This window comes from Alicyclobacillus pomorum DSM 14955, assembly GCF_000472905.1.
Classification (GTDB): Bacteria; Bacillota; Bacilli; order Alicyclobacillales; family Alicyclobacillaceae; genus Alicyclobacillus_A; species Alicyclobacillus_A pomorum.
Genome location: NZ_AXAR01000016.1, coordinates 1 through 57671, shown reverse-complemented (window position 1 = coordinate 57671; position 57671 = coordinate 1). Strand labels below are relative to the sequence as shown.

General features: G+C 53.8%; 52 protein-coding genes, 13 tRNA genes and 1 riboswitch (1 of these 66 running past the window's edge). Of the genes, 59 read left to right on the top strand and 6 right to left on the bottom strand.

The features are described 5' to 3' along the window. The 12 genes from YWK_RS0114695 to YWK_RS20145 all read left to right on the top strand — a co-directional run. Positions 1 to 1344, top strand: the 3' portion of a protein-coding gene (locus tag YWK_RS0114695; protein WP_026965389.1) for a DEAD/DEAH box helicase. 237 nt of this gene lie to the left of the window's left edge; only the last 1344 of its 1581 coding nucleotides appear in the window; the start codon falls outside the window, past its left edge; the stop codon is at positions 1342 to 1344. 320 nt (positions 1345 to 1664) lie between these two features. Then, positions 1665 to 2708: a recombinase RecA gene (gene recA, locus YWK_RS0114690; protein WP_026965388.1), complete on the top strand. Its 1044-nt coding sequence runs from the start codon at positions 1665 to 1667 to the stop codon at positions 2706 to 2708. Beyond that, positions 2698 to 3363, top strand: a complete 666-nt coding sequence (locus YWK_RS0114685) for a regulatory protein RecX (protein ID WP_026965387.1) — start codon at positions 2698 to 2700, stop codon at positions 3361 to 3363. Before recA ends, YWK_RS0114685 begins: the two co-directional genes overlap by 11 nt. Positions 3364 to 3477: 114 nt before the next feature. Then, positions 3478 to 5019, top strand: a complete 1542-nt coding sequence (rny, locus tag YWK_RS0114680) for a ribonuclease Y (protein WP_026965386.1) — start codon at positions 3478 to 3480, stop codon at positions 5017 to 5019. 68 nt (positions 5020 to 5087) lie between these two features. Beyond that, positions 5088 to 5864, top strand: coding sequence for a TIGR00282 family metallophosphoesterase (locus YWK_RS0114675; RefSeq protein ID WP_342664252.1), 777 nt, complete (start codon positions 5088 to 5090; stop codon positions 5862 to 5864). A gap of 180 nt (positions 5865 to 6044) precedes the next feature. Further along, positions 6045 to 6305: a stage V sporulation protein S gene (locus YWK_RS0114670; RefSeq protein WP_026965384.1), complete on the top strand. Its 261-nt coding sequence runs from the start codon at positions 6045 to 6047 to the stop codon at positions 6303 to 6305. Continuing rightward, positions 6302 to 7249, top strand: a complete 948-nt coding sequence (locus tag YWK_RS0114665; protein WP_035467184.1) for a dipeptidase — start codon at positions 6302 to 6304, stop codon at positions 7247 to 7249. The genes YWK_RS0114670 and YWK_RS0114665 overlap by 4 nt, the downstream gene beginning before the upstream one ends. Positions 7250 to 7578: 329 nt before the next feature. Then, positions 7579 to 8118, top strand: coding sequence for an outer spore coat protein CotE (gene cotE / locus YWK_RS0114660; protein ID WP_026965382.1), 540 nt, complete (start codon positions 7579 to 7581; stop codon positions 8116 to 8118). 81 nt (positions 8119 to 8199) lie between these two features. Next, on the top strand, positions 8200 to 9396 hold the full coding sequence (locus YWK_RS0114655) for a YheC/YheD family protein (protein ID WP_026965381.1): 1197 nt from the start codon (positions 8200 to 8202) through the stop codon (positions 9394 to 9396). A 15-nt stretch (positions 9397 to 9411) separates the two neighbouring features. Beyond that, positions 9412 to 10788: a YheC/YheD family endospore coat-associated protein gene (locus tag YWK_RS0114650; RefSeq protein ID WP_051375629.1), complete on the top strand. Its 1377-nt coding sequence runs from the start codon at positions 9412 to 9414 to the stop codon at positions 10786 to 10788. A 28-nt stretch (positions 10789 to 10816) separates the two neighbouring features. Beyond that, the gene (locus YWK_RS0114645; RefSeq protein ID WP_026965379.1) at positions 10817 to 12289 is read left to right on the top strand and encodes a putative amidoligase domain-containing protein; all 1473 of its coding nucleotides are present in this window, start codon (positions 10817 to 10819) and stop codon (positions 12287 to 12289) included. A 35-nt stretch (positions 12290 to 12324) separates the two neighbouring features. After that, complete coding sequence (locus YWK_RS20145; protein ID WP_051375628.1) at positions 12325 to 13671, top strand: YheC/YheD family endospore coat-associated protein; 1347 nt, start codon at positions 12325 to 12327, stop codon at positions 13669 to 13671. Positions 13672 to 13768: 97 nt separating this feature from the next. Here the strand turns inward: YWK_RS20145 and YWK_RS0114635 are convergent, their stop codons facing one another. Continuing rightward, positions 13769 to 14023 (bottom strand): hypothetical protein, encoded by a 255-nt coding sequence (locus YWK_RS0114635; RefSeq protein ID WP_026965378.1) that lies wholly within the window; start codon positions 14021 to 14023, stop codon positions 13769 to 13771. Between the two features lie 228 nt (positions 14024 to 14251). On the opposite strand from YWK_RS0114635, the gene miaB reads away from it, so the two are divergent. From miaB to glnA, 29 genes are all read left to right on the top strand, one after another. Then, the gene (gene miaB, locus YWK_RS0114630) at positions 14252 to 15745 is read left to right on the top strand and encodes a tRNA (N6-isopentenyl adenosine(37)-C2)-methylthiotransferase MiaB (protein ID WP_026965377.1); all 1494 of its coding nucleotides are present in this window, start codon (positions 14252 to 14254) and stop codon (positions 15743 to 15745) included. Continuing rightward, the gene (locus tag YWK_RS0114625; RefSeq protein ID WP_245578631.1) at positions 15742 to 16167 is read left to right on the top strand and encodes a YlbF/YmcA family competence regulator; all 426 of its coding nucleotides are present in this window, start codon (positions 15742 to 15744) and stop codon (positions 16165 to 16167) included. The genes miaB and YWK_RS0114625 overlap by 4 nt, the downstream gene beginning before the upstream one ends. Positions 16168 to 16505: 338 nt before the next feature. Beyond that, entirely contained in the window at positions 16506 to 19145 is a 2640-nt protein-coding gene (gene mutS, locus YWK_RS0114620; protein WP_026965375.1) for a DNA mismatch repair protein MutS, read from the top strand. Beyond that, complete coding sequence (mutL, locus tag YWK_RS0114615) at positions 19112 to 21064, top strand: DNA mismatch repair endonuclease MutL (RefSeq protein ID WP_026965374.1); 1953 nt, start codon at positions 19112 to 19114, stop codon at positions 21062 to 21064. Before mutS ends, mutL begins: the two co-directional genes overlap by 34 nt. Continuing rightward, a complete protein-coding gene (locus YWK_RS0114610) occupies positions 21057 to 21908 on the top strand; it encodes a class I SAM-dependent methyltransferase (protein WP_169727193.1) in 852 nt (283 codons plus the stop codon). Before mutL ends, YWK_RS0114610 begins: the two co-directional genes overlap by 8 nt. Continuing rightward, positions 21895 to 22866: a tRNA (adenosine(37)-N6)-dimethylallyltransferase MiaA gene (gene miaA, locus YWK_RS0114605; protein ID WP_026965372.1), complete on the top strand. Its 972-nt coding sequence runs from the start codon at positions 21895 to 21897 to the stop codon at positions 22864 to 22866. Before YWK_RS0114610 ends, miaA begins: the two co-directional genes overlap by 14 nt. A gap of 39 nt (positions 22867 to 22905) precedes the next feature. Next, positions 22906 to 23148 carry an RNA chaperone Hfq gene (hfq, locus tag YWK_RS0114600; RefSeq protein WP_026965371.1) on the top strand — a complete coding sequence of 81 codons (243 nt, stop codon included), beginning with the start codon at positions 22906 to 22908 and terminating at the stop codon, positions 23146 to 23148. Between the two features lie 83 nt (positions 23149 to 23231). After that, positions 23232 to 23307: transfer RNA gene (locus tag YWK_RS0114595), tRNA-Thr, on the top strand. 4 nt (positions 23308 to 23311) lie between these two features. Further along, positions 23312 to 23395 (top strand) — tRNA-Tyr (locus tag YWK_RS0114590). A 21-nt stretch (positions 23396 to 23416) separates the two neighbouring features. Continuing rightward, positions 23417 to 23492 (top strand) — tRNA-Trp (locus YWK_RS0114585). Positions 23493 to 23494: 2 nt separating this feature from the next. Further along, a tRNA-His gene (locus YWK_RS0114580) sits at positions 23495 to 23570 on the top strand. A gap of 8 nt (positions 23571 to 23578) precedes the next feature. Beyond that, a tRNA-Gln gene (locus tag YWK_RS0114575) sits at positions 23579 to 23653 on the top strand. Between the two features lie 22 nt (positions 23654 to 23675). Continuing rightward, positions 23676 to 23752 (top strand) — tRNA-Arg (locus tag YWK_RS0114570). Then, a tRNA-Pro gene (locus YWK_RS0114565) sits at positions 23753 to 23829 on the top strand. A gap of 52 nt (positions 23830 to 23881) precedes the next feature. Beyond that, positions 23882 to 23957 (top strand) — tRNA-Ala (locus YWK_RS0114560). 68 nt (positions 23958 to 24025) lie between these two features. Then, positions 24026 to 24100, top strand: a tRNA-Asn gene (locus tag YWK_RS0114555). 2 nt (positions 24101 to 24102) lie between these two features. Beyond that, positions 24103 to 24178 (top strand) — tRNA-Thr (locus tag YWK_RS0114550). A gap of 8 nt (positions 24179 to 24186) precedes the next feature. After that, positions 24187 to 24261: transfer RNA gene (locus YWK_RS0114545), tRNA-Glu, on the top strand. Positions 24262 to 24297: 36 nt separating this feature from the next. Next, positions 24298 to 24373, top strand: a tRNA-Val gene (locus YWK_RS0114540). Between the two features lie 4 nt (positions 24374 to 24377). Beyond that, positions 24378 to 24470: transfer RNA gene (locus tag YWK_RS0114535), tRNA-Ser, on the top strand. 66 nt (positions 24471 to 24536) lie between these two features. Further along, the gene (locus tag YWK_RS0114530) at positions 24537 to 26171 is read left to right on the top strand and encodes a spore germination protein (RefSeq protein ID WP_245578630.1); all 1635 of its coding nucleotides are present in this window, start codon (positions 24537 to 24539) and stop codon (positions 26169 to 26171) included. A 182-nt stretch (positions 26172 to 26353) separates the two neighbouring features. After that, positions 26354 to 27337: an AAA family ATPase gene (locus tag YWK_RS0114525; protein ID WP_026965369.1), complete on the top strand. Its 984-nt coding sequence runs from the start codon at positions 26354 to 26356 to the stop codon at positions 27335 to 27337. Next, entirely contained in the window at positions 27334 to 27966 is a 633-nt protein-coding gene (locus YWK_RS0114520) for a GTPase (RefSeq protein WP_035467181.1), read from the top strand. The genes YWK_RS0114525 and YWK_RS0114520 overlap by 4 nt, the downstream gene beginning before the upstream one ends. Beyond that, on the top strand, positions 27947 to 28567 hold the full coding sequence (locus YWK_RS20140) for a UbiA prenyltransferase family protein (RefSeq protein ID WP_051375627.1): 621 nt from the start codon (positions 27947 to 27949) through the stop codon (positions 28565 to 28567). Before YWK_RS0114520 ends, YWK_RS20140 begins: the two co-directional genes overlap by 20 nt. Further along, positions 28567 to 28794: a hypothetical protein gene (locus YWK_RS0114510; protein WP_026965367.1), complete on the top strand. Its 228-nt coding sequence runs from the start codon at positions 28567 to 28569 to the stop codon at positions 28792 to 28794. The genes YWK_RS20140 and YWK_RS0114510 overlap by 1 nt, the downstream gene beginning before the upstream one ends. Then, the gene (hflX, locus tag YWK_RS20135; RefSeq protein ID WP_245578628.1) at positions 28791 to 30095 is read left to right on the top strand and encodes a GTPase HflX; all 1305 of its coding nucleotides are present in this window, start codon (positions 28791 to 28793) and stop codon (positions 30093 to 30095) included. The genes YWK_RS0114510 and hflX overlap by 4 nt, the downstream gene beginning before the upstream one ends. Before the next feature lie 31 nt (positions 30096 to 30126). After that, positions 30127 to 31368, top strand: a complete 1242-nt coding sequence (locus YWK_RS20130) for a methionine gamma-lyase family protein (RefSeq protein WP_035467180.1) — start codon at positions 30127 to 30129, stop codon at positions 31366 to 31368. A gap of 85 nt (positions 31369 to 31453) precedes the next feature. Continuing rightward, positions 31454 to 31837: a MerR family transcriptional regulator gene (locus YWK_RS0114495; protein ID WP_026965366.1), complete on the top strand. Its 384-nt coding sequence runs from the start codon at positions 31454 to 31456 to the stop codon at positions 31835 to 31837. A 35-nt stretch (positions 31838 to 31872) separates the two neighbouring features. Next, positions 31873 to 33210, top strand: a complete 1338-nt coding sequence (gene glnA, locus YWK_RS0114490; RefSeq protein WP_026965365.1) for a type I glutamate--ammonia ligase — start codon at positions 31873 to 31875, stop codon at positions 33208 to 33210. A gap of 394 nt (positions 33211 to 33604) precedes the next feature. Here the strand turns inward: glnA and lexA are convergent, their stop codons facing one another. Then, on the bottom strand, positions 33605 to 34231 hold the full coding sequence (lexA, locus tag YWK_RS0114485) for a transcriptional repressor LexA (protein ID WP_026965364.1): 627 nt from the start codon (positions 34229 to 34231) through the stop codon (positions 33605 to 33607). Between the two features lie 147 nt (positions 34232 to 34378). Between lexA and YWK_RS20125 the strand changes: the two genes are divergently transcribed. Further along, positions 34379 to 34687: a LysM peptidoglycan-binding domain-containing protein gene (locus YWK_RS20125; RefSeq protein WP_035467179.1), complete on the top strand. Its 309-nt coding sequence runs from the start codon at positions 34379 to 34381 to the stop codon at positions 34685 to 34687. A gap of 119 nt (positions 34688 to 34806) precedes the next feature. Here the strand turns inward: YWK_RS20125 and YWK_RS0114475 are convergent, their stop codons facing one another. Then, positions 34807 to 35610 carry an HAD family hydrolase gene (locus YWK_RS0114475; RefSeq protein ID WP_035467177.1) on the bottom strand — a complete coding sequence of 268 codons (804 nt, stop codon included), beginning with the start codon at positions 35608 to 35610 and terminating at the stop codon, positions 34807 to 34809. 199 nt (positions 35611 to 35809) lie between these two features. Here YWK_RS0114475 and YWK_RS0114470 point away from each other — a divergent pair, with 199 nt between their 5' ends. From YWK_RS0114470 to YWK_RS0114440, 6 genes are all read left to right on the top strand, one after another. After that, entirely contained in the window at positions 35810 to 37189 is a 1380-nt protein-coding gene (locus YWK_RS0114470; RefSeq protein WP_026965362.1) for a glycine--tRNA ligase, read from the top strand. A 54-nt stretch (positions 37190 to 37243) separates the two neighbouring features. Further along, a complete protein-coding gene (locus YWK_RS0114465) occupies positions 37244 to 37432 on the top strand; it encodes a hypothetical protein (RefSeq protein ID WP_026965361.1) in 189 nt (62 codons plus the stop codon). Positions 37433 to 37565: 133 nt separating this feature from the next. Further along, positions 37566 to 37760 (top strand): hypothetical protein, encoded by a 195-nt coding sequence (locus tag YWK_RS0114460; RefSeq protein WP_026965360.1) that lies wholly within the window; start codon positions 37566 to 37568, stop codon positions 37758 to 37760. A gap of 412 nt (positions 37761 to 38172) precedes the next feature. Further along, a complete protein-coding gene (locus YWK_RS0114450; RefSeq protein WP_026965359.1) occupies positions 38173 to 38964 on the top strand; it encodes an SDR family oxidoreductase in 792 nt (263 codons plus the stop codon). Between the two features lie 268 nt (positions 38965 to 39232). Then, positions 39233 to 39354: riboswitch (SAM riboswitch) on the top strand. A 118-nt stretch (positions 39355 to 39472) separates the two neighbouring features. Next, positions 39473 to 42907, top strand: coding sequence for a methionine synthase (metH, locus tag YWK_RS0114445; protein ID WP_026965358.1), 3435 nt, complete (start codon positions 39473 to 39475; stop codon positions 42905 to 42907). Positions 42908 to 42935: 28 nt separating this feature from the next. Continuing rightward, entirely contained in the window at positions 42936 to 44876 is a 1941-nt protein-coding gene (locus tag YWK_RS0114440; protein WP_051375626.1) for a bifunctional homocysteine S-methyltransferase/methylenetetrahydrofolate reductase, read from the top strand. Positions 44877 to 44911: 35 nt separating this feature from the next. On the opposite strand, the gene YWK_RS22710 is transcribed toward YWK_RS0114440, so the two are convergent. Together YWK_RS22710 and YWK_RS20120 are read right to left on the bottom strand one after the other, a co-directional pair. After that, positions 44912 to 45814: a sigma-54 interaction domain-containing protein gene (locus tag YWK_RS22710; RefSeq protein WP_281172260.1), complete on the bottom strand. Its 903-nt coding sequence runs from the start codon at positions 45812 to 45814 to the stop codon at positions 44912 to 44914. Further along, positions 45750 to 47846: a transporter substrate-binding protein gene (locus tag YWK_RS20120; protein WP_051375624.1), complete on the bottom strand. Its 2097-nt coding sequence runs from the start codon at positions 47844 to 47846 to the stop codon at positions 45750 to 45752. The genes YWK_RS22710 and YWK_RS20120 overlap by 65 nt, the downstream gene beginning before the upstream one ends. 605 nt (positions 47847 to 48451) lie before the next feature. On the opposite strand from YWK_RS20120, the gene YWK_RS0114430 reads away from it, so the two are divergent. The 9 genes from YWK_RS0114430 (at position 48452) to YWK_RS0114385 (ending at position 55516) form a co-directional block, all read left to right on the top strand. Next, on the top strand, positions 48452 to 49498 hold the full coding sequence (locus YWK_RS0114430) for an aliphatic amidase (protein ID WP_026965356.1): 1047 nt from the start codon (positions 48452 to 48454) through the stop codon (positions 49496 to 49498). Between the two features lie 100 nt (positions 49499 to 49598). Then, positions 49599 to 50696, top strand: coding sequence for an AAA family ATPase (locus tag YWK_RS20115; RefSeq protein WP_156909166.1), 1098 nt, complete (start codon positions 49599 to 49601; stop codon positions 50694 to 50696). A 183-nt stretch (positions 50697 to 50879) separates the two neighbouring features. After that, entirely contained in the window at positions 50880 to 51569 is a 690-nt protein-coding gene (gene nthB, locus YWK_RS0114420; RefSeq protein WP_026965355.1) for a nitrile hydratase subunit beta, read from the top strand. Between the two features lie 24 nt (positions 51570 to 51593). Continuing rightward, the gene (gene nthA / locus YWK_RS0114415) at positions 51594 to 52235 is read left to right on the top strand and encodes a nitrile hydratase subunit alpha (protein WP_026965354.1); all 642 of its coding nucleotides are present in this window, start codon (positions 51594 to 51596) and stop codon (positions 52233 to 52235) included. A 15-nt stretch (positions 52236 to 52250) separates the two neighbouring features. Next, positions 52251 to 52619 carry a nitrile hydratase accessory protein gene (locus tag YWK_RS0114410; RefSeq protein ID WP_026965353.1) on the top strand — a complete coding sequence of 123 codons (369 nt, stop codon included), beginning with the start codon at positions 52251 to 52253 and terminating at the stop codon, positions 52617 to 52619. Positions 52620 to 52793: 174 nt separating this feature from the next. Further along, entirely contained in the window at positions 52794 to 53597 is an 804-nt protein-coding gene (locus YWK_RS0114405) for a HoxN/HupN/NixA family nickel/cobalt transporter (RefSeq protein ID WP_026965352.1), read from the top strand. 66 nt (positions 53598 to 53663) lie between these two features. Further along, positions 53664 to 54068 carry a (2Fe-2S) ferredoxin domain-containing protein gene (locus YWK_RS0114400; protein WP_035467175.1) on the top strand — a complete coding sequence of 135 codons (405 nt, stop codon included), beginning with the start codon at positions 53664 to 53666 and terminating at the stop codon, positions 54066 to 54068. 279 nt (positions 54069 to 54347) lie between these two features. Further along, the gene (locus tag YWK_RS0114395; protein ID WP_026965350.1) at positions 54348 to 54686 is read left to right on the top strand and encodes a L,D-transpeptidase; all 339 of its coding nucleotides are present in this window, start codon (positions 54348 to 54350) and stop codon (positions 54684 to 54686) included. Between the two features lie 278 nt (positions 54687 to 54964). Beyond that, on the top strand, positions 54965 to 55516 hold the full coding sequence (locus tag YWK_RS0114385; protein WP_026965349.1) for a DJ-1/PfpI family protein: 552 nt from the start codon (positions 54965 to 54967) through the stop codon (positions 55514 to 55516). A 108-nt stretch (positions 55517 to 55624) separates the two neighbouring features. Here YWK_RS0114385 and YWK_RS0114380 read toward each other — a convergent pair whose 3' ends face one another. Next, positions 55625 to 56395: a Cof-type HAD-IIB family hydrolase gene (locus tag YWK_RS0114380; protein ID WP_026965348.1), complete on the bottom strand. Its 771-nt coding sequence runs from the start codon at positions 56393 to 56395 to the stop codon at positions 55625 to 55627. A gap of 471 nt (positions 56396 to 56866) precedes the next feature. Here YWK_RS0114380 and YWK_RS22175 point away from each other — a divergent pair, with 471 nt between their 5' ends. Together YWK_RS22175 and YWK_RS20110 are read left to right on the top strand one after the other, a co-directional pair. Next, on the top strand, positions 56867 to 57184 hold the full coding sequence (locus YWK_RS22175; RefSeq protein ID WP_169727192.1) for a hypothetical protein: 318 nt from the start codon (positions 56867 to 56869) through the stop codon (positions 57182 to 57184). A gap of 61 nt (positions 57185 to 57245) precedes the next feature. Beyond that, a partial coding sequence (locus YWK_RS20110) for a cation:proton antiporter domain-containing protein (RefSeq protein ID WP_035467174.1) occupies positions 57246 to 57671 on the top strand: 426 nt, incomplete at its 3' end.

Here is a 57671-nt window from a genome sequence, read left to right as displayed (position 1 = left end):
GAACTGGCCATTCAGGTGGCTGGCGAATTCCGCAAGATTGCGAAGTATAAGCGCGTCCGCACGCTTCCGATTTACGGAGGACAGTCGATAGGGCACCAAATTCGGGCCCTCCAACAAGGCGTGCAGATTGTGATTGGAACGCCTGGGCGCGTGTTGGATCACATTCGCCGCGGAACCTTGAAACTCTCTAATCTTCGCACGGTGGTGCTCGATGAGGCCGACGAGATGCTGGATATGGGTTTCATCGACGACATCGAAACCATTCTCAGGGAGACGCCGGCTGAGCGCCAAACCTTGCTCTTTTCTGCGACGTTCACGTCTGACATCAAGCGCCTGGCCGTGCGTTACATGAAGTCGCCTGAACACGTGACGGTAAACCGTGGAGAGGTGACGGTTCCACTCATTGATCAAGTGTACTACAAGGTCCTGGAACGCAATAAGTTGGAGAGTTTGTGCCGCATTGTGGACAGCGAAGAGGTGCAACTGGGCATCATCTTCTGCCGGACCAAGCGCGGAGTGGACGAATTGGTCGAAGCGCTCCTTGCGCGCGGCTATTTGGTAGACGGCTTGCATGGGGATTTGAGTCAGGCGCAGCGAGATCGCGTGATGAATAAGTTTCGCAGGAGCGAAGTGGAGTTGCTCGTGGCGACGGACGTGGCGGCACGCGGCATTGACGTCGACAACGTGACCCACGTCATCAACTACGACATTCCGCAAGATCCCGAGTCTTACGTGCATCGCATCGGACGGACGGGCCGCGCGGGCAAGCGCGGGTTGGCGATTACACTGGTGACGCCCCGCGAATTCAAGTTACTGAAACAAATTGAGCGCGAGACGAAGGCAACGCTGGTTGCCCGCGAAGTGCCCTCCTTGGCGGATGTAGCAGAGCGCCAGGCTGAGATCTGGCGTAACCGGATTATCGAAGCCATTCAGGACGGTGGGCTTGGTCATTATCGCGCGATTCTCGGCAACATCATCGACGAACACGATCCGATTGACGTCGCGTGCGCAGCTTTGAAGTTGGCTTCGGCCGGGGAGCTGGAGAACCAGGAAGAAGCAGACTACGACTTTGGTGATACGGGGGCAACGCCGGGTATGGTGCGCTTCTTCGTGAATATTGGGCGGACCGCTCGCATCAGCCCTGGAGACCTGGTGCGGACCATTTCCGAGGAAGCTGGCGTGCCTGGTCAAGTGGTCGGTAAGATTGACATTTTTGACCGATTCACGTTTGTTGAAATTGAAGAGGAATCCGCACCCTTCGTCTACGAGGCATTGCGGCAGAGCCGGATCAATGGTGCTCGGGTGAACATGGAGCCTGCGAAGCCGCGCGTTCGCTCGCGCTAAAGGGATGTCCGATGATGTCAGCGACTTGCAATAGCGACGAACAGTTGGTTCAGGACAATATACTGTGTTTCCGGCATGGGGGAAACACACCAGGCGTTTTGTAAGTCGCTCGATGCAGTTGCACCAGGGAAAACCGTCCGTAGGGCGGTTTTCTCTTTGCAACAAGAGCGAACAAACGTTTGCCTTTTGTATGAATGCTGGTACAATGGAAAGCAGGAAAGGAAGCCTCTAAGGCGAAGTAATCGATGGATTCCGGAGGCGGACCGATGTGGGTTTCGGATTCCATGGCAGGAATGCATATACGAGATAGGATGGTGTTTATGAGCGACCGTCGCGCGGCGCTGGAAGTTGCGCTGAAACAAATTGAAAAGCAGTTTGGAAAGGGCTCCATCATGAAGCTGGGCGAAGCTTCTGCCAGCATGAACGTAGAAACCGTGCCGTCTGGTTCCATTGCACTTGACATTGCACTCGGCGTTGGAGGGTTCCCGCGTGGACGTATCATAGAAATTTATGGTCCAGAGTCGTCCGGTAAGACGACCGTCGCCTTGCACGCCGTCGCGGAAGTGCAGAAACGTGGTGGCCAAGCGGCATTTATCGATGCAGAGCACGCGCTCGACCCTGTGTACGCCAGTAAGTTAGGGGTCAACATTGACGAGTTGCTGATTTCCCAACCGGATACGGGAGAACAGGCGCTGGAAATTGCAGAGGCCCTGGTTCGCAGCGGTGCTGTGGACATTATCGTGGTGGACTCGGTGGCTGCCCTCGTGCCCAAGAATGAACTCGAGGGTGAAATGGGAGATTCTCACGTCGGTTTGCAGGCGCGTCTGATGTCCCAAGCGTTGCGGAAACTGGCGGGTGCCATCAGCAAGTCGAAGACCATGGCGATTTTCATCAACCAATTACGTGAAAAAGTAGGTGTCATGTTCGGAAATCCGGAAACGACAACTGGCGGTCGAGCCTTAAAGTTTTACGCGTCCGTGCGACTGGAAGTACGCCGTGGTGAAGCGATTAAACAGGGCAATGACGTGGTCGGTCACCGCACGAAGATTAAGGTGGTCAAGAACAAAGTGGCACCTCCGTTCAAACAAGCGGAAGTGGACATCATGTTCGGTGAAGGGATCTCACGGGAAGGCAGCATGATTGACATCGCGACAGAGATTGACGTTATTCAAAAAAGTGGTGCCTGGTATTCCTACAACGACGAACGGTTGGGCCAGGGACGTGAAAATGCTAAGCAGTTCTTGAAGGAACATCCCGAGCTGGCCGAAGAAATCGAACGCAAGATCCGCGAAGCGTTTCAACTCGGCAGTCCGGTCCCAGTGACTGCGGTGGAAGACGACGAGGTGTTCGACTTTGACGAATGACACCGCACAGGTGGACATGCTCGTCGGTTATGAGGAGATTCCGGGCGCACCCGACTTGATACGGCTTCGGTTTGCGGAACACGCCACGCTCGACGTTTTCCTCAAAGATTTTGTTGACTATAACCTGCGCGTGAACAGTTCGCTTAGCGCAGAGCAGTTGAAGCAATTAGAAGAGGGTAGCATCAGGGCTTTGTTTTACCACAAAGCCCTGAATTACCTGCGCTTTCGCCCACGCACGAAGTCCGAGGTCATCCGCTACCTGCAGAGGCTACAATGTTCGACGGACATGGCCACGTCCATTGTTCAAGAGCTGGAATCGTTGCGCTACATCGATGACGTGCAATACGCCCAGCAGTTTGTCGAGGCGAAAGGAACGCGGCTCAGCCGGAAGGAATTGCTGTGGAAGTTGCGACAGAGGGGGATTGCAGCATCTGTGGCTGAGGAGGTCCTCAGGCAGAGCGCACGTCACGACGAATGTTCGGTCGCCATGGCGTTGGCAGTTCGCCAATGGAGGAAGTACCGCGGGGAGGTTCCTGCGCGCCGACGCGACAAGGTCGGTGCTTTCTTGCATAGAAAAGGATTCCCGATGTCGCTGATTTATCAAGTGCTCGACGCAGTGTCCAGCGCTGAAGATGAGGACGGGGACCTTTCTTGACAACGTTTGGCACAAAAATATAAAATCAAACTGCGTATCATTTACGGCCTCTAGCTCGAAGTCGTTGTAACACCCTGACACGTCGTGTCAGGGGTGAGCAGGGAGGCAGTTTTCATGGGACCACTGTTGTGGATCATCGTTGTGGTTTTGGCGTTTCTAGTTGGTTCTGGAATTGGGTATGTGGTACGTAAGTCCATCGCCGAAGCAAAAATTGGCTCCGCGGAGGCGCGTGCCCTACACATTATTGAATCCGCGCAGAAAGATGTAGAAGCGAAACAGAAAGAGATGTTGCTTGAGGCGAAGGATGAGGCGCATAAAATCCGCCAGGAAGCAGAGCGCGAGGGGCGGGAGCGACGCGCCGAATTGCAAAAGCTGGAGCGACGGATCTTACAGAAGGAAGAAACCATCGACAAAAAGCTCGAAGCGCTCGACAAGCGGTCTGAAATGCTGCGAGAGAAAGAGCGGCAATTGGAAGAAAAGCAGGCAGACATTGAGACCCTTCATCAGCGTCAGGTGAAGGAACTGGAACGAATTTCAGGTTTGACGCAAGAAGCTGCACGTGAGTTGATCTTATCGGCGGTGGAACGTGAGAGTCGCCACGACGCGGCTGTCCTGATGAAAGAAATCGAACAGGAAGCACGTCAGGAAGCGGAAAAGAAAGCGCGTGACATCATCGCGACGGCAGTGCAGCGGTGTGCTGCGGATCACGCAGCGGAAATCACTGTATCGGTTGTGAACTTGCCAAACGACGAGATGAAAGGGCGCATTATTGGTCGCGAGGGACGAAATATTCGAACTCTTGAAACCCTCACTGGGATTGATTTGATTATCGACGATACACCGGAAGCGGTGATCTTGTCAGGCTTTGATCCCGTACGCAGGGAAGTGGCCAAAGTTGCCTTGGAGCGCCTGGTGGCGGACGGACGAATTCACCCCGCCCGCATTGAAGAAATGGTTGAAAAGGCCCGTCGGGACATCGATGACTTGATTCGTGAAGAAGGCGAACAAGCGATATTTGAGACGGGTGTTCACGGGATGCATCCCGATTTGGTGAAACTGCTCGGACGCCTGAGATTTCGAACAAGTTACGGTCAAAACGTGCTCAAGCATTCGGTGGAAGTTGCGCACTTGGCTGGTTTGATGGCTTCGGAACTCGGGTTGGACGTAAATTTGGCAAAGCGCGGCGGTCTGTTGCACGACATTGGAAAGGCCGTGACCCACGAGGTGGAAGGTTCGCACGTAGAAATTGGTGTGGATCTCGCACGCCGGTATCGTGAGAACCCGGTGGTCATCAACGCGATTGCGGCCCACCACGGCGATGTCGAGTTCAGTTCAGCTGTGTCCGTGATTGTGGCTGCAGCGGATGCCATTTCCGCAGCTCGTCCAGGTGCGCGGCGCGAAACGCTGGATATTTACATGAAGCGCCTCGAAAAGTTAGAGTCCATTGCGGAGTCGTTCGAAGGTGTGGAAAAGTCGTATGCCATCCAGGCTGGCCGTGAGGTGCGTATCATTGTGAAGCCTGACATGATTGACGACGCAGAGTCGGTTCGAATTGCGAAACAGATTTCCAAGAAGATTGAAAATGAATTGGACTATCCAGGACAAATCAAAGTAACAGTCATTCGAGAAACTAGAGCCGTGGAATACGCAAAATAGAGTAGCCGCCTTGGCTACTCTATTTTTTCGATGCGGCATGGAAAGCTGGGCGTCCATCTGGAGGTGCAATGGTGAGAGTACTGTTTATTGGAGACATCGTGGGTCGCCCAGGTCAAGAGTTCGCGGCCGATTGTCTGAGGGACTTGATTCCGAAGGAGGAACCGGACCTTGTCATTGCAAATGGGGAAAACGCGACGCACGGAAAAGGATTGAACAGCGCCGCAGCAGAATACCTGTATGACATCGGGGTCGAGTTGATTACGCTCGGGAACCACACCTGGGATCAGAAAGAGCTGCTGCAGTTTATCGACAGTGATGCGCGCATTGTTCGCCCTGCAAATTACCCAGACGGAACGCCAGGTCGAGGCTTTACTGTGTGCAATGTGAGAGGGATGTCGGTACTGGTCATTAACGTGATGGGAAGGACGTTCCTGAGTCAGCTCGACTGTCCGTTCCGGACGGTGGACAAAATCCTCGAAGCGTACCCTGAGATTCGCCACGTAGTGGTAGACGTGCATGCTGAAACAACGTCGGAGAAAATTGCCATGGGTTGGTATCTAGATGGCAGAGTGTCAGCGGTGATTGGCACTCATACGCACGTTCAAACGGCCGACGAGCGCGTGCTTCCAGCAGGCACAGGCTTTATCACGGACGTTGGGATGGTGGGTCCGAACGACGGTATTTTGGGGATTGATAGAAAACTGGTGCTGCAGAAGATGCTGACGCACATGCCTGTCCGATTTCAGGTTGCCGATGGACCGAGGCAATTTTGTGCGGTCTTGTTGGAGCTATCGGATGAAACGGGTCGGGCCACCTCCATCCGGCGTATTCGGGTAGTGGAGTAGGAACGGACGCCGTACTGGGATTGGGAAGTGTGGTTGGACAGCACCTGTGAATCGCGAGGAAGACCTCTGCAAGCTTCTGCTTGTCACCGCGTAAATGTCAGAGGAATATATCAGTAAGCAGCGAATATTCATATAGTGTGCTAGTCCAGTCCCGTGGTCATCGAAGGAGGTCGCCTTAGGGTGGATGTATTAAAGGTATCGGCAAAATCAAACCCAAATTCCGTAGCAGGCGCTTTGGCAGGAGTACTTCGCGAACGCGGCACCGCTGAAATTCAAGCCATCGGGGCCGGTGCATTGAATCAAGCGGTGAAGGCTGTGGCGATTGCACGGGGATTTGTCGCACCCAGCGGCGTTGATTTGATTTGTGTGCCCGCTTTTACGGATATAGTCATTGACGGTGAGGAGCGCACCGCGATTAAGTTAATCGTGGAGCCGCGATGAGCGAGCACACTTCCTGGATTGCGGATGCTCACGTTGACGTGCTGTATCGGATGGAACGCGAAGGTTGCGACTTTTACGGTCCCTCTCCGTTACAGGCCAGTGCTGAACGATTAATGAGTGCCGGCATAGCAACTCAGGTTTTTGCCTTGTTCGTGTCGCCGAGCTTACCCTCGCAGTACCAGTTGGAGATTGTGCTGCGGCAGATAGATCTGTTTTACGAACGCGTCGTTCGCGACGCTGTGTTGCGCCCGGTTCGGGATCTGGCGGACTTGCATGGTGCGCGGCGCGAGGGCGTAATGGCGGGGTTGTTGTCTTTGGAAGGGGGCGGATGCCTCCGTGGACAACCTGAGATGTTACGCACTCTGCACCGACTCGGCGTTCGGGGCATTGGTTTGACTTGGAATGATGCGAACGAGCTTTGCGACGGTTGCCGGGAACCGCGGGGAGGGGGGCTGACCGCGCATGGACTGGCTGTCGTGCGTGAGGCTCACCGACTTGGCATGTGGGTAGATCTGTCGCATTTGTCAGACCGGGGTATTGCAGATCTGTTTGACCGCACATCGGGGCCATTGATGGCATCTCACGCGAACTGTCGCTCAATCCATCCTCACCCCCGCAATCTGACGGACGACGTCATTCGCGAATTGTTTCGCCGCGAAGGATGGATGGGGTTGGTGTTTGAGGGGAGTTTTGTGGGGAAGCCGGCAGACGTGACAGTAGATCAGTTGTTGTTGCACCTGGACCACGTGCTCCAGTTGGGCGGCGAAGACTATGTCGGATTTGGTTCGGACTTTGATGGAACGTCTCATCCGATGCCGGGTTTGTCCGATGCTGGAGACTACCGGCGGTTCGCGGATCTCATTCGGAAACGTTACGGATCAGCACTGGCAGAGAAGATTCTGTTTCAAAACTTCGAATCATTTTTGCAACGCACGCTTTCGTAATCATCGTCCGCATCATTCCGAGCTCAATGATATGTACTTGGATACGCCTTGGCGTGCCCTGGCATTGGCCAGGGCATTTTTGTGTACCAAGCCGCGGTCAAGCCCGATTTTTCCATGTGTCGGTTCTCTCCATGACACGTGCGGTGACAAATGCATACGATGTTGCGTAACGAGATGGGCGGCTGGTAGGGCAGGACCCCATACAGGGGTGTTGCGCGCACTGCACCAATGAACGCCGCCACGCATACTCATGCAGTACAACAGGGCTGGGCGGGTGCACAGGCGCGCGAAACTGCCCAGGGCCTGTGAGTTCAAGAGGAGGTAGCCGCATGGTGCTCTCAAACAAAGATCTGAGTTACCGCGAAATCATGGCCCACGCGGTTTGCGGCCGTGGCAGCAAGTACTCGCAGACCACATACACCATTCGCCCGGCAAATCGGCCAACGACAATTGGTGGTTGCTGGGTCATGAACCACTCGTTCGAAGCGGAATTGGTGGGCGACTACGTGGAGGTGCACGGGCGCTTCGACGTCAACGTGTGGTACTCGTACAACGGGAACTCCGAAACTGCAGTCGCCAAGGACACCGTGTCTTACGTGGAGCAAATTGCGCTTCGGGACCTGGATACGAACTGCGACCGCGACTCGCGTGAAGTGGATATTCGCGTGTTGCAAAGTCCGAATTGTCTCGACGCCACCGTCACCGGCAATGGTTCTGAAATCTTGGTGCGCGTGGAGAAGGAACTCGGCGTAGAAGTGCTCGGTCGTACGAAACTGTGTGTCGTTACGTGTGACGTTATCGACAAGAAGGATGAAGACTTCATCGAGGACGAGGAAGATCTGCTGGAAGAAGTGGAGATTGAAGACTAACACCCACGGGCAGCAACAGACCAATCGGTGGGCGAAGGCGGGGCGGAAACGCCCCGTTTTTGTTGCAAGGAGTGGCGCTAGATGGGGACGCGGGATAGCGTACCACGCAGCACAACTGGGCTCAAGTTGAACGTTTCAAAGTTGGCGGTCCGGCAGGGGAACAGACCTTCGCTTGGCCTTTATGCCGAGTGCAGGCCCGATGCCAAGCGGATGTTCGGAGAACAAACGAGGATGTTTGCAGAACTGGCGGCGTATGCCGACGAACGAGGAATGGACGTGGCGGTGCTACCACCCGGGTACCGTCGAACTGGACGGGGCTGGCGGTGGCATTCCGCGACCAAGCGGTGGCAGTCCGCCGACGTCTCCTTGCCCGGTGTCGTGTTGCGGAGGTCAGGTACCTCTCGGAACGTGGCCCCCCGCATCGTCACCGAGGATTTGAATTACTTCAACGCGGAAGGGTGTTTACATACTCTACCGCTCACCTGCAGTAACAAATGGGTGTTCTACCGCAAGATGTCGGAGTCCGCACAACTTCGGGATCACCTGCCCGGAACGCACTTCGTGCAATCGAAGGACGAGGTTCACCGCCTTCTTCATCAATACGGTGACATTTACGTAAAACCTCTGAACGGAGCCCGGGGCGTGTCCATCTTCCGCTTGTACCTAGTGAACCAGATGCCATTGGCAATCTGGGAGCGGCGCGTGAAACGCAGTGGAAGGTCGAATCTGCACGATGTAGAGGTTGTGGAGCGAGAACTTCCTACTGCTGCTGACTTCGACCGATTTTGGCGGGCAACGGGATTTCAACGCTGTCTTGTCCAGGAGACCATTCGCGTTCCACGTACGCGAGAGGGGCGTCCGTTTGATTTTCGGTGGCTCATCCAATGTACGCACGACATGGAGGTGATGGCGCGTGTGGCGAGGATAGGGGATGTCAAGTCCGTGACGACCAACATTCACACAGGAGGTCGTGCGGTTCCGGCGGAACAGGCGGTCGCGCACGTCTCCCCGCACCACATCGACGAAGTCATTGCGGCTGTGGATAGGGTAGCACTGGCGGTTGCGAAGCGATTACAGCGCCTGTATGGGCCTTTCGCTGAGGTTGGAATTGATCTCGCACTGCGAAACTCAGGGGAGGTTGTGGTGTTCGAGGTCAATCCGACGCCGGGTAGGCGGATGCTGAGATCTCTGCCAGGGAATATCCGCGAAATGTCACTCCATTGTCTCGTTGAATATGCTATCAGGGCGAACGGGATATCCGCTGGATCCCATCAGTGAAAGGAGCCCCCGCACATGGGAGTTGACCAAAAGATTCGGATTGCTGTGTTTCACAGCCCGAACCCGCTGATTCGAGTTCACCCGAGCTCCTCGCAACTCCTGAATGCGACGGAAGGGCGCAGATACCGTTGTTTCTTTGGGTGGCATTCGGCTGAAGCGGTCCTCTTTTTGGACCCGGCGGTTCCCGCGAACACGGTGTGGTTGAGTGATGGTCTATCGAGACAGGTGATGCTGAACGTGTCATCGGACTTGGTATCGGCTGAGATGACGACTTCGGGACTGCACATCGGACCGACCATCGGCATTCTTTGTAATCCCAAGTGGGATTCGAAAAAGAAACAACTGAAAAACACCAAGCAACTGCCGGGGCTTCAAAAAATGGTCGAGGCCGGGGCACGCCTCGGTGCGTTGGTGTACCTGTTTCGCATCCAGGACGTAGACTTTGCCAAGGAGCAGGTGAAGGGGTACGTGCTGGAAGCAGGTCAGTGGACCGTATTGGACCTGCCATTTCCCGATGCCATTTACGACCAGGTGATCTCCCGCAAAGTGGAGCGGGACCCCAAGTATCTTGAGCAACGCGTACGACTGAGTAAAATTTACGCACACCGAATTTTCAACGACGGTTTTTTTGACAAATGGCAGGTTCACGAGTGGCTCACGGGAGACCGGCGCACGCGCCCGTACGTCCCGCAAACTGTCAAATATACAAAAGGAACGGACATCGTTCAGTTCCTGAAACAACACGCTATGATTTTTCTCAAACCGGTCCACGGAAGTCTGGGACTGGGTATCATTCGGATTGCTCGGTACCCGGACGGGGCGTTAACGTATGAAGTCAAACAACAAACTGGCAAGTCGACAGGACGGGTATCGACGCTGGAAAGCGTTGTGGAAGCGGTCCGTCCCCGCTTGCGGTCACGTCCGTATTTGATTCAGGAGGGTATTTCGCTGGCGACGTATCACAACCGCCCATTCGATGTCCGTATCGTCCTGCAACGAGATGGTCGAGGAGAGTGGAGGCGGACGAAAATGTTTGCTCGCGTTGCGCAACCCGGTGATTTTACGTCCAATCTCAGCAGCGGCGGCGAGGCCTTGCTGGTGGATACGGTGTTAAAAGAGCTCTACGCCAGCGAAGATAAGCGCATCCGTTGCCGTCGTCTCATCCGCAAGGTATCGAGTCTCGTAACAGAAGTGATTGAGGAGCAGTCCGGGAAAATGTTTGGTGAGCTGGGGATTGATGTCGGCCTTGACGACAAAGGGCACGTCTGGATTATTGAGGTCAACTCAAAGCCCTGGAAGTCGCCAACCACCGAAAAGGGACGACAAGAGATTGTTGACCTTGCCTTTTCGCGTCCCATGGAATACGCATTTCGTTTAGCCAACATGAAATGACGACGGACCCTGAAAGGAGATGTAGCTCATGACCTACTATCTGCTGCATGCCGGGCAGCCTTCCGCACGGCGCCTGCTAAAACGGGTCCCAATACTCAAGCCGTACGTCTCCAGTTCCAATATTGGAAGTGGCGACGTTGTCATACGCTATGGAGGTAGCCCAGAGGCGGACCCTCATCAAGGAACGGTATTCAATCCGCAAAACGCAATCCAGCGCACGGCTTCCAGGGGCGCCATGGCCCGCTTTCTGCGGCGGATTGGAGTTCGTGTCTGGACGAAAGACAGGGGGCAGAGCGAAGACGCTCGATTGTTACGGCAGTACCGGATTCCGATGTTCGACCTTACCCCGCTGACGTGCTTCCGCTGCGATGGCAATCAGGTGTGGATCAATCAACGCATCCAACGTGTTCAGGACTCGTTCCGCGAAGTGCCGCTGGATGACGACCGAGTGACCGTGCGCGCTGTTCGACTCGCGTCGCGAGTGTTGCACGCGTTGGGGCTTGACCATGGTATGGTCAGCATTGGTATGGCGCAGCAAGGGGTGCTGTACGTCCTCGATGTCACGGCCTCGCCGGTTCTGCATGGGCGAATGCTTGACCTCTACGCCCGCGCCGTGGAAGACTTCATGGCCCGAGAGGACAGGGTTGCGGAGACGGGCACAAGTGCCTTTTTGCTTGGTGCCGACATGGAACTCATGCTGCGAAATCCGGTGGGCAAGATGGTCCTAGCCAGCAATTATTTCGGTCGTAAGGGACGCGTCGGGTGCGATGACCGAAGTTTGCAGTTCGATGGACAGCGACTCCCTCTGATGGAGTTACGGCCAGAACCGGATGCTTCGCCGCTCGGATTAATGGCGAACCTGCGCGACACGATGATGGAGGCCACGCGGAAGATTGACCGAGCACAAGTGGAATGGCGTGCAGGTAGCATGCCGTTCAAACGCTACTGCACAGGTGGGCACATCCACTTCTCAAGCGTGCCGTTCTCCAGTCGATTTGTAAAAGTGCTCGACAATTACCTCGGGCTGCCGCTGATGATGGTGGAAGATCCTCGAACTGCACGGCTGCGGAGGCCGCGTTATGGATTTCTTGGAGATGTTCGCCATAAGGATTACGGTGGATTTGAATATCGGACGCCGGGCAGTTTTATCGTGAGCCCAGACATTACGGTAGCGGCGTTTTGTCTCGCATACGTGGTGGCAGTTCACCATCGCGAGTTGCCTATCGTAGATTTGTACGATGAACGCTTGCAATTCGCTTTTTTTAACGGTGGACACGAAATCCTGAAACCGATTGTGGAACGCAACTTCGAGGCCTTGAGCGGATTGACTGCCTATGAACGCTACAAGAATTACATTGACCCCTTGTTTGAAATGATTCGTCAGGGTCAAACGTGGGATGAATCAGTGGATATTCGAACACTGTGGGGAATTCCCCTACACGGGCAGCGGAAGTCGTCGGTGCGACGCGTGCAACGCCGTGCGGCTCGTGCACGGGCGTAGCGACGAATGTGGGCGAGATTGGAGGGGGTGTTGTCGTGAGTGGGTCATGGACCGGTGAACTGGTGTGGGTGCAACGTCGGTCAGAGATGATGCTGTACGTCCTTGCCCCGCAGGAGCTATCCAGTGTGCTCGAGACCGCCGGTGGAGACGTGAAAGTCTCGAATCTACGGGTGCCTCTCGTTGGTTCGGTACCAGAAGGGCAAGTGATTTTCCGTCATCGAGTCGGTTTAACGCGTGATGGTGGCGGCGAATGGGTTGCGGGCCCTATCTATGCCATACTCGCGGGTTCCGGCAAGTCGTCATTTGTCGGCGCGAGATCCAATTTCCGCGACATCATGAAGACGGCTCGATTGCGAAACAGCTTTGTCTACGTGATTCCGACAGATCATGTCAACCGCAATGAATTGTGGCAAGGCTATGTCCGCAGCGGGAATCGGCAATGGATACCGCTGCCCTGTCCGAGGCCTGAGGCCATGTACAACCGCATTCCCAAACGCAACCTGGAACGATGCGAGACGACGCGCACGGCCAAAACCATTATTCACGGATTCGGCATCCCGCTGTTCAACCCAGGCTATTTCAACAAAGCCACCATCTATCGCATCATTCGGGCGGCGAACTTGCACGAGTATCTGCCGGAAACCCATGAATCCTTGAGTGCGGAGTCGTTGTACCGAATGCTGCGACGGCATCCAGCGGTGTATTTGAAGCCCACGGGCGGCAGCATTGGCCACGGCATGATTCGCGTAGAAGTGTGTGGTGCTGACTACGTGGTAAAGGTCTTGAAGAACGCTCACTGCCAAACGTACGTCGCGGACAGCCCGCGCAGTCTATGGGCGCTCGTAGAGCAACACCGCCTGGTCAGCCAGTATGTGATCCAGTCCGCCATACCGCTCATTGAGTGGAACCAACGGCCGTGCGATTTCCGGGTTTTACTGCAGAAGCGAGACCAGCGCTGGGTGGTGGTTGGGAAAGGGGTTCGTGTGGCGGGGGCCAACGCCATCACCACGCATGTTCCAAACGGTGGATCCATCGCGCACGCTGTGCAAGTCCTCACCCAGCAGTTTGGGGCGGATGATACACAGGTAGACCAGGAGATTGAACGCATGGTGGTTCGCTGTGCCGAAGCGATTGACGAGTATTACCAATACGAGTTAGGCGAGATGTCGATGGATGTTGGCGTTGACGAATACGGACACCCTTGGTTTTTTGAAGCAAATTCAAAGCCGATGAAGTTCGATGAGCCCGAGATCCGCCGCAAGTCTCTACAGGGGATTCTGGCTCACCTGGATGAATTGCGTCCGGCGTCGGCCGTCGCTCAGACGGCGACCGCCAAGATGAGGAGAAAGCAGCGAGCCGTTCGAAGGAGACCGAGCTTGTGACCGTCGAGTGACGAAATGAGATGCGTTTCGTTGCTCCAGTCGTCGATGGGAACGTTGCGAGCGGACGGCAACCACGCGGTCTGTTCGTTGTCGGGTGTCATTGGTCGACGAGCGGCCAGGGGAGGGAAAAGCGACTGGCGCCGCGCTCTACACGGGAGACGGAATGCAAAGGCACGTACACCCACCTTCTGGCATAGACCAGAAGTGCGTTGTGAGCCTTTAGAATCTCATGCAGATTGCACATATCGACTGCGACTTCGTCCTTCGTAGGGGAGACCACGGGGCCTTCAAAGGCTTCACTCTCACCGTATAGGTATAACTTAAACGTTGGGACATGGCGTTTTTCAGACATTGCAATCGCCTCCAAGCTGGTATCACGGGACAAGCTTTGATTGAAAATCTTTCCGGTCTATAATGAGTAGCAACACTTGGCTTTCGCAGAACTGGGTCGACTTCCTTTATAATGAGGGATGAAGTGTCTGTCGGCAAGGCGGACGCGATGGTGAAACGTATGCCCGAGTGGGATTCTATATCACGTTCCATGGACGTTGAAACAGCAGAGAAAGTGAGTGGTGCAAGGGTGGAGAACTTGATTACGAAACTCCGTGAAGGCCGCTTGCAACCGGGGGCAGGGATTGTCTTCGGAACGCACCGGCCCAACACGGCTGTTCGGACCTCGTTTGACATAGATGCGTTGACCAAGGATTACCAAGTGGGGACCAAGGCGTCCGGAGAACCGTATCGGTACATCATTAAGACCTATGGTTGTCAGATGAACGAGCATGACACGGAAACGATGGCCGGCTTGTTGCAAGCCATGGGGTATCGACCCGCAAAGGAAGACGCCGAAGCGGACTTCATCTTGTTTAACACCTGCGCCGTTCGCGAGAACGCCGAAGACAAGGTGTTTGGCGAAATTGGCCGGCTGCGTCCGCTAAAGACGCGAAACCCAGAACTGGTTCTCGGCTTGTGCGGGTGCATGGCGCAGGAAAAAGGCGTGCAGAAAATGGTCTTGGAGAAATTCCCTTGGGTGGACGTCGTTTTCGGGACCCACAACATTCACCGTTTGCCGCAGTTGTTGACCAACGCTCGGCACAGCCAGGAGACCATCCTCGAAGTGTGGGACAAAGCGGCGGAAACGGTGGAAGATATTCCGAAGGCGCGCAAAGACCACATTCGCGCCTGGGTCAATGTCCAATACGGTTGTAATAAGTTCTGCACGTACTGTATTGTGCCGTACACGCGCGGTGCAGAGCGCAGCCGACTTCCAGAAGACATTCTGCAAGAAGTTCAGCAGTTGGCAGCGGACGGTGTGAAAGAGATCACGTTGCTTGGACAAAACGTGAATGACTACGGCGTCGACTTAGGTTCAGTCACGTTTGCAAAACTGCTTCGCCAAGTCAATGATGTCGATGGCATTGAGCGAATTCGCTTTACGACATCCAATCCGTGGAACTTCACGGACGAGTTGATTCAGGCTTTGGCCGACTGCGACAAGGTCGTGGAACATATTCATTTGCCTGTTCAGTCTGGCAACAATCAGATTTTGAAGCGGATGAATCGGTCCCACACGCGAGAGTTCTACCTTGAACTGGTGAACAAGATTCGGACGGCCATCCCTGGCGTGAGTTTGACCACGGACATCATTGTCGGTTTCCCCGGCGAGACGGAGGAGCAGTTCTTGGACACGCTGCGGTTGGTCGAGGAGGTCCAGTTTGACAACGCGTTTACCTTTATCTACTCGCCGCGTGAAAACACACCTGCGGCGAAGTTTCCTGATGACGTGCCGCTGTCGGAAAAGAAGGCTCGTCTGCAGCGCTTGAACGAGGTACAGTACGCCATCAGCCTGGCGAAAAACCAAGCGCTGGCGGGACAAGTGGTAGACGTTTTGGTGGAGGGAGAAAGCAAGACGAATCCGGACGTTCTCGCTGGCCGGACGCGCACAAACAAGTTGGTGTTGTTTCAAGGTGACGTGGGGCTCACTGGTCAGACTGTTTCCGTTCGGATTGAGCAGCCGAAAACCTGGACACTGATGGGTACCCTCGTGGAGCGCCCCGAGGGGGTATTGGCGTGACCGAGGACTTGATGACCAAGGCAGACGCCATTGCGGACATGATTTGCCAGTCAGAGGCAGCTCGCCAGTATTGGAAAGCGCGCGAGAAGATGGAGCGGCATGAAGAAGCGCAGGCGTTGTTCGAGTCGCTGAAGTTGAAGACGAACAATCGACTCGGCTTGGCGCACGCACTGCCGGAGGATCACCCGAAAGTACAACAGTTGCAGGCAGAAATTCAGGAGATTGAGGAACAGTTGTACGAGATTCCAGTGGCCATGCAGTACAAGCAAGCGCAGGCGGAGTTGAACGAATTACTGCAAGGCGTCATGCACCTATTGTTGGTTCGGTTGTCGGATAAGGTACCGGTGGAACTCGGTCCCAAACAGGGTTGCGGAAAGGGACCTGACGGACAGGGATGTACCTGCGGCGGACAAGGTCACTGAGCGCGGAGTGCTGCGAAGAGGGATTCACTTGTGACGGGATCCCTCTTCGCTATCCCTTCTGCAGTATCCGCGATGCTTCTTCTCGCATGTACCCAATGTGTTGCCAGCGATTTGCAATACAGCGATAACTCGTATTGAACGGCTCGAAATGGCGTTCTGTACGTCTCTCACGTACATAGACGGACAGCTACAGCGCTGTGGTGTCGAACAACCGTGTCCAATCGACATCGACAGCGGACACCTGTAGCTTTTTTGACAGTTTTCAGCGGGGATGCGGCGATTCGCAATGCGGGACGCTGTGCCACGCGCAGAGACTTCTTTCATCGGTGGTGGGAATTTTGGCATTGACGCCCATGATGCAGCAATACCTTGAGATTAAAAATCAGCACCCGGACGCACTCCTGATGTTTCGGCTCGGTGATTTTTATGAGCTCTTTTTCGACGACGCTGTCACTGCCAGCAAAGTCCTGGACATCACGCTCACAGGGCGCGACGCCGGAAGTCAAGGGCGAGTACCGATGTGCGGCGTTCCATTTCACGCGGCAGAACAATATATCGACCGTCTCGTAGACCAGGGGTTTTGCGTAGCCATCTGCGAACAGCTGGAAGACCCCAAGCAAACCAAAGGGCTGGTGAAGCGAGATGTCGTGCGCATTGTAACCCCAGGTACCACTTTGCGAGACGAAGGTAGTGCCCATCGGATTCTGGCTGCGGTCGTCCAGAGGCGGGGGGGTTACGGCATCGGCATGGGGGACGTGTCTACGGGCGACACGTGGTATGCGGAGGTCGCAGGGGACGGACTTCGAGAATTATTGTCCCAGTGGACACCAGCCGAGGTGTTGGTTTACGACAGTCAGTACGAACATCCAGATTTCCAGGCCATCGTCGATTGGTGTAAAGACAACGGGAGTCGATTGGGACGATTGCCCGAAGGACGCCATGCGTCGCAGGCGGCGTACGAGAATCTGTACCGACAGTTTGCGGTCACAAGCTTGGTACCGCTTGGATTGGACACATCGCCCATCGCGGCAGAAGCGCTCGGGCTGATGTTGTCTTACGTCGAAGAAACGCAGCGCCAGCACCTCGTGCACATGCGCACACCCAAAAACGTGGCGAGCCGCGGGTACTTGGTCGTGGACTACACAGCACAACGCAACCTGGAGCTGATTGAGAGCAGTCGGGGTCGGCAAAAGAAGGGATCCTTGTACGGGTTGTTGGATGCCACCGAGACTGCCATGGGCTCTCGCCTCTTACGCGCATGGATTGAGCGGCCACTGGCAGACAAGGCGGCCATCGATGAGCGATTGGATGGCGTAGCTACGCTTGTGGAAGACGTGTTTTTGCGCGAATCGTTGCGGGAACTTTTGCGCGACGTGTATGATCTCGACCGCCTTGCAGGACGTATTTCGTTTGGTACGGCCAATGCTAGAGATCTTCGTGCCATCGGGCAGTCCTTGTCAAAGTTGCCGCGGATTGTGGAACTGTTATCACCGACGTCGAGTGATTTGCTCCGGTCTACTGTCTCGCGCATCCCCGATTTTTCGGAGTTGGTGAGTGAGATTGACCACTACATTGTGGACCAACCTCCACTTGGGCTGAAAGAGGGCGGGCTGATTCGCCCGGGCGCGGACGCGGAGTTGGACAGGCTTCGGTCGATGAACACCTCTGCCAAGGAGTGGCTGGCCAACCTCGAACAAAGAGAACGCGAACGTACCGGTATTCGTTCGCTGAAAATCGGATACAACAAGGTGTTTGGTTACTACATTGAGGTTTCCAAAGCGAATGTCCACCTGGTACCCGCTGAATACGAGCGACGCCAGACCCTCGCGTCCAGTGAACGTTATACGTTGCCCGAATTGAAGGTACAGGAAGCGAACATCTTAAACGCCGAAGAGCGGAGTTTGGAGCGAGAGTACGAACTGTTTTGCGAGCTCCGCGACAAGACGTTGCAGAGGTTGCGCGACATTCAACTCGCGTCGGAGTGCATCGCTGCCATTGACGCCCTCTGCGCGATGGCTACGGTGTCGATTCGATTCAACTACACGAGACCGACCATCCGTAATGAACGAGGCATCCACATTGTTCAGGGACGCCACCCAGTGGTGGAAGCTGCATCGCCCGGAACGTTTGTACCGAATGACGTGTCGCTGGGTGAGGACAGCGATTTGATGCTGATTACCGGTCCGAACATGGCCGGGAAGAGCACGTACATGCGCCAGACGGCGTTGATTGTTCTGATGGCGCACATCGGCTGTTTTGTGCCCGCGCGAGAAGCCGTTGTCGGGTTGGTGGATAGAATTTTCACTCGCATCGGCGCTTCGGACGACCTTTCCGCTGGTCAGAGCACGTTTATGGTGGAAATGGTCGAACTGGCGCAGATTCTTCGTCAGGCGACGGATAGGAGCTTGGTGTTGCTCGACGAAATTGGCCGTGGGACAAGCACCTACGACGGCATGAGCATTGCGGAAGCCGTGATGGAAGCGCTGCTGGAACCGGGTCGCCGTCCGCTCACCCTGTTTGCCACGCACTACCACGAACTGACGGCGAAGGCTGAAGCACTGGAGGGTGCCGCCAATTACTCGGTGCTGGTGCGCGAGACAGAGGAAGGTATTTCCTTCCTGCACACCGTTGTGCCACGTCCGGCAGACAAGAGTTACGGGATTCAGGTAGCGAAACTCGCCGGCATCCCAGAGTCCGTCATTGCTCGTGCGACGGAGTTGCTGCAAGTCCGGGAGACGGCCTCGTCTGCGCTAGAGAACGAACATCACGTCCGCGAAGCGGCCGCCGCAGAAGAGCCGGTGGAAGACGCACCGTTGCCCTTATTTCATTGGAAACAGGAAGCGCTGCTTCAGCAGCTTGCAAACACGCGAGTGGAAACGCTGACGCCGCTGATGGCCATCAATCTCTTAGATGAACTGGTACAACAGGCGAAGGAGGTTGTGTCATGGGGCAAATCCAAATCCTTCCCGACATCCTAGCGAATCAAATCGCAGCGGGGGAAGTCGTGGAGCGACCGGCCTCTTGCGTGAAGGAGCTGCTGGAAAACAGCCTGGACGCCGGAGCTAAGTCCATCTACGTGTCACTCGAGGAAGGCGGCATTGCCAGCATGACCGTCCAGGATGACGGTTGTGGTATGGACGAAGAGGACGCAAGACTCGCGTTTGCTCGCCACGCCACGAGTAAAATCAAGCACCAGCGCGACCTCTTTCGCATTGCGACCCTTGGCTTTCGGGGAGAAGCGTTGGCGTCCATCGCGGCCGTAGCGCGAGTGACATTGCAGACGCGACCGCACGAAAGCTCTCACGGCATACAGGTGGTTGTGGAAGGCGGAGACGTGGTCGTAGAGTCGACCCCGATTGGGATGCCGCCCGGAACGAAAATTGAAGTCCGGGACCTTTTTTACAACACCCCTGCTCGCCTGAAATACTTGCGATCCGTTGCGACCGAACAGGCCCGTTGCATCGACGTCGTACATCAGGCGGCGCTCGCAAGGCCGGACGTCGCATTTCGATGTGACGTCAGCGGTCACACCGTGTTTCGCACGAGCGGACGGGGAGACGTATTGGACGTGCTGGCTGCCTTGTACGGCGTGGGCGAGGCCAAGCAGTTCTTGCGCATTGCGAAGGAGTCAGCCGATTACAAGGTGACCGGATGGGTGGGCCGTCCGACCCAGTCGAAGTCCAGCCGAAGCCACGCCCGCCTGTACATCAACCAGCGTCCCATACGGAATATCGCCATCCATCAGGCTGTGGTGGCTGGCTACGGGCATCGCTTGATGGTCGGCAAACATCCGATGTACGCCATTCATATTCAGATGGATCCGACGTTGGTCGATGTCAACATCCATCCACACAAAGCGGAAGTCCGGTTCAGTGAGGAGCGGGACCTGGTACAACTGGTCCAACAAGCGGTACATGAGGCCTTGGACGAAGCGTTTTTGGTACCGACAGTGTCATTGCCGGGAGGGAAACCTGCGCAACGTCCGCAACCATCCGTACAGACTCAACTCTCGTTCAGTGCCACAGAGCAAAAGCCGTCGTATCATATACCGCCCGCTCCCGCGCGAGAAGCATACGCTCATACACACCTGGAGACCGCAGTGACGTCGACACAAGGTTCTCGCGTCAACGGCAGGCCGCAAGGGGAAGGGCGAGTGTCCGGCGACGCGTGGAAGCGGGTTTTGTTGCCGAACCCGGAATTCTCGGATGCGCAAGCCGACAAGACGGATTTGGCGGTGTCTCAGGAATCGTCCGCAGTGTACGAGGACTCGGCGTCGACACAGTCCCCGTCTGCCTCCGTGGAACCGCGCCCATCCGATTGGAAGTTGCGGCCCATTGGACAAGCGCTCGGTATGTACATTGTCGCCGACGACGGGGAGAACCTTTATATCATTGACCAGCACGCAGCCCACGAGCGGGTGCTCTACGAAAAGTTCAGCAAGCGCATGCAGGAGACCGAAGTGCAGTCCATTCAACTGCTTACTCCGCTGACCTTGACACTGTCTGGACAGCAATTCACGGCTGTGCACGACAATATGGAGTTACTCGCGGAGATGGGTCTCGTGTTTGAACCGTTTGGGGGTCGCGAGGTGTTGTTGCGGAGCATCCCAGGTATATGGGAGGGGCTGGACTACCCCCGCCTCGTCGATGACTTCTTACAAGCGCTGGCCGAGGCGACCGGCAAGTCAGATGTTCGCGATGTACTGCGGGAACGCGTGGTCACCAAGGCCTGTAAAGCGGCTGTCAAGGCCAACGAATACCTATCCAGCATGGAGATTGACGCTTTGTGCGAGGCGTTGTCGACGTTGGAGGATCCATTCCACTGTCCGCATGGCCGACCCGTCTTTATTCGACTTTCTTCGCACGACCTGGAAAAGGAGTTTCGGCGCATTGTCTAGTTCCATCGGTCAGAGGAATCCCGGTATGGCTGATTGGCCGTTGGCGTTGGTTGCGACCACGCCGGTGCGTGTGGATGGAGCCAATGTGGAGCGTATGGAGCGCGTAGCGAAGTGGTTCGGATGTAAAACCATCTCGCGGAGGAAAGACAGCTTGGCCTCCATTTTCCGAAAATCCTGCGCCGACGCGGTGATTGTAGCGGACGAGCCAATACGCATCTTCTTCAGGGAAGATCTCGACCACCCGCTGTTTTTTCACCCAGGGATGGCCCATCAACGCATCTCGCAACTGCGTAAGGGAGGTGCGGATCGGCTTGTGACGGTGGCCAATGTGCAGGCCGGCGACGTGGTCCTCGACGCGACCATGGGACTGGGCAGCGATAGCTTGGTCTTGGCAGAAGCGGTGGGGCCAAACGGCCGCGTCATCGCTGTGGAGTCATCTCTGTTGCTGGCCAGGTTATTCCAGTACGCACAGGTGTACGAAAGACACTTGCACCCGTTTGTGGTGGAAGCATTGGAGCGCGTGGAGGTCCACGTCGGCAATCACCTCGAGCTGCTTCGAGCGATGGACGAGGGTGCGGTGGATATTGTCTATTTTGACCCCATGTTTCGCAGCCCTCTGCACAATGCGTCGTCCAATTTGGAGAGTGCTCGGTCCATCACCAACCCTTCGCCGCTGTCACACGAGGCCTGGGAGGCAGCGAAAAGGGTTGCACGTAGGGCAGTGGTGTTGAAAGAACGACCTGGTTTTGGTGAATTTGAGCGGTTTGGCGTGGTGCCAGACAAACCGCGTGCAAAGTTTGCTTTCGGCGTATGGAGGAAGGAGAACCGTCATGGATGTCAGTAAGCCGCCTGTACTGTGTATCGTCGGCCCCACGGCCACCGGAAAGAGTGCGCTGGGGATTGAGCTGGCCAAGCATCTGTCAGGAGAGGTGCTGTCGGCTGACTCGATGCAGGTGTATCGGGGGATGGACATTGGGACGGCGAAAGTCACCCGGGAGGAGCAACAAGGGGTTCCACACCACTTGTTGGACCTCGTGTCTCCCGACGTGCGTTTTACCGTCGCCGACTGGGTGCAACGTGCGGATGCGGCCATTTCGGAGATTCACGCGCGGGGAAATCTTCCCATCGTGGTCGGAGGAACTGGGCTCTACATTCGCGCTATCACGGAAGACCTGTCGTTTGCAGAGGAGGAGGGTTCTGAAGAGGTTCGTCGGCGCTGGTTCTCCTATTTACAGCAGCACGGACCGGAAGCGCTGCACCAGGCGCTTCGCGAACGTGATCCGGCCTCTGCAGCGCGACTTCACCCAAACGATACGCGGCGCGTCATTCGCGCGCTGGAAGTGTTCGAATTGGGGGGGAAGCCCTTATCCGCGCACTACGACTGGCGAGTGAAAGGTGGCCGGTATTGGACGGAGCAATTCGGATTAACTGCGGATAGGGAAGTGCTGTATGAACGCGTGAACGCACGTGTGGATAGAATGATGGAAATCGGGCTGTTGGAGGAAGTCGCAGAGTTGCGACGCCTTGGGTACCACCGGAATCTCACGTCCATGCAGGCGATTGGCTACAAGGAACTGCTGACCTATCTGGACGGGGAAGTCTCACTCGAGCAAGCCGTGGCGGATATCAAAATGGCAACTCGCCGCTTCGTCAAACGCCAACTTTCGTGGTTCCGGCGCGATCCCCGCGTGCGTTGGTTGCACTTGGACGAAAAAGGTGGTATTCGTAGCGACGATTTACAAGACATTTTGACAATTGGGCGGCAAATGTTAGCAGGAATTCGGAACGCCAGCCGAGAATAAGTGTTAAGTACGACTCTGTGGTGAAAGAAGGGCACATCCATGAGCAAACAACCTATCAACATTCAAGATACGTTTTTGAATCAGATTCGGAAGGACAAAGTCCTGGTGACAGTGTATCTGGTCAACGGATTTCAAATAAGGGGCATGGTGAAAGCCTTTGACAACTTCACCATTGTGCTCGAAGCCGACGGGAAGCAACAGATGATTTACAAACACGCCATTTCCACGTTCACGCCGGTGCGCAGTGTCTCCTTGAACCTGGAGCAAAACAATGGGGAGTAATTGGTGAATTTTGTGAGTAAAAAGTGTGCAAAACGGCGTTGACAACGATGTTTTGGATGTGTTAACTTATATCTCGTCGCGGCGCCAGCGTAGCTCAGCAGGTAGAGCAACTGACTTGTAATCAGTAGGTCGCAGGTTCGATTCCTGTCGCTGGCTCCACTACGGAGGGGTACCAAAGTGGCCAAATGGGGCGGACTGTAAATCCGTTGCGAAAGCTTCGAAGGTTCGAATCCTTCCCCCTCCACCAGATGCCGTGTAACACGGCGATAGGGGCGTAGTTCAGCTGGTAGAACGGCGGTCTCCAAAACCGCATGTCGTGGGTTCGAATCCTGCCGCCCCTGCCATGGTGAGTATGGCGAAGTGGTTAACGCACCGGATTGTGGTTCCGGCATTCGTGGGTTCGATTCCCACTACTCACCCCACATCTTGATGGGGAGTAGCCAAGTGGTAAGGCAACGGACTTTGACTCCGTCATGCGAAGGTTCGAACCCTTCCTCCCCAGCCAACGGTCCTTTGGACCGCAATATGTGCCCGTAGCTCAGCTGGATAGAGCGCTTGACTACGAATCAAGAGGTCGGGAGTTCGAATCTCTCCGGGCACGCCACGGAGCATAGCGCAGCTTGGTAGCGCGCCTGCCTTGGGAGCAGGAGGTCGTGGGTTCAAATCCCGCTGCTCCGACCAACCCTCGTATTGCACGGTTTCCGTGTATTTTGTAGGGTTTGCAGGTGGTTATGGGGGTATAGCTCAGTTGGGAGAGCACCTGCCTTGCAAGCAGGGGGTCGTCGGTTCGAATCCGTCTACCTCCACCATCATACCTGCGTAAGGTAGAGATGTGGATCGTTTCGCTCTCACGCCCACGCAGAAATGTTGTTGATATTCCTCGATAGCTCAGCGGTAGAGCATCCGGCTGTTAACCGGAGGGTCGTAGGTTCGAATCCTACTCGGGGAGCCAGTGCTCCCATAGCTCAGTCGGCAGAGCGCATCCATGGTAAGGATGAGGTCATCGGTTCAAATCCGATTGGGAGCTCCACTGATGATGGCCCCATGGTCAAGTGGTTAAGACACCGCCCTTTCACGGCGGTAACAGGGGTTCGAATCCCCTTGGGGTCACCAAGTTGAATTTCGTGTTGCGTGGTCCTGCGTGACTGCGGGCGGTTAGCTCAGTTGGGAGAGCACCTGCCTTACAAGCAGGGGGTCAGCGGTTCGAGCCCGTTACCGCCCACCAATGTGGAGTGATGGCCGAGTAGGTCGAAGGCGCTCGCCTGCTAAGCGAGTATACGGGTAATACCGTATCGACGGTTCGAATCCGTCTCACTCCGCCATATCGGTGTTTGAAGAGAGTCTCGCGTTGTCGAGGCTCTCTTTTTCTATTTGTAGAGTCGTTTGAAGTGTACGTGGTGTTGCGGTTTTCAAGTTCGGTACGATTGTTGTTCAAGTCGTGTGTTCGCATGGTATGGGCACGCCCGGGGAAGTCTACCGAGGAGAATGAACGGCGGAAAGGCGGACTGTACGGCATGACGACTGCCATGGAGCGCGCGGAACAAACCAATATATCGTCTGACTTACACGAGAATGTCCGTTTTGTGAACGATTTACTTGGCATCGGTACGACGTGGGACATCATACAAAAACCGTTCCGATTTGGGGACGTCCACATGGCTACGTATATCATGAACGGTTTCTTCATGACCACGCACGTCTTAATCTTGCTGCAAAACTTCGAAAAAACAGTAGGAGATTTCGTGCGTGAACGCAAGTCAGACCAAGGATTCAGCGTTCACGAGCTTATGGAGTATCTCAACACCCATCTACCGTTCGTGCAGGTGCAAGTGGTCGACAAAATGTCGGACGCGATTCGGTTCATCCTATCCGGCCCAATGGTCACGTTCATCGACGGGTGTCAGGATGTCCTACTTGTGGACACTCGAGTTTACCCCATGCGAAGCATCAGCACGCCACAAGTAGAGCGCGTCATTCGGGGGCCGCAGGATGCCTTTACGGAGACCATGCTCATGAACGTGGCTATGATTCGAAGACGTCTTCGCGATCCACGCCTGCGCATTGAACTCATGCAGGTTGGAACGCGGTCGCAGACTGACGTGAGTTTACTGTATTTGCAGGATGTCACCAACGAGAATCTGGTCGATGATATTCGGAAGAAGCTCAAGGCCATCAACGTAGACGCGTTGGCGATGGCGGATCAAGCGGTGACGGAGTTGATTGGAAATGTGAAGTGGAATCCGTACCCGATTGTGCGTTTTACCGAGCGGCCAGACGTTGCAACGACGGCGTTGTTGGATGGGCACGTGCTCATTGTGGTGGATACGAGTCCGGAAGTGATCATCGCGCCTATCACGTTCTTTCAGCATTTGCAGCATCCCGAAGAATACCACTCCAATCCTGCCCTCGGCACCTTCCTCCGATGGGTGATTCTACTCGCGGTCATCTCCAGTATATTCATGCCGGGTGTGTTCTTGGTGGTGAACGCCCACCCAGACATCATGCCAAAACAGCTGAATTTTTTCATCGCCAGCAGGGCGGATCCATTACCGCTCTGGGTTGAGCTGATTGTCGCTGACATCGCATTGGACATATTGCGCTTGGCGCTTGTCAACACGCCGGCCACTTTAGCTTCCGGCGTGAGTATTGTAGCAGCGCTCTTGTTTGGTCAATTTTCAACGCAGATTCACTTGTTGCAGCCCGAAGTCTTGGTGTACATGGGGTTTGTGATGACTGCTCAATTTGCCACAACATCGTTTGAGTTGGCCATGGCGAACGAACTTTCGCGATATTGGATTATTGTCTGTACAGCGCTGTTTCGGGGGTGGGGCCTTCTCTTCGCAACCGTGGTGTGGTTCGTTGTTTTGTCCCGGACGAAGTCGTTTGGCATTCCCTACTTGTGGCCGCTCATACCGTTTCAGTGGAGGAACGGGATGCGTGAGATTTTGTTTCGGCGGCCCATCTCGTCCGTCACGGGCAGGCCGCCTGTCTTCAAACCCAAACACATGCGCCGCAAAGGCTGAGGTGGCGCGTACTCGCAGTTCCCGGTCTGACAAACCGGGATTTTTTATTGACTTCGGGCTTGGATATGGGCCATCACCCAGAACGCTCCTGCTGCATACGTTATCCTGCGCGCACATTCCAGATAAGGGCTGTGTACCAACCACCGGCCCACGATGGGATTGGGCTCGAACTGAGGTGATGGATGTTGCCGGTGGAAACCAAGCGAAACAACACGCGGACGTCTTCGGCGAACAGCGTGGTGGACCAGTATCGCCAAGGACAAATTGCGCTGTCCGAAGCGCTGCAAATGATGAGTGGGAATTCGCAAATGGCAGAGACCGTTCGACCAGGGGTTTCTAAGGAACGCCTTCACTCCATTCTGGGAGAACTGGATGAACTGGTGGGATTACATCAAGTGAAGTCCATCGTACGCGAGATCTTCGCGTACCTGTACATGCAGCAGCGACGGCAACAGCTCCATTTGAAATCCGAGCCTGTCGTCCTGCACATGGTGTTCAAGGGAAATCCTGGAACTGGAAAGACGACGGTCGCTCGTTTGTTGGCGAAGATGTTTCATGAGTGCGGCATGCTCGAGAAAGGCCATCTAGTAGAGGTAGAACGCGCCGATTTGGTGGGTGAATACATTGGTCACACAGCGCAAAAGACGCGGGAAATGGTGAAAAAAGCGCTCGGTGGAGTCCTCTTCATCGACGAAGCGTACTCCCTTGCCCGGGGGGGCGAGAAGGACTTCGGAAGAGAGGCCATCGATTGTCTGGTGAAGAGCATGGAAGATTACCGAGACCAGTTCATCGCGATTATCGCTGGTTACGAACAGGAGATGGAGTGGTTTCTGTCAACGAATCCGGGACTGCCGAGCCGGTTTCCGATTCACTTGACGTTCCCAAACTACGACATCAGATCTTTGGTCGAGATTGCACGGCGCAATGCTGCGGGTCGACAGTACACCATTAGCGCAGAGGCCGAACTCAAACTTCGCCGCCACCTGGAGTCTGTGGTTCAGGGACGAAGCGGACGGAATTTTAGCAATGCCCGGTTTGTTCGAAACCTCGTAGAGCGCGCCATTCGTCAGCATGCGGTCCGGTTGTTTGACGTCGTGGAGATCAATCGTGAGGCGGCAATGACGCTGCAACCCCAAGACTTCCGATGGGAGGGAATTGCAACGTGAACCGAGGGTTAATTATTGGTAAGACCAATGTGGGTAAGACGTTGTTCTGCATCCATTTTGCCAGATACATGGGGATAAAGGAATTACAGTGGCTGATGGAGCGCACGGACGGACGAACCGAACACAAACGCATGTCACTCTCGGAAGCGGAAGCGACGCTGTCCGGGCCCGTCCCCCATCGGACACGTAACTTGCAATCGGTCGCCGTCGATTTTCCGCGTGGCAAGGGAAGACATCAGCTGTTGCTTTCGGACACAACGGGGTTGACAGACGGCATCCATCCGGAGGCTGAGGTCCGGGAGGCCATGGCCCAGACGCTGAAAGCCATGATGACTGCCCGAGTCATTCTTCATGTCGTAGATGCATCCGACATTGGAAAGCACACTTCTCACGCCGCGGGGAGGCCTGCGTTTGGTTCCACATGGGACGCCCTGGATGAACAGCTGTCGAATTTCGGGACTCTCCAATCCGGCTACCTGATTCTTGCCAACAAGATGGACCTTCCAGACGCGAAGCAGGGCTATCGCCACCTATGCCAGCGGTTCTCGAGGCACCGCGTCATTCCGATTTCAGCGCTGTACGGAACTGGGTTTCGGGAGGTGAAACAACATGTATGGCGATTTGCTTGAAGTCGGGCGAACGCTTCTGTGCCTTGTACTGGCCGGTGCGACCATCAAACTGATGGATGATTACCTGGACGCTGAGTACGATATCTGCCGCGGAAAGCACACGCTGGCGGTCAAGCTGTCGCGAGGTACCCTGCCGTACGCGCTTGTGCTCGGCTTGTTGGCTGCGTACCTCAACCTTGACATCACGATTTCCGTCTTCTTCGGAAGTTACGCGGCCGGGATGCTCACAACCTGGCGGGAGAAACTGCCTACGCGGGTACCCGCATTCATCGAAATCATCGTTGCGTTCGGGTTGTCGACGCTATTGGTTGGATGGCACATCGCTCTGTGGGGCGCGTGCTTGATGGCGATGTTTGACTGGTTGGATGATCTTGTGGATCGGATGACTGACCACAAGACGGGGCAGCGCAACATGGCTTTGCGTATCGGCGTGGTGGAAACGACATTGTTGACCCTGATTGTAATGTGCGCTGCCATCCTGTTGAACGCGTGGTGGACGGCACTCGGGTTCATTGCCCTGACAATGCTCACGATGTTGTCGGAAGCGACCACGAGCACACTGTGGCAAGCCTTGGACGAAGACAATGGGGTACACTTGTAATGTCTGCGGAAGTCATCATCATCGGTTGGTTGGCTGTCTGTTTTGTGGGTTTGTTTGCCTATTCCATTGGCCGCCGTATGGGGCACAAGGAGGGGCGCTCCGCGGCCCTTTGCGAGGCGCCACTGCGACTGCGGATGGACGCCTTGGAGAAAGGGAACTGTCCTATCTGTAACAGCGTGTCCACTCACGCGACGTGGTACAATGAGCGCGAAGAGGTGATCAGGTGACCGAGACGACAGTGCAAAGTGTGGTGATTGGGTGCCGACGCAATCCAAGCGAGAGCGAACAAGCCTTTCGTGCCAGACTGGACGAACTGGTGGGTCTGTGCGAAGCCGCCGGTGGCCAGGTGGTGGAGGCATTTGTCCAGGTTCGTCGCAGCGTGGACGCCGGACTCTATCTTGGTTCCGGTAAAGTGGCGGAAATGGCCCAATGGATTGCCGAAAGAGAAGTCGACGTCGTGGTGTTCGACGGTGAATTGAGCCCAGGACAAGTGCGGAATCTCGAGGCGCAGCTAGGCTGTCGCGTCATTGACCGGACGCAGCTCATCTTGGATATTTTCGCGCTGCGCGCTCGTTCTCGCGAAGGGCGATTGCAGGTTGAAATTGCCCAGTTGCAGTACTTACTTCCGCGTCTAACCGGCCGAGGTGTTGAGATGTCTCGGTTGGGGGGCGGTATCGGTACGAGAGGCCCCGGTGAAACCAAGCTGGAGACGGACCGACGTCGCATTCGCCAACGCATCGACCATCTTCGCGCTGCGCTCAAACAAATACACACCTACCGGGCGACACAGCGAAGCAAACGGGCCAAGTCCGTTCCGGTCGTGGCGCTGGTAGGCTACACCAACGCAGGCAAGTCCACCTTGTTGCAGAGGTGGACGGCGGACAAAGGTACCAAGCCCGCGATGCAGGGTCAGGATCGCCTATTTGACACACTCCAACCAGTGGCTCGCAAAGTACGCTGCGGACCCACCGCTGACATCGTGCTTCTGGATACCGTCGGGTTTGTGCAAGACTTGCCACATCTACTGGTGGAGGCGTTTCGCGCGACACTCGAAGAAGTCCTGGCAGCCGACTTAATTGTCCACGTCGTGGACGGTGCCACGCCTTTGCAGCAGCGGATGTCTGCGACATACAACGTGCTGCAAGAGATTCACGCCTTGGACAAGCCCGTGATTACGTTTTTCAACAAGATGGATCTCGCTCTGACACCGCCGCCGCCCGACATGCGTGCTGTCCTCAGCCTACATGGTTCTGCTGCAACGGGTTTGAACATGGATGCACTGTACGCAGCGGTTGAACGACAACTTGGGCTCGACCGGGTGGAACTGGTGGTTCGCGGTCCAACGTCTTCTGTGTTGTCAGTGGAGTTCGCTAAACTCGGGGCGGTCGTGGACGTTCGGCCGGTGGATGACGCGCACATAGAGGCCACGGTGGCCGTGGAGCGGCGCTCGGCCAGGAATGTGTTGCAGTGGATGGTCGCAGATAGAGGATTCGATGTGGCGTGGAAGGAAGGCCTTCCGCCGTCGTAAGACGCGAAGGTCTTGGTGAAGGGAGTTTGAAATGGAATTGATCAACAAAGCTCGTGAACTGGTCGCACACTCGGAGCAGTGCGTTCAGTCGGCGTTTCAGGATGTGGACGCGATTGCGAAACACAATCAGAGAAAGGTGCTGGAGGCGTTTTGGCAGGAGAAAGTGAGCGCCGCTGACTTTCAAGGTTCCACCGGGTATGGTCTTTCTGATGAAGGCCGAGACAAACTGGAGAGAATATACGCGCGCGTCTTTGGTGCGGAAGCCGCTTTGGTGAGACCGCAAATTGTCTCGGGAACCCACGCGTTGAAACTGATGCTGTTCGGTGTGCTACGCCCCGGAGATCACCTTTTGTTTGCGACTGGAGCTCCGTACGACACGCTGGAGGCGGTGGTGGGCATTCGCCCGGCAGTAGGCAGCCTTGCAGAGTGGGGCATCCAGCACACGATTGTCTCGCTTGGGGCTGACGGATCCATCGATGTGGAGGCGGTCCTGGGTGCACTCCGGGACAATACGAAAGTGGTCATGTTTCAGCGGTCGCGCGGATACAGCGACAGACCCGCGTTGTCCGTGTCCGCGCTCGAGCAGGCATTTGCGGCTGTACGCAAACGTCGGCCGGACGTGTGCATCGCTGTCGACAATTGTTATGGGGAATTCGTGGAGCGGTTTGAACCGACCGACGTCGGGGCAGACTTAGCCGCAGGTTCCCTCATTAAGAATCCGGGGGCGGGCATCGCATCCACAGGTGGGTATATTGTGGGCAAAGCGCGCTGGATGGAAGGGATTGCAGCGGGGCTTACGGCACCTGGGGTGGGTGCGGAAGCGGGCCCGACGCATTCGTTTCTGCGCGAGTTCTATCAGGCACTGTTCCTGGCGCCCCACACCGTCAGCCAAGCGGTCAAAAGTTCCATTTTAGCGTCTCATGTGCTGGCATCGCTGGGACTGGAAGTGTCACCTGCGTGGGATGAACCGAGATCCGATATCATTGTGACCGCCAAGTTCGGGTCGCGCGCTCGTCTGTTGGCTTTCTGCCGGGCGGTACAGAGTAGCGCCCCCGTAGACTCTTACGTGCGTCCAGAAGCCGCGCCGATGGCCGGATACGAAGACGATGTTGTGATGGCTGCAGGCGCATTTGTACAAGGGGGATCGCTCGAATTGTCTGCAGATGCGCCAATGCGCGAGCCGTACATTGGGTACATGCAGGGGGGCCTGACATACGAACATGCCTACATTGCGATAGAAAAGATAGCGGCGTCACTCATGTTGACGAATTGATGTAAGTAAATCTTACATATGTATTGCGCGATGCCCGTGTTCAGTGTTACGATGTCTGCGACCAGGTACTTGGAGGGGAACGCTTGTGGACCTTCACGCGAGAAAGCAAATGCCGCTGTTTCCCATAGGGATTGTTCAGAAACTTACGGGTTTGTCTGCACGGCAAATTCGTTATTACGAACAACATGGGTTGGTGAAACCGGCGCGAAGTGAAGGTAACCAACGCTTGTTTTCGTTCCACGATGTCGAGCGTCTGCTCGAAGTACGCAGTTGGCTCGACCGAGGACTCAACATGGCAGGCGTGAAGGCGCAGTTGGCTCGAGGGGCGAACGGGACCTCGGACGCAAAGCGGAATGAACCTACAGACCGAGACCTGTACAAGTGGATGCAGCAGCAAATGCTAGGTCGCCCCGACGCTGGGAGTCATGAATTTCAAGGTGAGCTCTCCAGATTTTATCGCCGGAAGTGACCCGCGGAAGCTACATAGGCAGAGGAGGACTGTCGATGCGCAAGCAGTACAGTAAGGAAGAAATCTTGGCATTTGCCAAGGACAACGACGTTCGATTCGTTCGACTGCAGTTTACGGATCTGCTCGGCGTCATCAAGAACGTGGAGATTCCGGTGGACGAACTGCCGAAGGCGCTGGACAACAAAATCATGTTCGACGGCTCTTCGATTGAAGGGTTTGTACGGATTGAAGAATCCGACATGTACCTCGTGCCAGACCTGTCCACATGGCTGATCTTCCCTTGGACGGAAGGACAGGGGAAAGTGGCCCGCCTGATCTGCGACGTCTATCTTCCGGGCGGTGAACCGTTTCCTGGTGATCCACGCGGCGTCTTGAAACGCGTCCTGAACGAAGCGCGCCAAATGGGCTTCGATTCGTTCAACGTTGGTCCAGAGCCGGAATTCTTTCTGTTTAAACTGGACAGCAACGGACGTCCGACGCCAGAGGTCAACGACGAAGGCGGGTACTTCGACTGGGCACCGCTCGACTTGGGCGGAAACTGCCGTCGCGAGATTGTCGTGACGCTCGAGGAAATGGGCTTCGAAATCGAGGCGTCTCACCACGAAGTGGCTCCAGGCCAGCATGAAATCGACTTTAAGTACGCAGATGCGGTTGAAGCAGCCGACAACATTGCGACATTTCGACTGGTTGTGAAAACCATTGCGCGGAAACACGGGCTGCACGCAACCTTCATGCCAAAGCCGGTGTATGGGATCAACGGATCCGGCATGCATTGCCATATGTCGCTGTTCAAGGGCGGCAAAAATGCGTTCTATGATGAGAACGACGAACTTGGATTGAGCGAAACCGCTCGTCAATTCCTGGCCGGTATTCTGGAACACGCGCCGGCATTTACAGCCATCTGTAATCCGCTGGTGAACTCGTACAAGCGACTGGTGCCGGGCTATGAAGCACCGTGCTACGTAGCGTGGTCCGCGAAGAACCGCTCTCCGCTCGTTCGCGTGCCTGCCGCTCGTGGGCTCAGCACGCGCATCGAAGTGCGTAGCCCAGATCCATCTGGAAATCCGTACCTCGCCATTGCAGCGATGCTCGCAGCGGGACTCGACGGTATCCGCCGCGAACTGCCGCTTGTACCGCCGACCAACCGCAACATCTACATCATGAGCGATGAAGAAAAGGAAACAGCGGGCATTCGCAGCTTACCGGAAAACTTGGGCAAGGCTCTTGAAGAACTCGCGAAAGATGAAGTCATCGTCTCGGCACTGGGCGAACACGTCTACACGCACTTTGTTGAAGCGAAGACCATTGAGTGGAACATGTTCCGCACGCAAGTGACAGAGTGGGAACGGGAGCAGTACATCAATAATTATTAAGCGTTGCGCGGGAACACGCCAGTTGGACCGTCGTGGCGCTCCTTCCCGGTGAAGGCGTCGCGATGTGTACCTGGAATCGCCGCACGTCATTCAGCCACCCTCGATATCGCGAGGGTGGTTTTTTGTTGTTCATATATGTTGTGTGCTCGTCGATTTCATGCAGTATATGGCCAGTTCAGTGACGGTACGAAAATCTGCATTTGTATCGGTGGAGTATGGACGTGTATCCCCGTGGCACGTTCCAAGGCATGTCTGTAGAGATCTGATCACTGAGGGACACAGTCTCTCAGCGTTCCGTTTCGCTTTGCTCGAGGCTATCCTCAAAACGAAAAGAGCTTCCTAGACGAAGGTCGTCACGGAAGCTCTCGGCGTCACACGGGAACACAGTACGAAATTAGTGTAGTTGACGGAAGACACCTATCACTTTTCCGAGAATGGACACATTGTGGTAGCGCAGGGGTTCCATATTCGGGTTCTCGGGTTGCAACCGAATGTGATCCGTTTCTTTGAAAAACCTCTTCACGGTTGCTTCATCATCCTCAGTCATGGCAACCACAATGTCCCCGTTGTTCGCGTAATCTTGGCGGCGAACGATGACAAAGTCTCCGTCAAAGATACCTGCGTCAATCATGCTGTCGCCTTGTACTCTTAACAGGTACACGTCGTCATTTTTGGCCATGCTCCTCGGCAGGGGGAAATAGTCCTCCACGTTTTCAACGGCGGTAATGGGCTGGCCGGCCGTAACCTTCCCCACAATGGGAACCATGACCGCAGATTCCGGGGATAACGATGCGCTGTCGGAGGCAGAATCGTCCAGCAATTCGATGGCTCTCGGTTTGGTGGGGTCGCGCCGCAAATATCCTTTCACTTGTAACCGTTCGAGATGCCCGTGAACCGTCGAACTCGAAGCTAGACCAACCGCCTCGCCAATTTCGCGCACGGACGGTGGGTATCCCTTTTCACGGACGTTTTGGCGAATAAAATCCAATATCGCTTGTTGTCGCTCAGACAGCTTCGTCAATGCAATACTCCTCCGATTCACTGAACTTGGTAACAGTATACCAACGCACCCTAGTGTTTGCAAACGTTTGTTCGCATGCGGCTTGACGGAACGTATGTTCGTATATATAATCTCCAACAGAACAAATGTTCGTGAGGGGGATTATTGATGTACCATCGGCATCATGGCGCGCATCGCAAGAACAGGAGGAGTCGGCTTGCAGGGATTCTCCTGTTGTACGCAGTGTGTTGGACCGTTGGCATTGGGTTGTTGTGCCATCAGTCGGGGAGTGTTGCATCTGCGTATACGAAGCGCAGCTCGTACATTGTGGAACAAGGGGATACCCTTTGGTCCATTGCGTCTCATTTGACACATGGCGGAGATCCTCGAGGCGTTGTAGATGAAATGATGGAAATGAATCATTTGCAGTCGGCGGACCTGCATCCGGGAGATAGGCTGGTTTTACCCAACCCCTGAGGCATGCATGTTAAGGGTGATTCCCATGGGAATGATGAAAAGCGCCATGGTCCGGCACTTTTCACCACATTCCGACTGAATCACGCGTATACCCGCATATTCGAAAGCCAGTGAATGATTTACGGTATGAGGTGCAACCGTTTGAGGGCGAGGTAGACTCCATTCTCATAGGCTGGTGCTGTCTCAAGTTTGGCGTGCTTTTTGACTTCGTCAGTGGCATTTCCCATCGCCACAGAGACACCCAATTCTTGAAACATCCGTATATCGTTACCTCCGTCACCGATGTGCATTGCGCGTTCTTTTGAAATGTTCCATCGATGGAGAAGTGCCGTCGCCCCGTGAATTTTGTCGCAGCCCCGCTTCTGCAGATCTACGGCCTCATCATGCCATCGGTATAGCAAACATTCTGGGAATTCGTTTTGTACTTTCTGGTCCCACGTTCCGCTCATGAACAAATTCATTTGGTAGATCTGTTCTTCGGCTGCGGTCCATTCGTTTCGCGAGACTCGTTGCAGCGGTGGATACTTGAACGATTCGATGATGGGCAGGTATTTGTCGGGAAGCGGATGAAAGACCAGTGTTCGGGACAGGGAGTGCAGTATGATGGGAATGTCGTTCCGCTCGCTGAAATTAATTGCACGCTGTACGACATCTTCCTCCATCGGACTAGATAAGACAACGTCGCCGTCCGAAATGGCTAAGCCCCCATTAAAGTACGTGGCGTGCGAAATGTTCAGTGTCTGTTGCACTTCGGTGGTGTGTAGGATGGAGCGTCCTGTGCACAGCGCGACACGTATGTTTTGTCTTTGGAGCAGCCGAACAGCCTCCTTGGCGCTCTCAATCAATGTTCCGTCGTAAAAGATGGTCCCATCGATGTCTAAAAACACAGCTTCGATGGTCCGTTGATGTCCATGATGATCCACATTTCCCACTCCCAGCTGACACGGACTTCAGGCTTAGCCTGCTACCTCTACTTCGCCCATTATACGGTGGGGAATTTCTTTGCGTCAAAACAGCGTTTGCGACCGCCCGTCTCGTGCGAAGTGGCCGTTGACCGTTAGACACCGACGGTGAAATCAAGTATCATAGCGCTATGTGCAGTTTGGGAACGGAGGAAAATGTATGACAGTCACGATGGAACAACTCGTTGCACTCGCGAAACACAGAGGATTTATTTTTCCTGGCTCGGACATTTACGGCGGGCTTGCGAATACGTGGGACTACGGACCGCTTGGTGTGGAACTGAAGAACAACATTAAGCGGGCTTGGTGGAAGAAGTTTATCCAGGAGTCTCCCTACAACGTTGGGCTCGACTCCGCGATTTTGATGAATCGCCAGGTTTGGGTGGCTTCGGGACACGTCGGCAACTTTAATGACCCCATGATTGACTGCAAGTCTTGCAAGGCACGTCACAGAGCCGACAAGCTCATTGAAGATGCACTGGCTGCGCAAGGCGTTGAGAAGATTGTGGACGGGCTCTCGTTCACGGAGATGGAAAATCTTATCCAGGAATACCAGGTCTCGTGCCCAGTGTGTGGGAGCAAGGAATTTACGCCAATTCGGCAGTTCAACATGATGTTTAAAACCCATCAGGGAGTCACGGATGAAGCCGCGAACGAAATCTTTTTGCGGCCGGAGACGGCGCAGGGGATATTTGTGAATTTTAAGCACGTGCAGCGCACCATGCGGAAGAAGCTGCCGTTCGGCATCGGCCAAATCGGGAAGAGTTTTCGCAACGAGATCACGCCGGGCAACTTTATTTTCCGCACTCGCGAGTTTGAGCAGATGGAGCTCGAGTTTTTCTGTGAACCAGGCTCTGATGTAGAGTGGTTTTCCTATTGGCGTCAGTTCTGCTACGACTGGCTGCTGTCGCTAGGCCTGAAAAAGGAAAATCTGCGGCTGCGCGACCACGAGAAGGAACAGCTTTCTCACTATAGTTCCGCGACAACGGACGTGGAGTACAATTTCCCATTTGGTTGGGGTGAGTTGCTCGGGGTAGCGGATAGGACCAATTACGATTTGACGCAGCATCAGGAGTACTCTCATGAAGATTTCACAGTGTCCGAGGAGGGAAAAGAGCCATTCGTGCCTTACGTGATTGAGCCTTCTATCGGCGCGGATCGACTGTTGCTGGCCATCTTTGCGGACGCTTACGAGGAGCAAACCTTGGAAGCTGGCGATGTGCGCACGGTGCTGCATTTTCATCCGGCGATTGCGCCATACAAAGCGGCTGTGTTCCCGTTGAGCAAGAAGCTCGCTGACGGTGCGACAAAGGTGTACGAACAATTGGTGAAGGAATTCATGGTGGACTATGACGACTCTGGTTCCATCGGGAAACGGTACCGTCGTCACGATGAGATTGGCACGCCGTTTTGTATTACGTACGACTTTCAGTCCGAGGAAGACGGTTGCGTAACCATCCGCGACCGGGACACGATGGAACAGTCGCGCGTTCCGATTGCGGACCTTAATGCGTGGATCCGTGAAAAGGTCTCCTTTTGATGTGGGATGAAACCCCTGAGGAATGGGTACACCATACAACGGGGGGTGGCTTACATGTCAAACGAACACACGGAAAACCATAACGATGCACTCACGTTTTCTGGCGCACTGCTGAGCAATGACCGCTACGAGGCTATCGTAGGGCGGCATGACCGGGCGTTTCACGACGCTGCGTTAACGCCGATACCGTGGAAGCAGATTCACCGGGCGAATGTGCCGCACCTGGGCCGTCGCTCCAACTGAATCAAGCATGGCACTGTGAAGTTTCACACCCCAGGGAGTCCTCGGACTCCCTTTTTGTTTTTAGGAATGACAACATGCCGAGTGAGAATGAAGACCACGGCGTACGGTCATGGTAATGGGGAGGGGGGCAAACATGAACAAGCGCAAATCTGATATCGACACCGATTCTGAGAGGGCGGGCCATCAAGCACTAGACGCCGTGATCCTCGAATCTGTCGTGGACGGCATTGACCGGATGCGGGACGAAGGTGGCATTGCTCCAGAAATCCCACATCAGGAGGAGCGTGTCAATGTAGAGGCCGGAACCACCAATCCAGAGAACTTGTAAAACAAAGGCGCCCCTCGGGCGCCTTTGTTTTAGAATAAATTTCTGTGAAGTAGTTTATTAGCGGCGAACCACTGTAACGGAATGTTGGAAAACGCTGTGCGTCGATGTCGCTGGCGATGTGGTAGGATTCTGAAAACCTTTTTGGGAAGTGGGCCCATTGGCGACGACTTCTACGGAGGCGGGAAACACCATTGTTGGGGGATATGGTGCAAGCGCCAATTGTTCTGGGCGGCGGCGAGCGGGGAGACAGGGATCTCATCCACGACACGCGCTGTGGCGCCAAACCTGTGAAACCATTGCCGGACTAAAGGCACTGTCTGTGTTGCATCGGTCATTGTAGATGTGTAAGCACAATGAGTTGGACAATTGGGTGTATGATAGTACGGGAGACGAGAAGATAGGGGGATGTCACGTGGAACTCGGTGTAACCAACAAAACAGTGCTTGTGACTGCAGCCAGTCGTGGCTTAGGTTTTGCGACGGCGAAAAAGTTTGCTGCAGAAGGTGCTCGAGTTATGTTGACCAGTCGCAGTGCCGCGGCGCTGGAGCGGGCTGTAGATGAAATTCGCCGCGACACAGGCAATGTTCATGTCGCGTGGTGTGTGGCGGACGTATCCGTGCCAGAGGACATCGAACGGACATTCGCGGAGGTCGAACAGACGTTTGGGGGCGTTGACATTTTGATCAACAACGCGGGTGGACCCGCGGAAGGTTCGTTCGATTCAGTGACATTGCAACAGTGGGAAGATGCATTTCAGTTGTCGTTAATGAGCGTGGTACGCGCGGTGCGACTGGCGTTGCCGCACATGCGAGCGCAACAGTGGGGGCGGATTGTCAATTTTGCTTCCTCCTCCATCAAGCAACCGATTGACAACCTGATCTTGTCCAATACCTTCCGCGCCGCGATTGCGGGTCTCTCCAAATCATTGGCGACGGAGTTGGCGAAAGACAATATTCTGGTGAACACGCTTGGACCCGGCCGCATCGCTACGGATCGGGTGGCTGCATTGGACGCAAGTTTCGCAAAGCGAAAGGGAATTTCGATAGAAGAAGTTGAGGCGCTTAGGAAGTCGCAAATCCCCTTGGGGCGCTACGGGCATCCGGACGAGTTTGCAGCGTTGGCCGTGTTTCTGGGATCGGCAGCGAACGGATACATCACAGGACAATCCATCCTGGTCGACGGAGGCATGGTGCGCAGTTTGTAATTGTCATCCTGCGTGAGCGGAGGGCGTTTCAGCCGGGCAAGGGGCCGGGGCCAGTCGAATAGGCGTACTCCAACCAAGGACCGGGAAGCAATCTACTGTACAAACGCAAAATCTGTGATATACTTCGTATAAATTCAGTGTTTCGCAAAATACCGACATCAGCTTGGTTGCGCACCACCTGTAGTGTTTCGTGCAACACTGGAAAGCAAGGTTTCATCGCGCTGAAACACTTCAATAAAATTTTGCAAAACGCAACATCAAACTTGATACCTTATCAAGAGTGGCTGAGGGACTGGCCCTATGAAGCCCGGCAACCTGTGTAAAATGCACGAGGTGCCAATTCCAGCGAACCGTGTGTGCGATGATACACACGGATTCGGAAGATAAGGGTGATACGTCGTCGTACGAGCGCCCTTTTGGGCGCTTTTTGTGTACAGGTGGATGAGGTGCTATATACAGACCAGCGATTTGCAAATCGCTCACAGAGAACAATCAGGGGGATGTCCGTATGGGGACTCAACTGGAAACTGCGCTGACCAACAAGATTCTCGTCCTTGACGGCGCCATGGGAACCATGATTCAACGTCAATCTCTCACGGAAGAAGATTTCGGGGGAGCACTGTACGACGGGTGCAACGAATACTTAACCGTGACGCGACCAGATGTGATTCGCGGCATTCACGAGGCGTACCTCGCTGCCGGAGCCGACGTCATTGAAACCAATACGTTTGGCGCGACGCCGCTGGTGCTCGATGAATACGGCTTGGGTCACCTCGCCCGCACGCTGAATCGCCAGGCGGCAGTCCTCGCCAGGAAAGCAGCCGAGAAGTTCAGTACACCAGAGTGGCCGCGCTTCGTGGCAGGCGCCATGGGGCCGACCACCAAAAGTTTATCTGTCACAGGCGGTGCCACTTTCGAAGGCCTGATAGAGGCCTACACCGAACAAGCCACTGGCCTGCTGGAAGGCGGCGTGGATTTGCTGCTTGTGGAGACTGCGCAGGACCTGCTCAACGTGAAGGCCGCCGGGTTTGGAATTCAACGCGCGTTCGAAGCCACGGGCCGTCGGGTTCCAGTCATGGTATCTGGGACGATTGAACCGATGGGGACCACACTCGCGGGTCAGACCATCGAGGCGTTTTATCTCGCGGTTCGCCACTTGAACCCGATTTCTGTTGGTCTGAACTGCGCGACCGGTCCCGAGTTCATGCGAGATCACGTCCGCACCCTGTCCCAATTGGCCACCTGTGGCGTCAGCTGCTACCCCAACGCCGGACTTCCTGACGAAGAGGGCCACTACCACGAGACTCCGGAAAGTTTTGCGGTCAAAGTGGCAGAGTTTGCCGAGCAAGGGTGGATCAACATCGTCGGCGGCTGTTGTGGAACCACGCCGGATCACATTGCAGCCGTGCGGCAGGCTGTTTCTGGCATCGCGCCAAGAATTCCCGCCGCCAAGCGCTATCACGCGGTGTCCGGACTGGAAGCCGTCTTCCTCGAAGACGGCAACCGCCCCATTTTGGTCGGGGAGCGGACCAACGTCATTGGATCGAAAAAGTTCCGCAAGCTGATTGCCGAGGGGAACTTTGAAGCAGCGTCCGAAATCGCGAGGAAGCAGGTCAAATCCGGGGCGCAGGTGATAGACATTTGCCTGGCTGACCCAGACCGAGACGAAATGCTCGATATGGCGCAGTTTTTGCCGTTTGTCGTGAAAAAGGTCAAGGCGCCACTGATGATTGACTCCACCGACGCAGCAGTCGCGGAGCTCGGTTTGAAGCACAGCCAAGGTAAGGCCATCATCAACTCAACCAACCTGGAAGATGGAGAGCCACGGTTGGCGAAGTTCGCGGGGCTTGCCAAGCGCTACGGTGCCGCTCTGGTCGTGGGCACCATCGACGAGCAAGGGATGGCAGTCACCCGCGAACGGAAACTCGAAGTCGCACTGCGCAGTGTGGACTTGCTGGTGAACAAGTACGGATTACCTATTGAAGACATTATCATCGATCCGCTCACGTTCCCGGTGGGCACAGGCGACGAGAAGTACATCGGCTCCGCGAAGGAGACGGTGGAGGGCATCCGTCTCATCAAGGAGCACCTCCCGGACTGTCCGACCATTCTTGGCATCAGCAACGTGTCGTTCGGGCTGCCGCCTGCTGGACGGGAAATTCTGAACTCCGTCTTTCTCTACGAATGCACCAAGGCCGGTCTCGACTATGCCATCGTGAACAGCGAAAAGCTGGAGCGGTACGCCAATATCTCACCGGATGAGCGACGCCTTTGCGAACGGCTCTTGTTTGAGACGAACGAGGAGCTTGTGGCTGAGTTTACCGCGTTCTATCGCGAAAAAAAGTCCACACCGACCGTCGCCAAAGAAACGTTGCCACTGCTCGAGCGCATCGCCCGCTACGTGGTGGATGGCAGCAAAGAAGGACTGATTCCGGATTTGACGGAAGCGCTCTTGACCATGTCCCCACTGGACATCATCAATGGCCCATTGATGGACGGCATGAATGAAGTGGGACGCCTGTTCAACAACAACGAGCTGATTGTGGCGGAAGTCCTGCAAAGCGCAGAAGTGATGAAAGCTGCCGTGGCCTTTTTGGAACCGCACATGGAGAAAACGGAGTCGGCCACCAAAGCCAAGGTGCTACTTGCCACGGTCAAAGGGGATGTGCACGACATCGGCAAGAACCTTGTCGAAATTATCTTGGCCAACAACGGGTTTGAAGTGGTGAACCTCGGCATCAAGGTGTCTCCTGACCAACTGATTCAGGCGGTTCGAGACGTCCAGCCGGACATGATTGGATTGTCTGGCCTGCTCGTCAAATCCGCCCACCAAATGGTGACCACAGCCGAAGATTTGCGCCATGCAGGGGTTTCCTTGCCACTGTTGGTCGGTGGTGCTGCACTGACCAAGAAGTTTACGTTCACGCGCATCCAGCCGAGTTACGAAGGGATCGTCGCGTATGCGAAAGACGCCATGGAAGGGTTGGACATTGCCAACCGTCTATGTTCGCCCGAACAACGCGATGTGTTGTTGGAGGAATTGGAGGCGGCGCGCATCGAGATGGAGGCCAGATCCACAGTGGCTTCCGCTCCGACGGTATCCACCGGTCCAGTCAAAGACAAGACCATCTCTCACGATGTTCCGGTACATCTACCGCCAGATTTAGATAGACATGTGCTCCGCCAGTATCCACTGTCCTTGATTCGCCCGTATGTGAACTTGCAAATGCTGCTCGGCAAGCATCTCGGGCTTCGTGGCAACGTGGAGAAGTTGTTGCAGGAAGGGAATGAGAAGGCGGTATCGCTGTTGCGAATGGTCGAGGAACTGACAGAGATGGTGGAGCGCGATGGCGGCATCCAGGCGCATGCTGCGTACCGGTTCTTCCCGGCACAAGCGGACGGGGATACGGTCCTCGTTTACGATCCCGCCGATGCACGCACGGTTCTCGAACGCTTTCACTTCCCGCGCCAGGCCAACCCACCGCACCTTTGCCTTGCCGACTTCTTGCGGCCCGTCGCGAGCGGTGAAATGGACTACATTGCGTTGTTTACGGTGACGGCTGGACGGGGGATCCGAGACCTCGCAGAGCGCTGGAAGGCCAGCGGCGAGTACGTGAAGTCACACGCCATTCAGGCCATTGCCATTGAATACGCGGAAGGCTTCGCCGAACGTTTACACCACATGTTGCGCGACGCGTGGGGAATCCCGGATCCCCCGAACATGACCATGCGCGAGCGGTGGATAGCGCGCTATCAGGGAATTCGCGTGTCATTCGGTTACCCAGCGTGTCCGAACATCGAAGACCAGGAAAAATTGTTCCGCCTGTTACAACCTGAAGATATCGGCGTTCAGCTGACGGATGGCTACATGATGGACCCCGAAGCGAGTGTATCCGCCGTCGTATTCGCGCATCCACAGGCGCGCTATTTCAACGTCGAATAGAGACGAGAGAGGGAGAGGAGAGGAGCGCATGACACGTACCGCGACACTGAAAGAGCGGCTTGCCAACGGATGGATTGTAGGCGATGGCGCGATGGCGACGTTGCTTCATCAGATTGGCGTGCCAGCACGCACTTGTTTCGAGGGCCTGTGTTTGTCCCAGCCGGAGATGGTAAGAGACGTCCACCGCGCTTATGTGGCTGCGGGGGCGGAGTTGATTCAAACCAACACGTTCAGTGGTCACCGCGTGGGACTTGCACGATACGGCATAACGGCCCACCTGAAGGAATTGAACCAAACTGCAGTACGGCTTGCCAGAGAAGCTGTGGGTGAGAGCGGTGCCTTTGTCCTCGGCACCGTCGGTTCCACCAGCGACCTTGGGGCGGGAGACAGAGAACAACCCGCTTCGAATGCATCTTTGTCAGACATTTTCGAAGAGCAGATGACGGCGTTGTTGGAGGCGTCCGTAGACGGTCTATTGCTTGAGACGTTTTCTGATCTCGAAGAGATGATGATTGCGCTGGAAACGGCGCGGAGGTTAACGTCTCTTCCCATCATTGCGAACTTAGCCCCAGATGTCGTAGGCGTCACGCGAGACGGATACTCCGTGGTGGACGCGTTCGCGACCATGCGCTTGGCGGGCGCTGATGTGGTTGGGCTCAACTGTCGACTTGGCCTTTCCGGTATTCTTCGCACGTATGAAAAATTCACTTTAAATTCGGATTTCATTTACGCCGCCTACCCGAACGCGGGCATGTTGCATTACTCGGATGGAGATTATTCGTACACGGCCGACGCCGAGTACTTCGCTGAAGTTGGCGGACAGCTGGCTGCACGGGGGATTCGTGTGCTAGGCGGATGTTGCGGAACCACGCCGGACCATATCCGCCGGCTGAAGCAGAGGATGGAGAGTGGCCACGTGGAATCGGTCTTGGACCAATCGGGATCAGGCAAAGGTTCATTGTCTGCGTCCACAAAGACAATCGCGACAGTGGAGGTTCAACCGGTTACAAAGGTGCAAGATGCTGCGCATGGGCAGCGCCCGTCAGAGCCATCCACGTTCTCACTGCTGGAGAGCGTTCGCCAACGCATGTCCATCGTGGTGGAATTAGATCCCCCGAAGACGCTGGACGTCACAAAATACCTTGCGGGTGCCGCAGCGCTGCGCGAGGCAGGCGCCGACGCAGTGACGCTCGCGGACAATTCCCTGGGCACCGTTCGCGTAAGCAACATGGCGCTTGCGAGTATGTTGAAGCAAAACGGCATAGAACCGCTGGTGCACGTGACGTGCAGGGACAGGAACCTGATTGGCCAGCAGTCTCACCTGATGGGTCTGCACGTACTCGGAATCCATCACGTCTTGTTGGTGACGGGTGACCCCTCTCGCTTCGGCGACCTGCCAGGCGCCACATCTGTGTACGACGTTTCATCCATAGAACTGACAAAAATGGTCAAGCGACTCAACGCGGGCATCGGATTCTCCGGCCAGCCTATGAAATACCCTTCGCGCTTTATCATCGGGACGGCCTTCAATCCCCACGTGCGGCACTTCGACAAGGCGTTGGAGCGATTGCGGCGAAAACTGGACGCAGGGGCCGACTACGTGATGACGCAGCCCATTTTTGACATTCGGCTATTCGAACCGATTGCTCGTGCTGCCGAAGAATATGGGGCACCTGTCTTTGTTGGAATCATGCCGCTGGTGAGCGCCCGCAACGCGCGATTTTTACACCACGAAGTACCTGGCATCACCATTCCGGAGTCCATCTTGAGGCAAATGCTCGAGGCAGACCCAGAATCCGCTGCGGATGTTGGGCTCGACATTGCAAAGACGTTGCTGAATGAAGCTCGGAACTACTTTAACGGCATATACCTCATTACGCCGTTCTTGCGTTACGACCTGACCACTGAGCTGACGCGACATCTTCGCGAACAACAAGGGGTGGCCACACCCCAGCGGGCAACTGTATAGGCACGGGCTGACTCCGGCATCATACGTCCGGTGTTTTACATCAATTGGTATTCCTTCAGCTTACGGTATAAAGTGCTGCGGGAGATACCGAGCGCTTTCGCACAGCGGCTGATGTTTCCTTTGTATTGTCGAAGGACGCGCTCCACTTCAGATCTTTCCTTCTGCCAACTGCTCAATCGGATGGAGTGGACACTTCGAATGAGTGAAGTCCCTGCATCCGGTTGTCCGTTTGGCTGGAGATCCCCTAGGACAGGTTCATCAGGCTGTATGTCCGGCTCATTCAAGGAACCCGTGGCGTCTGCTTTGGGGCCTGTCCACAACAACTCTGGAAGATGCTGCAACGAAATCGTCGGCGCATTTCCAGATAAATAGAAGGCCCGCTCGATGACGTTTCGCAATTCGCGGATGTTTCCCGGCCAACTGTACGTCATCAACATGTCCATGGCACGACTATCGATAGACTTCAAGGGCATCCCGGTTGTCTGGCTAAATTGTCTGATGAAGTGCTCAACCAACTCGGGGACATCTTCCTTGCGCCTTCTCAACGGAGCGAGTTCAATCGAAAATACATTTAATCGGAAGTATAAATCGCTGCGGAAGGAACCGTTATATGCAATTTCTTGGGCCAACCGTTTGTTGGTCGCGGATATAATCCGGACGTTGACCGAGATTGGATGAGTTCCACCCACCCGGACGACCTCTTTTTCCTGCAACACGCGCAGCAGGGCTGCCTGTTGCTCCACAGGCATGTCGCCGATTTCATCTAAAAACAGTGTACCGCCGTTTGCGGCCTCAAACTTTCCGGGGTTGCCACCGCGTTTTGCGCCAGTGAAAGCCCCTTCCACATATCCAAATAACTCAGCGTTCAGCAGGTCACTGGGGAGGGCTGCACAATTGATGGCGATTAAATGGTTGATCACTGCGCGCACTGCCTTCATGAATTGCGCGTGCAAACAATTCTTTACCAGTGCCACTCTCGCCCAAAATGAGCACGTTTGCGTCCATTTGTGCAGCGAGTTCAGCCATCTGCAGATTTTTGAGGAAGGCGGGACTGGAACCCACGAGGTCTTTCGTGGTTTTTCTTTGTTTTTCAGTTGACTGTGTCTGCATGCAATCAATTCGTTTGAGAAACACGTGCTGAATTCCATTTTTCATCCGGCCTCTGGCTTCAATGACGTGTTGGGAATCGACGGAGCGAATCCGAAACTCACACTCTGTTTGTGTTTGTAGGGGCTCTTTCACCCTTTCTACGAGGGTGGCATCTTCACTGAGGATTGTCTGTGCCAAATCGTTCATCACCAGTACATGTCCATCTCGCACGGCCATATAGCCCTCTGGAAATAGATTGATGGTTCCAGTGAGCAATGATTCAAAGGCACATTGACGGCTTCGCGACTCGAGGGCTTCTACGGCACTTTCCACGAGTTGCTTTAATGCGGTGCAAAGCAGAGAAACCGCGTCAGGGCTGATGGCCCAATCCGGAATGAAGACACCTAGGACACCATGGAATCCCCCGGATTTCCCTTGTATCGGGATCCCGATGGAAACCCATTGCCGGAGCGACTCGCGTTCATGATCCATTCCCCGCACGACGGCCTGACTGCGTCCAGTGAGGGCCATGGCAATTCCGGATCGGCCCAGAAGTTGTGGGGTGACTCGGATCCCTGTCCGTAGGAAAGGGGGGAGTTCCGGTGTATCTGGAAGTTCAGCTCCAAAGACCGACAGGATGAGACCATCTGGATGAAAAACGGCGAACTGGTAAGGAAAATACTTCGTCAGATCCTGTAATGCTTCGATGAGCGGACCATAGTCGCACTGGGCATCTTTTAGCTCTACCGGAGCGCTGACGTCTCCTGCATCCTGGGTGTCCTCATGACTGCTTTTGGCGCGGAAAAAGGGGAGTGGAGGAATCGGTTCATCCGACGCCCAGACAATATCGAACTCTCCTTTCTCATTGACCTGCCCAATTCTTGAGTGTAGCCAAAGGTGCTGATTTCTGTCGTCCACTCGAATTCTCCCTTGGGGAGCTTCAAATTCGATTCCTTGCAAAGCCACACGGATGGCATCCGATTCTGTCGAACGAGCCGTTTTGATTGCCTCGGCTAGTAGCCAGACACTATAATACGCACTTTCCATCACAAAACTGACGGTGGAAGTGCCGTAGCTCTCCATGAACAATTTTCGAAATTCACTGTTTTGAATGGACTGAATAGAAGAAAAGTAGGGGAATGAAGTATAGTGGCCCTGCGCAAACTGCGCACCCATCGCCTGAATCTCTGTTTCGCCGGTAATGGCGCTGGCGATTGGAATTCGCAGACCCGTCTGGTGGAATTGTTGGTAAAACGCAATCGCACTGCTACCAACCAGATTTGAAAAGACCACATGGGGATTGGTTTTTGAGATGTCCTGCAAGGCTGTATGGAATTTTTCTAATCCGAGTGGAACATAGTGTTCCCCTACGATGGCTCCGCCATGGGTTTTCACCAATTGGCGGATATGTTTGTTACTCTCCCGCGGATACACATAATCGGAACCAATGAGGTAAAAAGCAGAACCGATGTTTCCTACGAGCCAAGGTATGAAATGCTGAAGTTGTTGGTTTGGCACGGGTCCGCAATAAACCACATGAGGAGATAGTTCCTCCCCTTCGTACAAGGCGGGATAGAACAACAACGTATTATATTTTTCGAGAACGGGTATTGTGGCTTTGCGGCAGGCGGATGTATACAAGCCTACGATGGCAGTGACACCGTGGTCTTGGATGAGCTTCTCCGCTTTGATGGCGGCAAGGACGGGATCCGATGCAATATCCTCTGTTACAGGAACCAGCCTTGCACCGTGAATACCACCTTGTCCGTTGATTTGGCGGATAGCCAATAATGCGGATTCATACTGTCCCCTTTCTGTGACACTGGTCGTCCCGGTTAGAGAGAAAAGCAAACCCACCTTAATATCTGAAATATTCGACATCGTAAAGCCCTCCGTTCCCTCATCCCCTCGCTTAGGTAGATAATAAACGATTCTGATGATGAAGTGAACAAGGGTGTTTCATCCTGTTTCACGTCTGATCGAGGCTGTACTTTTACACATTGACATCCGGTTGATACAACATGTGAACAACTCCGGACGAAAAGAGACAAACAGGAAGCACGTTTTTGGTTGGGTGCTCGCTGTTCTGAATTCATTTTTATCGTGTCAACACCAAAGATTGTCTACGCAAGGGCATTGATCAACCCAGCAATCAACTTGGCGCAGGACGGGTCCTGGTCCGCAGTTTGCGCCATCTAAACTCATGCATGTTATATAAATTAACACAAAATCTCGGTTTCATTGCTTTTTTCTTAAAAAAAGCATTTCCCATGTTAACTTATATTACGTCAATTGATTGAATATTCATGGTTCAATTGATAAAATCGTTCCGAGCAAGATTTAACTCAGATGCAGGAAGCATGAGAATGACTTACGAGAGGGGGCCACTTCAATCGCTTGTCTAAATCGTGCGAGTCATCAAAAGATTTGGCACAGTTCATGCATTTATCTGTGTCATTGAATACCTAGTGAAAGGATGTTTGCAGATGAGACACGGGGACATTTCTAGCAGCCCGGATACGGTGGGCGTCGCAGTTGTAAACTACAAGATGCCACGTCTTCACACTCGAGAAGAGGTACTAGAAAACGCGCGCAAAATCGCCGATATGATTGTCGGCATGAAACAAGGCTTGCCGGGGATGGATCTGGTCGTTTTTCCGGAGTATAGTACGATGGGCATCATGTACGATACCGATGAAATGTTCGAAACAGCTTGCACCATTCCTGGTCCAGAAACGGAGATCTTCAGTCAAGCGTGCCGCAAAGCAAATACGTGGGGTGTGTTTTCGTTGACGGGAGAGCGCCACGAAGAGCATCCTCGTAAATCTCCGTATAACACTTTGGTGCTCATCAACAACAAGGGAGAAATTGTTCAGAAATACAGAAAAATTCTACCTTGGGCACCGATTGAAGGGTGGTACCCAGGCGACAAGACGTATGTATCGGATGGCCCGAAAGGCCTGAAAGTCAGCCTCATCATTTGCGACGATGGAAACTATCCAGAAATCTGGCGTGATTGTGCCATGAAGGGCGCAGAATTGATTGTCCGTCCGCAAGGCTATATGTACCCAGCAAAGGACCAGCAGGTGTTGATGGCCAAAACCATGGCATGGGCCAACAATGTTTACGTTGCAGTGGCGAATGCTGCGGGATTTGACGGAGTCTATTCATACTTTGGTCATTCCGCCATCATTGGGTTTGACGGTCGGACCCTAGGTGAATGCGGTGAAGAAGAATACGGAATCCAGTACGCTGAACTGTCGATTTCCGCCATTCGCGATGCCCGTCAAAACTGGCAGTCCCAGAACCAGTTGTTCAAATTGTTGCATCGAGGCTACACGGGAATTCATAACTCTGGCGATGGAGACAAGGGGATTGCGGAATGCCCGTTTGACTTCTATCGCACCTGGGTTCTGGACGCAGAACAAGCAAGAGAGAATGTCGAAAAAATCACTCGTTCGGCGCTAACGACGGCGTGTTGTCCGGTGGGGAGTTTGCCCTACAATGGCAGGGAGCGCGAAGCCGTAGAGTAACCGCGAAGTCGGGGTAGATCAGACCGGAATTGGCCTGGTATACCCCTCTTCCTGCGCGGTTTGCACAGTGCTCATTATTCTTCGACGAAGGAGGATTGCTGTGCCCTTTATCAATGACATGGTAGACAGCTTCGCTAAGGAGCAACGAGCGCTCGATGAATCCGGATCGAAAGCCGCTGACACGGTCCCGACTCCGTCGAAGGTCGTAACGCGATTCACGTACGACGTCGAGAAGGTGATGAAGTTACTCAGAAGCCGGATTGTCGGTCAATCTGAAGTGCTTCAAACGATAGAGGAAATGTTGCGGTGGGTTCGGGTTGACATTGCAGACCCTCAGCGTCCGCTCTTTGTCTGCCTCTTCCTTGGCCCGACTGGAGTTGGAAAAACCGAACTTGTTCGATTGTTGGCAGAAGCGATACACGGAAACAGAGAATCTTTCTGCCGGGTAGACATGAATACGCTCTCGCAAGAACATTATGCCGCCTCTCTGACCGGAGCGCCCCCCGGCTATGTGGGGAGTAAGGAAGGCCAGACCATTTTAGACAAGGAAAAGATAGAAGGCTCCTTCCGCGCTCCCGGAATTGTCTTGTTTGATGAGGTCGAAAAGGCGAGTTCCACGGTTCTGCAAGCGTTGCTGAATGTTTTTGACAATGGCATCATGACGGTCGCTTCGGGTCAACTCCAGATCAACTTCCGAAATTCATTGATTTTTATGACAAGTAACATTGGGGCGAGGGAGATTCAAGAGTATGCACAACGGAAATCCCAGTCCTGGTGGAACCGTTGGTTTGGAATTCGAGGTGTTCCAAGCAAAAGCAAGACCCAAGAAATGATTCGAAAGGGTTTAGAGGAAAAATTCTCTCCGGAGTTTCTCAATCGCATGGACGAGATTGTAACGTTCAATTGGATTCGCGGTGATGTGTTACATGACATCATCTCGTTGGAAATCGAGCGGCTGAATCACCGCATCGCCAAACATCGGTGCAAACTTTGTTTGGATGTTTCTCTGATCAATCACTTAGCCAATGTCGGTTTCGACAAGCGGTACGGAGCCAGGTCGTTGAAGCGGGCTGTCCGTAAGTATGTTGAAGTTCCCCTCGCGAATTACTTGTTCACACGCCCTTGGAATCCAAATGCCCCGCTGCAGCAGATTACAGCCGTTTGGAGCACCGAAACCTTGTTCTACGAAAGTCCCTGAGTCATCCACTGTCTAACCAAGTGCGTAAAGGAGAGGTAGATATGCCGGAAAATCAACCGTCGTCTTTCTGTTAATTTCATATCGTCAGATAAATTAATAATTTCATAAAATATACTTCATAATTTTGAATGTTTAGATTATAATGGTGTTGAAAACATTAAATTCAAGATAGGAGGTATACAAATGAACGGCATCCACGATGTTGGAGGTATGGATGGGTTTGGGAAAGTTATGTATGTGAAAGAACAGGACGACCCTTACTTCACTCGTGATTGGGAAAGGCTTGCTTTCGGTCTTGTGGCTGGTTGCATGGCACAAGGATTAGGGATGAAGGCGTTTGATGAATTCAGGATTGGTATAGAACGAATGCGTCCAGTGGACTATCTAACGTCATCATATTATGGTCACTGGATTGCGACCGTCGAATACAACTTAGTTGAGACGGGAGTATTGGACGCTGAAGAACTCGAAGCTCGAACACAAACTTTTTTGAAGGAACCGGAGACAAAAATTCCGCGCCGCGAGGATCCGAAATTAGTAAAGCTTGTAGAAAAAGCACTGTTAGAAGGATTGTCTCCGCTCCGCGAAATATCGTCTCCTCCCCGTTTCGAGGCGGGAGAGAGAATCAAGACGAGGAACATTCACCCAACGGGGCATACAAGATTCCCCCGTTACGTCCGTGACAAGTATGGTGTCATCGATGAAGTGTATGGGGCTCATGTTTTCCCTGATGATGCCGCACACAGGAGGGGAGAGAACCCGCAATATCTCTATCGCGTACGTTTTGATGCAGAAGAATTGTGGGGAGTAAAACAAAAAGATGCAGTTTATGTAGATCTTTGGGAAAGTTATTTGGAACCTATTTCAAACTAATCGTGAGTACAGGAGGAGTTTGTTATGGCTGATCATCACAACGTAGATCCCCGATTCCCACACCACCATCCACGTCCGCAATCGTTTTGGGAGGCACGGGCAAATGCTCTCCAATCGCTACTGATTGAAAAGGGGCTCCTTTCCTCCGACGCAATTGAAAGGGTTGTACATCACTATGAACATGAACTTGGACCCATGCACGGAGCCAAGGTCGTGGCGAAAGCCTGGACAGATCCCGTTTTCAAACAAAGATTGCTAGAGGATTCAGAGACTGTGTTAAAAGAACTCGGATATTTTGGTTTGCAGGGAGAACACATCAAGGTAGTGGAAAACACGGATACCGTACACAATGTGGTCGTCTGCACTCTATGTTCATGCTATCCTTGGCCGTTGCTTGGTTTACCGCCTTCATGGTACAAGGAACCAGCCTACCGGGCTCGGGTTGTTAAAGAGCCAAGAAAGGTACTTCAAGAATTCGGTGTAGACTTGCCCGATACAGTAGAAATCCGAGTATGGGACAGTAGTTCAGAAGTGCGATTTATGGTATTACCGCAAAGACCTGCGGGTACTGAAGGCATGACGGAGGCGGAACTTGCAGAAATTGTTACGCGAGATTCCATGATTGGTGTTGCCCAAGTACAACCGCCTACGGCCGATGTACGATAGGAGGAACAGAACCCGATGAAAAACTGTGAGACTAGTTCTACAGAATCAATCATTGCGTATATGCCCGAAGATACAGCACCGCCCAGGAAAAACGGTGAATTGGAATTCCAGGAGCCGTGGGAAAGAAACTCATTTGGTATGGCTCTTGCTTTGTACGAGGAAAAACGTGTTACCTCGTGGGAGGATTTTCGAACTCGCTTGATTGCAGAAATTGCCAAGTGGGAAACCACCGAGCATAAGGAGGACCATGCCTGGAACTACTATGAGCAATGGTTAAAAGCCTTAGAACGACTCGTGGTGGAAACCGGAATGCTAGACAAGAGTGAAATAGAAGCCCGTGCCAACGAATTTCTCACTGGTGAACGAGATGAAGTGTTTTATTAACAACAAAAGTTCACAAAACGGGACAACACTGCGTTGTCCCGTTTTCAGAAAAAACAAAAATAGTGTGGTTGAAACGGTAAGCTAACGTCGCCCGCATGGTGATGACTTTGATGCAAGGTTCGTGATTGTTTCAAATTCACCTTAATGCGAGCTCATTGAAGGGTGGATGGTAGAATGCTTAATGTATCGCTTATATTTCTCGTACTTACATTGGGGCTTCGTCATGGACTGGATGCAGATCATCTAGCCTATATTGATGGTCAGACCCGTTATAATTGGCGTGTGGGTAGTCCAATTGCACGTTGGGTAGGAACGCTGTTTTCGTTTGGACATGGATTCGTCGTAGCCGGTGTGGCTGTTGTTTTAGGAATGTTTGCCCATAATTTCAAGTTTCCCGATTACTTCGATACAATCACGACATGGGTATCCATCATTTCGTTATTCCTCATTGGCACGTTGAATGTGTATAACCTCCTCAACTCAAAGTCGAAAGCGGATGATTTTCAGATTCGTGGAATCAAAGGAAAGTTCATTCCGAGGTTTGCTAAGGAAACAACGAATCCGATTGTCATCATCTTTCTTGGTGGTCTGTTTGCGATGGCGGCAGACACAGTGAGCCAAACTTCTGTTTGGGCGATTGCAGCAGGTGGTGATTCAGTCAGCTATATGCCATTGATTTTAGGACTGGTCTTCATGGTGGGAATGATGACCACGGATACCATCGATTCATTGGTTACGTATCGAATGGTCAGCCATTCTGGCCAACTAGGCCAGTCTGCTTCGAGACTTATGGGATGGGTCATTGTGATTCTTGCGTACGGAGTTTCAAGTTATGAAGCAATTACGATATTCACTCCTTCAGTGCAACTGAACTTTGAGACCGTAGGTATTGTAGCGTTTCTGTTCTTGATTGGCTGTTATCTCGTGGCACTATATTCGAAAAGAAAAGACCAGCCATGGATCACGGATCAGCAATAATTTCAGGAATTAACGCACAAATACAATCAATCGTCCACTGCTTTACTACATCATGGAGGTGATGGTATGGAATCGTTGGCTCAACCTGCACTTCAACAGACCACAAAACGACAGGTGCTGGCTCAAATATTTATCTGTTCTGGATGTTGCTGTGGACACACCGAAAGAGGAAAACCTCCTGTTCCAATCGAGTGGCTGAAGGACCAGTGGAAAAAGCGAAAGTTAAAGCCACACGTTCAATTGACGATTAGCGGTTGCTTGGGGCCATGTGATCTCGTCAACGTCGTTGCCATTATGACTGCGAACGAACAAATCTGGTTGGGCGGCATCCAAGAAGACTCGACATATGAAGCGATTATGGATTGGGCTTCTTCCTCTGTGACGTTGGGATATCTACCACCATTACCTGTGAAACTTCACGAGCACATCTTTGAACGATTTGAACCAGTCCGCTCTGCGGAACATGTGTAACTCACGAACAGGGATCAACGACAGGACGCCGATTCACCACGACGAAATCAGGTCGGCGAAACGGTCGTTCCCTTGAAGTAATGCACCGAGATCACAGGATGACCACCACCTGTGATTTTTTCTGTGCACGGCAGCTGTAGCAAGTGCGCGGCCTCAAGTAACGTTTTGATGCGTTGCAGGAGAGTCCTTGGATGGTCATTCGGTGCTTCGCCGCCGAGGAGTGGACGACCAGTGGATGGAGGTGACATTTGGCATACAGTGTAGTGGAGGCGATGAACGATGCCAAGGTATAGAATTATCGTCGATGTGTCGGACCGAAAACTACATTTGCTGGATGACGATAGAGTAGTGCGGACGTTTCCGGTCGGGATTGGGAAGATGCTCACCGAGACGCCGATTGGAGAGTACACCATCATGAATAAGCAACCCAACCCTGGTGGCCCCTTTGGAGTATACTGGCTTGGTTTGTCAAAACCCCATTACGGAATCCACGGAACCAACAATCCTTCTTCTATCGGCAAACAAGTATCACACGGGTGTGTCCGGATGTACAACGAGGATGTCACGTACTTGGCGAACACCGTTCCTATCGGAACGCACGTCACCATCCGGCAGTGACGACGGTGTCTATATCGAATTGTGAGACAATGAGTGTTTAATCCTGGATCGAAATGTTGTACCATATACCGTGTACATGATGACATCTTTCACACCTGTCACCACCACTTGGGGGGAGACCGTATGATTTCGGATAGCGCAGCCAACACGTTTCTGTATGCGATGACCATCATCGGCATTGTTGGGTTCGTTTTATGTGGCATGTGGTGGTGGCGAAGGTCGTAGGAATGCGAAGATGCGGCATCGAGTCTGCTCGCTAGCATAAGGAGGGATGTTTCATGAGTAAGAAAGTACTGATTCTGACTGGAGACGCGGTAGAGGCGCTCGAGGTGTTTTACCCTTATTATCGGTTGCTGGAGGAAAATATCGAGGCTGTCCTGGCTTCCCCTTCCGTGAAAAAGTTGAACACCGTGGTGCATGACTTCGTCGGATGGGAAACGTACACTGAAAAACCGGGGTATCTACTAGAGTCACACGTTGCTTTTGCAGACGTCAAACCAGAAGAGTACGATGGTCTCTTGATTCCTGGTGGAAGGGCGCCGGAGTATATTCGATTGAACGAGGATGTGCCTCGCATTGTGCGTCACTTCTTCGAGGCAGGGAAGCCGGTCGGGGCGATTTGTCACGCCGTCCAGGTGCTCGAAGCGGTCCGCGATGCACTCAGTGGAAGGTCGCTTACGGCGTACATTGCATGTAAGCCAACGGTGGAGGGCATGGGAGCCACCTATGTACACCAGTCGCTCCACGTCGACGGCAATCTGGTGTCGGCCCACGCATGGCCAGATCTTCCAGGATTCATGCGGGAGTTCCTGAAGTTATTGAATCAGTGAGTACCCAATGGGACGAAGGACCTCTTCCTGCGAAGGGGTCCTTGTTGCACTCGGCTTTGCCGCTACGTCAACTTAGTCTCGGTATTGGTCTACTGTAACAGTGAGATTTTAAACTAATCCGGCTGCTTTCAATCCATTTACGATTCCATTGTCATCTACAGACGTCGTTACGAAATCGGCAACAGGCTTCAATTCTTCCACTGCATTCCCCATTGCGATTCCGTACCCGACCAACGCCAACAATTCTCGGTCATTGAGACTGTTTCCGAAAGCGACCGCTTGAGCCGGTTCGAGGTTCAATGCGTGCAGCAGATCCAAAATTCCTCTTGCCTTCGATCCGCCTGAAGGCAGTACATCGAGTGCAAAGGGGTGCCATCGGACCAACCGCAAGTTTGGCAATGCTCGTTCATAAACATGTTCTTCTTCAACTGTGCAATGTAGAAAAACTTGATAAATGTCAGCTTCTTGCCAGTACAATGGGTTGTAACCCGGTAACTCCACTTTTAAAGAACCGACTGATTCTAAGAGGCGAGGGTGATTTTGGGCGTTGGAAAAGTAGCGCTGATCCCCTAGAAATACCAACGGATGTCCATGTAATTCAGCACATCGGATCAGCGTCTTGAGATCCTCTTTCGGAATGGGATAGCTTTTTACAATCTGACCTTTGTAAACTACATAGGCGCCATTTAGGCTTACAAATGATTCGATGCCAAGCTGTTCCGTAATGGATCTGAAATAAGGTGCCCGTCCCGTTGCAATCACCAACTCGACGCCTGTGCTCTTCAACTGGTTGATCGCGTCTATTGTAGATTTAGGGATTTCCTTATCTTCATTGAAGAGCGTACCATCGATATCAAAAAATACAATTTTGTAATCCATGGTGTAATCCAATCCTTTTGCTTCTTCGTTACCCTGGCGAACATATATAATCCTGCTCTCATGGAAATTGTGCAGTCATCGCAAAGGCGAATTTCCATTGTCTTGCATAAAATCGAGAATCTCCTCCCGAGTCGGTAAAGCTGGAATTCCACCCGTTCTCGTAGTGGACGGGAAATCGTGGAGAAACCACTCATAGTGAACATACTGAGTTCTTGAATTATCGGGGGCATTGATGCAGTAAGTCACGCAACGTACCTTATTGGACCTAAGGAGGACGTACAAAGACTTCGAAAACATTATTTAAGCACATATGGCTTGGAACTTTCTTTTTGGGAAAACGATTCGAAATGACTCAATGGGTTAGAAGTCAACATAGTCATAATGAACGACATCGGTGCTATTTCGCACGTCGGGGATTACACTGAATCCGTCGAAAACAGTGCAGAGCCACATACGAAAGGGGCCGGCACTGTGAAGAGTATCACAAAGTTCGTTGGTTTGGATGTGTCCAAGGAGAAAATAGCAGTTTCAGTCGCGCACGAAGGCTGGGGTGAGCCCAGGGGATGCTTCCTCATAGAGGCCGTAAGAAACTTCGTACGTCAACTCGACGGCGGGGGAGTAAAACTGGAGTTCTGCTACGAGGCTGGACCCACAGGGTATGGCCTGTATCGATTGCTCCATGCAATGGACGTCTCTTGTACTGTTCTGGCTCCTTCACTCATTCCAAAAAGACAGGGCGATCCACGCTACGGATACGTGCAAGATAGGGATATCAACTGGTTTGACTGACCTTCACCATTATTGTACAATTTCAGAACATTGTACCATCGGACAGGCAGGAGGGGCGCGTTTGGATAATACGGAATTTTCCTTGGTTTCACTTTTAATTGTGACAGCACTTGGACTTCTTGTTCCGCTGATTGTGACGCGAATTCGGGCGGTACGTATTCCCATCGTGGTAGGTGAAATTATCGCTGGCGTAGTCGTCGGCAAAAGCGGATTTAACATTATTCAGAATAGTGAATGGCTACAATTTCTGCAGTTTTTTGGTTTAGCCTTTCTTATGTTCGTATCGGGCTTGGAGATTGACTTTGCTACCTTAAAGCCAACCAAGGTGGGAAAGGGCAACCGTTACGCGCGTTTCCTGACGATGCCCCCAGTGTTTGCGACCTTCGCAACGGGCCTCACGTTTGTCCTGTCCTACAGTTTGTCCCAAGTACTCTTCAATCTTCATTTCATAAAAAGTCCACTACTCTTTTCGCTCATTCTGACGACG

What these genes read in the sequence shown, in the direction of transcription:
- recA (WP_026965388.1), top strand. Translation starts at nt 1,665, where the DNA reads ATGAGCGACCGTCGCGCGGCGCTGGAAGTTGCGCTGAAACAAATTGAA.
- rny (WP_026965386.1), top strand. Translation starts at nt 3,478, where the DNA reads ATGGGACCACTGTTGTGGATCATCGTTGTGGTTTTGGCGTTTCTAGTT.
- YWK_RS0114675 (WP_342664252.1), top strand. Translation starts at nt 5,088, where the DNA reads ATGGTGAGAGTACTGTTTATTGGAGACATCGTGGGTCGCCCAGGTCAA.
- YWK_RS0114665 (WP_035467184.1), top strand. Translation starts at nt 6,302, where the DNA reads ATGAGCGAGCACACTTCCTGGATTGCGGATGCTCACGTTGACGTGCTG.
- cotE (WP_026965382.1), top strand. Translation starts at nt 7,579, where the DNA reads ATGGTGCTCTCAAACAAAGATCTGAGTTACCGCGAAATCATGGCCCAC.
- YWK_RS0114655 (WP_026965381.1), top strand. Translation starts at nt 8,200, where the DNA reads ATGGGGACGCGGGATAGCGTACCACGCAGCACAACTGGGCTCAAGTTG.
- YWK_RS0114650 (WP_051375629.1), top strand. Translation starts at nt 9,412, where the DNA reads ATGGGAGTTGACCAAAAGATTCGGATTGCTGTGTTTCACAGCCCGAAC.
- YWK_RS0114645 (WP_026965379.1), top strand. Translation starts at nt 10,817, where the DNA reads ATGACCTACTATCTGCTGCATGCCGGGCAGCCTTCCGCACGGCGCCTG.
- YWK_RS0114635 (WP_026965378.1), bottom strand. Translation starts at nt 14,023, where the DNA reads ATGTCTGAAAAACGCCATGTCCCAACGTTTAAGTTATACCTATACGGT.
- mutL (WP_026965374.1), top strand. Translation starts at nt 19,112, where the DNA reads ATGGGGCAAATCCAAATCCTTCCCGACATCCTAGCGAATCAAATCGCA.
- miaA (WP_026965372.1), top strand. Translation starts at nt 21,895, where the DNA reads ATGGATGTCAGTAAGCCGCCTGTACTGTGTATCGTCGGCCCCACGGCC.
- hfq (WP_026965371.1), top strand. Translation starts at nt 22,906, where the DNA reads ATGAGCAAACAACCTATCAACATTCAAGATACGTTTTTGAATCAGATT.
- YWK_RS0114525 (WP_026965369.1), top strand. Translation starts at nt 26,354, where the DNA reads ATGTTGCCGGTGGAAACCAAGCGAAACAACACGCGGACGTCTTCGGCG.
- YWK_RS20140 (WP_051375627.1), top strand. Translation starts at nt 27,947, where the DNA reads ATGTATGGCGATTTGCTTGAAGTCGGGCGAACGCTTCTGTGCCTTGTA.
- YWK_RS0114510 (WP_026965367.1), top strand. Translation starts at nt 28,567, where the DNA reads ATGTCTGCGGAAGTCATCATCATCGGTTGGTTGGCTGTCTGTTTTGTG.
- YWK_RS20130 (WP_035467180.1), top strand. Translation starts at nt 30,127, where the DNA reads ATGGAATTGATCAACAAAGCTCGTGAACTGGTCGCACACTCGGAGCAG.
- glnA (WP_026965365.1), top strand. Translation starts at nt 31,873, where the DNA reads ATGCGCAAGCAGTACAGTAAGGAAGAAATCTTGGCATTTGCCAAGGAC.
- YWK_RS20125 (WP_035467179.1), top strand. Translation starts at nt 34,379, where the DNA reads ATGTACCATCGGCATCATGGCGCGCATCGCAAGAACAGGAGGAGTCGG.
- YWK_RS0114470 (WP_026965362.1), top strand. Translation starts at nt 35,810, where the DNA reads ATGACAGTCACGATGGAACAACTCGTTGCACTCGCGAAACACAGAGGA.
- YWK_RS0114465 (WP_026965361.1), top strand. Translation starts at nt 37,244, where the DNA reads ATGTCAAACGAACACACGGAAAACCATAACGATGCACTCACGTTTTCT.
- YWK_RS0114460 (WP_026965360.1), top strand. Translation starts at nt 37,566, where the DNA reads ATGAACAAGCGCAAATCTGATATCGACACCGATTCTGAGAGGGCGGGC.
- metH (WP_026965358.1), top strand. Translation starts at nt 39,473, where the DNA reads ATGGGGACTCAACTGGAAACTGCGCTGACCAACAAGATTCTCGTCCTT.
- YWK_RS0114440 (WP_051375626.1), top strand. Translation starts at nt 42,936, where the DNA reads ATGACACGTACCGCGACACTGAAAGAGCGGCTTGCCAACGGATGGATT.
- YWK_RS22710 (WP_281172260.1), bottom strand. Translation starts at nt 45,814, where the DNA reads ATGAAGGCAGTGCGCGCAGTGATCAACCATTTAATCGCCATCAATTGT.
- YWK_RS20120 (WP_051375624.1), bottom strand. Translation starts at nt 47,846, where the DNA reads ATGTCGAATATTTCAGATATTAAGGTGGGTTTGCTTTTCTCTCTAACC.
- YWK_RS0114430 (WP_026965356.1), top strand. Translation starts at nt 48,452, where the DNA reads ATGAGACACGGGGACATTTCTAGCAGCCCGGATACGGTGGGCGTCGCA.
- nthB (WP_026965355.1), top strand. Translation starts at nt 50,880, where the DNA reads ATGAACGGCATCCACGATGTTGGAGGTATGGATGGGTTTGGGAAAGTT.
- nthA (WP_026965354.1), top strand. Translation starts at nt 51,594, where the DNA reads ATGGCTGATCATCACAACGTAGATCCCCGATTCCCACACCACCATCCA.
- YWK_RS0114410 (WP_026965353.1), top strand. Translation starts at nt 52,251, where the DNA reads ATGAAAAACTGTGAGACTAGTTCTACAGAATCAATCATTGCGTATATG.
- YWK_RS0114405 (WP_026965352.1), top strand. Translation starts at nt 52,794, where the DNA reads ATGCTTAATGTATCGCTTATATTTCTCGTACTTACATTGGGGCTTCGT.
- YWK_RS0114400 (WP_035467175.1), top strand. Translation starts at nt 53,664, where the DNA reads ATGGAATCGTTGGCTCAACCTGCACTTCAACAGACCACAAAACGACAG.
- YWK_RS0114395 (WP_026965350.1), top strand. Translation starts at nt 54,348, where the DNA reads ATGCCAAGGTATAGAATTATCGTCGATGTGTCGGACCGAAAACTACAT.
- YWK_RS0114385 (WP_026965349.1), top strand. Translation starts at nt 54,965, where the DNA reads ATGAGTAAGAAAGTACTGATTCTGACTGGAGACGCGGTAGAGGCGCTC.
- YWK_RS0114380 (WP_026965348.1), bottom strand. Translation starts at nt 56,395, where the DNA reads ATGGATTACAAAATTGTATTTTTTGATATCGATGGTACGCTCTTCAAT.